The 56843-nt window shown below is 51.8% G+C and carries 57 protein-coding genes, 2 pseudogenes and 1 other annotated feature (2 of these 60 only partly in view); of the genes and pseudogenes, 50 read left to right on the forward strand and 9 right to left on the reverse strand.

All coding sequences use genetic code 11. The features are described 5' to 3' along the window. The 9 genes from ACOXYR_RS24045 to ACOXYR_RS24085 form a co-directional block, all read left to right on the forward strand. Positions 1-532, forward strand: the 3' portion of a protein-coding gene (locus ACOXYR_RS24045) for a thymidylate kinase (RefSeq protein ID WP_000344151.1). 143 nt of this gene lie to the left of the window's left edge; only the last 532 of its 675 coding nucleotides appear in the window; its start codon lies off the left edge, out of view; it ends in the stop codon at positions 530-532. After that, positions 525-1031, forward strand: coding sequence for a hypothetical protein (locus tag ACOXYR_RS24050; RefSeq protein WP_000566600.1), 507 nt, complete (start codon positions 525-527; stop codon positions 1029-1031). Before ACOXYR_RS24045 ends, ACOXYR_RS24050 begins: the two co-directional genes overlap by 8 nt. 5 nt (positions 1032-1036) lie before the next feature. Continuing rightward, the gene (locus ACOXYR_RS24055) at positions 1037-1348 is read left to right on the forward strand and encodes a hypothetical protein (protein WP_002210541.1); all 312 of its coding nucleotides are present in this window, start codon (positions 1037-1039) and stop codon (positions 1346-1348) included. Positions 1349-1356: 8 nt separating this feature from the next. Beyond that, the gene (locus ACOXYR_RS24060; RefSeq protein ID WP_000647189.1) at positions 1357-1857 is read left to right on the forward strand and encodes a hypothetical protein; all 501 of its coding nucleotides are present in this window, start codon (positions 1357-1359) and stop codon (positions 1855-1857) included. A 3-nt stretch (positions 1858-1860) separates the two neighbouring features. Then, complete coding sequence (locus tag ACOXYR_RS24065) at positions 1861-3288, forward strand: DNA cytosine methyltransferase (protein WP_000936896.1); 1428 nt, start codon at positions 1861-1863, stop codon at positions 3286-3288. Continuing rightward, on the forward strand, positions 3288-3944 hold the full coding sequence (locus tag ACOXYR_RS24070) for a hypothetical protein (protein ID WP_000268551.1): 657 nt from the start codon (positions 3288-3290) through the stop codon (positions 3942-3944). Before ACOXYR_RS24065 ends, ACOXYR_RS24070 begins: the two co-directional genes overlap by 1 nt. Positions 3945-4149: 205 nt before the next feature. Further along, positions 4150-4368 carry a hypothetical protein gene (locus tag ACOXYR_RS24075; RefSeq protein ID WP_000362482.1) on the forward strand — a complete coding sequence of 73 codons (219 nt, stop codon included), beginning with the start codon at positions 4150-4152 and terminating at the stop codon, positions 4366-4368. Between the two features lie 93 nt (positions 4369-4461). Continuing rightward, the gene (locus ACOXYR_RS24080) at positions 4462-5079 is read left to right on the forward strand and encodes a hypothetical protein (RefSeq protein ID WP_000464631.1); all 618 of its coding nucleotides are present in this window, start codon (positions 4462-4464) and stop codon (positions 5077-5079) included. 232 nt (positions 5080-5311) lie between these two features. Then, positions 5312-5590 (forward strand): hypothetical protein, encoded by a 279-nt coding sequence (locus ACOXYR_RS24085; RefSeq protein ID WP_014386427.1) that lies wholly within the window; start codon positions 5312-5314, stop codon positions 5588-5590. Positions 5591-5681: 91 nt separating this feature from the next. On the opposite strand, the gene ACOXYR_RS24090 is transcribed toward ACOXYR_RS24085, so the two are convergent. The 4 genes from ACOXYR_RS24090 to ACOXYR_RS24105 are packed head-to-tail and all read right to left on the reverse strand — an operon-like array spanning position 5682 to position 9209. Continuing rightward, on the reverse strand, positions 5682-6170 hold the full coding sequence (locus tag ACOXYR_RS24090) for a hypothetical protein (protein ID WP_000468105.1): 489 nt from the start codon (positions 6168-6170) through the stop codon (positions 5682-5684). Between the two features lie 14 nt (positions 6171-6184). Beyond that, positions 6185-8377: a DNA topoisomerase III gene (locus ACOXYR_RS24095; protein ID WP_000366821.1), complete on the reverse strand. Its 2193-nt coding sequence runs from the start codon at positions 8375-8377 to the stop codon at positions 6185-6187. Then, positions 8377-8610: a hypothetical protein gene (locus ACOXYR_RS24100; RefSeq protein ID WP_001191892.1), complete on the reverse strand. Its 234-nt coding sequence runs from the start codon at positions 8608-8610 to the stop codon at positions 8377-8379. The genes ACOXYR_RS24095 and ACOXYR_RS24100 overlap by 1 nt, the downstream gene beginning before the upstream one ends. After that, the gene (locus ACOXYR_RS24105) at positions 8592-9209 is read right to left on the reverse strand and encodes a hypothetical protein (RefSeq protein ID WP_001249396.1); all 618 of its coding nucleotides are present in this window, start codon (positions 9207-9209) and stop codon (positions 8592-8594) included. Before ACOXYR_RS24105 ends, ACOXYR_RS24100 begins: the two co-directional genes overlap by 19 nt. A gap of 167 nt (positions 9210-9376) precedes the next feature. On the opposite strand from ACOXYR_RS24105, the gene mobH reads away from it, so the two are divergent. The 24 genes from mobH (at position 9377) to traN (ending at position 37543) form a co-directional block, all read left to right on the forward strand. Then, the gene (mobH, locus tag ACOXYR_RS24110) at positions 9377-12355 is read left to right on the forward strand and encodes a MobH family relaxase (protein WP_001337757.1); all 2979 of its coding nucleotides are present in this window, start codon (positions 9377-9379) and stop codon (positions 12353-12355) included. After that, on the forward strand, positions 12352-14217 hold the full coding sequence (traD, locus tag ACOXYR_RS24115) for a conjugative transfer system coupling protein TraD (RefSeq protein WP_000178856.1): 1866 nt from the start codon (positions 12352-12354) through the stop codon (positions 14215-14217). Before mobH ends, traD begins: the two co-directional genes overlap by 4 nt. 49 nt (positions 14218-14266) lie before the next feature. Beyond that, the gene (locus ACOXYR_RS24120; RefSeq protein ID WP_000228720.1) at positions 14267-14812 is read left to right on the forward strand and encodes a hypothetical protein; all 546 of its coding nucleotides are present in this window, start codon (positions 14267-14269) and stop codon (positions 14810-14812) included. After that, the gene (locus ACOXYR_RS24125; RefSeq protein WP_000743450.1) at positions 14769-15398 is read left to right on the forward strand and encodes an IncC plasmid conjugative DNA transfer DtrJ family protein; all 630 of its coding nucleotides are present in this window, start codon (positions 14769-14771) and stop codon (positions 15396-15398) included. Before ACOXYR_RS24120 ends, ACOXYR_RS24125 begins: the two co-directional genes overlap by 44 nt. A 9-nt stretch (positions 15399-15407) precedes the next feature. Further along, entirely contained in the window at positions 15408-15854 is a 447-nt protein-coding gene (locus tag ACOXYR_RS24130; protein ID WP_000122506.1) for a hypothetical protein, read from the forward strand. Positions 15855-15863: 9 nt separating this feature from the next. Then, the gene (locus tag ACOXYR_RS24135) at positions 15864-16241 is read left to right on the forward strand and encodes a hypothetical protein (protein WP_000869261.1); all 378 of its coding nucleotides are present in this window, start codon (positions 15864-15866) and stop codon (positions 16239-16241) included. Further along, positions 16241-16903: a hypothetical protein gene (locus ACOXYR_RS24140; protein WP_001231463.1), complete on the forward strand. Its 663-nt coding sequence runs from the start codon at positions 16241-16243 to the stop codon at positions 16901-16903. Before ACOXYR_RS24135 ends, ACOXYR_RS24140 begins: the two co-directional genes overlap by 1 nt. A 180-nt stretch (positions 16904-17083) precedes the next feature. After that, positions 17084-17227, forward strand: coding sequence for a hypothetical protein (locus ACOXYR_RS24145; RefSeq protein ID WP_001275801.1), 144 nt, complete (start codon positions 17084-17086; stop codon positions 17225-17227). 11 nt (positions 17228-17238) lie between these two features. Further along, positions 17239-17604, forward strand: coding sequence for a hypothetical protein (locus ACOXYR_RS24150; protein ID WP_001052531.1), 366 nt, complete (start codon positions 17239-17241; stop codon positions 17602-17604). A 144-nt stretch (positions 17605-17748) separates the two neighbouring features. Then, complete coding sequence (gene traL / locus ACOXYR_RS24155; protein ID WP_000805625.1) at positions 17749-18030, forward strand: type IV conjugative transfer system protein TraL; 282 nt, start codon at positions 17749-17751, stop codon at positions 18028-18030. Beyond that, on the forward strand, positions 18027-18653 hold the full coding sequence (locus ACOXYR_RS24160; protein WP_001049716.1) for a TraE/TraK family type IV conjugative transfer system protein: 627 nt from the start codon (positions 18027-18029) through the stop codon (positions 18651-18653). The genes traL and ACOXYR_RS24160 overlap by 4 nt, the downstream gene beginning before the upstream one ends. After that, complete coding sequence (locus tag ACOXYR_RS24165) at positions 18637-19554, forward strand: TraK domain-containing protein (RefSeq protein ID WP_000794249.1); 918 nt, start codon at positions 18637-18639, stop codon at positions 19552-19554. Before ACOXYR_RS24160 ends, ACOXYR_RS24165 begins: the two co-directional genes overlap by 17 nt. After that, positions 19551-20867, forward strand: coding sequence for a TraB/VirB10 family protein (locus tag ACOXYR_RS24170; protein ID WP_000595749.1), 1317 nt, complete (start codon positions 19551-19553; stop codon positions 20865-20867). The genes ACOXYR_RS24165 and ACOXYR_RS24170 overlap by 4 nt, the downstream gene beginning before the upstream one ends. Continuing rightward, positions 20864-21442 carry a type IV conjugative transfer system lipoprotein TraV gene (gene traV, locus ACOXYR_RS24175; RefSeq protein ID WP_000793435.1) on the forward strand — a complete coding sequence of 193 codons (579 nt, stop codon included), beginning with the start codon at positions 20864-20866 and terminating at the stop codon, positions 21440-21442. Before ACOXYR_RS24170 ends, traV begins: the two co-directional genes overlap by 4 nt. A gap of 12 nt (positions 21443-21454) precedes the next feature. Beyond that, positions 21455-21838 (forward strand): TraA family conjugative transfer protein, encoded by a 384-nt coding sequence (gene traA, locus ACOXYR_RS24180; RefSeq protein ID WP_000993344.1) that lies wholly within the window; start codon positions 21455-21457, stop codon positions 21836-21838. A gap of 200 nt (positions 21839-22038) precedes the next feature. Next, positions 22039-27570, forward strand: coding sequence for an Ig-like domain-containing protein (locus tag ACOXYR_RS24185; protein WP_000606833.1), 5532 nt, complete (start codon positions 22039-22041; stop codon positions 27568-27570). Positions 27571-27718: 148 nt separating this feature from the next. Further along, positions 27719-28426, forward strand: a complete 708-nt coding sequence (locus tag ACOXYR_RS24190) for a DsbC family protein (RefSeq protein ID WP_001259347.1) — start codon at positions 27719-27721, stop codon at positions 28424-28426. Then, positions 28423-30870 carry a type IV secretion system protein TraC gene (gene traC / locus ACOXYR_RS24195; protein ID WP_000637386.1) on the forward strand — a complete coding sequence of 816 codons (2448 nt, stop codon included), beginning with the start codon at positions 28423-28425 and terminating at the stop codon, positions 30868-30870. Before ACOXYR_RS24190 ends, traC begins: the two co-directional genes overlap by 4 nt. Before the next feature lie 14 nt (positions 30871-30884). After that, entirely contained in the window at positions 30885-31202 is a 318-nt protein-coding gene (locus ACOXYR_RS24200) for a hypothetical protein (RefSeq protein ID WP_000351984.1), read from the forward strand. Further along, positions 31199-31729: a S26 family signal peptidase gene (locus tag ACOXYR_RS24205; protein ID WP_001010738.1), complete on the forward strand. Its 531-nt coding sequence runs from the start codon at positions 31199-31201 to the stop codon at positions 31727-31729. The genes ACOXYR_RS24200 and ACOXYR_RS24205 overlap by 4 nt, the downstream gene beginning before the upstream one ends. Next, positions 31692-32957 carry a TrbC family F-type conjugative pilus assembly protein gene (locus ACOXYR_RS24210; protein ID WP_000621288.1) on the forward strand — a complete coding sequence of 422 codons (1266 nt, stop codon included), beginning with the start codon at positions 31692-31694 and terminating at the stop codon, positions 32955-32957. Before ACOXYR_RS24205 ends, ACOXYR_RS24210 begins: the two co-directional genes overlap by 38 nt. Beyond that, positions 32954-33625 (forward strand): EAL domain-containing protein, encoded by a 672-nt coding sequence (locus tag ACOXYR_RS24215; RefSeq protein ID WP_001337754.1) that lies wholly within the window; start codon positions 32954-32956, stop codon positions 33623-33625. Before ACOXYR_RS24210 ends, ACOXYR_RS24215 begins: the two co-directional genes overlap by 4 nt. After that, the gene (locus tag ACOXYR_RS24220) at positions 33625-34629 is read left to right on the forward strand and encodes a TraU family protein (RefSeq protein WP_043940352.1); all 1005 of its coding nucleotides are present in this window, start codon (positions 33625-33627) and stop codon (positions 34627-34629) included. The genes ACOXYR_RS24215 and ACOXYR_RS24220 overlap by 1 nt, the downstream gene beginning before the upstream one ends. Positions 34630-34744: 115 nt before the next feature. Continuing rightward, complete coding sequence (gene traN, locus ACOXYR_RS24225; protein ID WP_421355906.1) at positions 34745-37543, forward strand: conjugal transfer mating pair stabilization protein TraN; 2799 nt, start codon at positions 34745-34747, stop codon at positions 37541-37543. Positions 37544-37581: 38 nt separating this feature from the next. Here traN and ACOXYR_RS24230 read toward each other — a convergent pair whose 3' ends face one another. Together ACOXYR_RS24230 and ACOXYR_RS24235 are read right to left on the reverse strand one after the other, a co-directional pair. Further along, positions 37582-38442, reverse strand: coding sequence for a hypothetical protein (locus ACOXYR_RS24230; RefSeq protein WP_000709517.1), 861 nt, complete (start codon positions 38440-38442; stop codon positions 37582-37584). Positions 38443-38564: 122 nt separating this feature from the next. Next, positions 38565-39206 (reverse strand): hypothetical protein, encoded by a 642-nt coding sequence (locus ACOXYR_RS24235; RefSeq protein WP_000796664.1) that lies wholly within the window; start codon positions 39204-39206, stop codon positions 38565-38567. A gap of 293 nt (positions 39207-39499) precedes the next feature. Between ACOXYR_RS24235 and ACOXYR_RS24240 the strand changes: the two genes are divergently transcribed. From ACOXYR_RS24240 to yfaE, 14 genes are all read left to right on the forward strand, one after another. Then, the gene (locus tag ACOXYR_RS24240; RefSeq protein WP_000547566.1) at positions 39500-39820 is read left to right on the forward strand and encodes a hypothetical protein; all 321 of its coding nucleotides are present in this window, start codon (positions 39500-39502) and stop codon (positions 39818-39820) included. Positions 39821-40123: 303 nt separating this feature from the next. Next, positions 40124-40309, forward strand: a complete 186-nt coding sequence (locus ACOXYR_RS24245; RefSeq protein WP_001186917.1) for a hypothetical protein — start codon at positions 40124-40126, stop codon at positions 40307-40309. A gap of 219 nt (positions 40310-40528) precedes the next feature. After that, entirely contained in the window at positions 40529-41497 is a 969-nt protein-coding gene (locus ACOXYR_RS24250) for an AAA family ATPase (RefSeq protein WP_000085162.1), read from the forward strand. 10 nt (positions 41498-41507) lie between these two features. Continuing rightward, positions 41508-42416, forward strand: coding sequence for a hypothetical protein (locus ACOXYR_RS24255; RefSeq protein ID WP_000739139.1), 909 nt, complete (start codon positions 41508-41510; stop codon positions 42414-42416). A gap of 60 nt (positions 42417-42476) precedes the next feature. Further along, positions 42477-43007: a single-stranded DNA-binding protein gene (ssb, locus tag ACOXYR_RS24260; protein WP_000987165.1), complete on the forward strand. Its 531-nt coding sequence runs from the start codon at positions 42477-42479 to the stop codon at positions 43005-43007. 94 nt (positions 43008-43101) lie between these two features. Next, entirely contained in the window at positions 43102-44091 is a 990-nt protein-coding gene (bet, locus tag ACOXYR_RS24820; protein ID WP_001282585.1) for a phage recombination protein Bet, read from the forward strand. Positions 44092-44153: 62 nt separating this feature from the next. Further along, positions 44154-45164, forward strand: a complete 1011-nt coding sequence (locus tag ACOXYR_RS24270) for a YqaJ viral recombinase family nuclease (protein ID WP_000706865.1) — start codon at positions 44154-44156, stop codon at positions 45162-45164. Between the two features lie 199 nt (positions 45165-45363). Continuing rightward, complete coding sequence (locus tag ACOXYR_RS24275) at positions 45364-46641, forward strand: DUF3150 domain-containing protein (protein ID WP_000170086.1); 1278 nt, start codon at positions 45364-45366, stop codon at positions 46639-46641. 84 nt (positions 46642-46725) lie between these two features. Next, positions 46726-48522, forward strand: a complete 1797-nt coding sequence (locus ACOXYR_RS24280) for a VWA domain-containing protein (RefSeq protein WP_000039318.1) — start codon at positions 46726-46728, stop codon at positions 48520-48522. 61 nt (positions 48523-48583) lie between these two features. Beyond that, positions 48584-48919 (forward strand): hypothetical protein, encoded by a 336-nt coding sequence (locus ACOXYR_RS24285; RefSeq protein ID WP_001071288.1) that lies wholly within the window; start codon positions 48584-48586, stop codon positions 48917-48919. A 264-nt stretch (positions 48920-49183) separates the two neighbouring features. Continuing rightward, the gene (locus ACOXYR_RS24290; RefSeq protein ID WP_000018872.1) at positions 49184-49723 is read left to right on the forward strand and encodes a hypothetical protein; all 540 of its coding nucleotides are present in this window, start codon (positions 49184-49186) and stop codon (positions 49721-49723) included. Between the two features lie 90 nt (positions 49724-49813). Beyond that, positions 49814-50314 carry a hypothetical protein gene (locus tag ACOXYR_RS24295; protein WP_000793769.1) on the forward strand — a complete coding sequence of 167 codons (501 nt, stop codon included), beginning with the start codon at positions 49814-49816 and terminating at the stop codon, positions 50312-50314. Between the two features lie 73 nt (positions 50315-50387). Beyond that, positions 50388-51272: a hypothetical protein gene (locus tag ACOXYR_RS24300; protein WP_000477209.1), complete on the forward strand. Its 885-nt coding sequence runs from the start codon at positions 50388-50390 to the stop codon at positions 51270-51272. 65 nt (positions 51273-51337) lie between these two features. Next, a complete protein-coding gene (gene yfaE / locus ACOXYR_RS24305; protein WP_001102700.1) occupies positions 51338-51562 on the forward strand; it encodes a class I ribonucleotide reductase maintenance protein YfaE in 225 nt (74 codons plus the stop codon). 338 nt (positions 51563-51900) lie between these two features. Here yfaE and ACOXYR_RS24310 read toward each other — a convergent pair. The 3 genes and pseudogenes from ACOXYR_RS24310 to ACOXYR_RS24320 all read right to left on the reverse strand — a co-directional run. After that, a pseudogene (locus ACOXYR_RS24310) lies at positions 51901-52380 on the reverse strand (IS3 family transposase); the annotation flags it as partial. An 83-nt stretch (positions 52381-52463) separates the two neighbouring features. Next, positions 52464-53972, reverse strand: a complete 1509-nt coding sequence (gene ltrA / locus ACOXYR_RS24315) for a group II intron reverse transcriptase/maturase (protein WP_001189111.1) — start codon at positions 53970-53972, stop codon at positions 52464-52466. Between the two features lie 672 nt (positions 53973-54644). After that, a pseudogene (locus ACOXYR_RS24320) lies at positions 54645-55384 on the reverse strand (IS3 family transposase); the annotation flags it as partial. After that, positions 54987-55103, reverse strand: a sequence feature (AL1L pseudoknot). Its footprint overlaps the pseudogene before it by 117 nt. A gap of 147 nt (positions 55385-55531) precedes the next feature. Here ACOXYR_RS24320 and ACOXYR_RS24325 point away from each other — a divergent pair. From ACOXYR_RS24325 to ACOXYR_RS24335, 3 genes are all read left to right on the forward strand, one after another. Continuing rightward, positions 55532-56086, forward strand: a complete 555-nt coding sequence (locus ACOXYR_RS24325) for a hypothetical protein (RefSeq protein WP_001093868.1) — start codon at positions 55532-55534, stop codon at positions 56084-56086. A 232-nt stretch (positions 56087-56318) separates the two neighbouring features. Continuing rightward, positions 56319-56705, forward strand: coding sequence for a hypothetical protein (locus ACOXYR_RS24330; RefSeq protein ID WP_000042274.1), 387 nt, complete (start codon positions 56319-56321; stop codon positions 56703-56705). Between the two features lie 87 nt (positions 56706-56792). Further along, positions 56793-56843, forward strand: the beginning of a protein-coding gene (locus ACOXYR_RS24335; RefSeq protein ID WP_001187970.1) for an adenine nucleotide alpha hydrolase family protein. 2403 nt of this gene lie beyond the right edge of the window; the window shows 51 of its 2454 coding nt (coding positions 1-51); it begins with the start codon at positions 56793-56795; its stop codon lies beyond the right edge, outside the window.

Raw genomic sequence — 56843 nt, forward strand, 5'->3', positions numbered from 1 at the left:
CACCCAGCTCTATGAGGCGCTGCGTTCTCAAGGGCACCAGGATCTTGCAGAGAAGGTCGAACCATACCTCCAGCAGGGGGTGTTTGGGCCGATCTTCGATAACGCCAAGTCCAAGGTGTTCGTTCGGGACGAAGCGCCTTTTTTCCTCATGGATGAAAATCCTTTGAACTGGGATGACGCTAAAGCATTCAATCGCCTACGTATGAGTACGACCTGTGTTCTTGGCCGTGGCGGCTGGACTATCGGTGAGCGCTTTGATGACCGCTTTGATACCGAGGTGGGCGGAACACAGCTTATCGTCACCCAGTCACTCAACGAAAAAGGTGAGATTGAAGGAGGACTTCCTACCTCGATGTCGCTGAATGACTTTGCTGAGTTCCCTAAACAGCCAAGGCCTCCTCAAATAGTCGATTACCAGGAAGACAAGCGATACACGCTTGAGGAAGCGGAAGCTATCCCTGAGCTCGCACCAGTGGTTCAGCGTCTGAAAGAGCGCATCGAAGAGTATGAGGAGAGAAGAGCCCATGATTGACATGACATGCCGCCTCTGTGCTGGTTCCGGTGTTTATGACTTTTCCCCTTCCAAAGAAACCTGCGGTATGTGCCAAGGGCATGGGAAATTTGCTGACGCCAAAGCAATGCTGGTGGCTGCCATCGAGCTGGCAAAGAAGCAACGCGAGCCGGTCATTGAAGTGGTAATGGGGTTGGTGCTCCAGGGTGTGGATGTTAGAGGGAAGGAGCCTGGAGAGCGGTTCAAGGCTGCTCAGGCCTTTAACGCCCCAGGGCACAACCTATTACGATACGGGTGGGATGCTTGGGAGCTCTATGCCCTCCATGAGGGTGTAAGTCCAGAACTTGCATCGCTTGGCCGAAGTGTGATGCGCGAGTGGCATAGCCATTCATGGGGCCGGTTCAGTGGAGAGGTAGGCTTTAACGCCGCCGAGATCATGATCAAACAGGCCAAAGACAACCCAGAAAAAGCAGAAGAGCGCTGGGCGTTCCTGCTTAGTGAAGAATGGATGGTGGAGTAATTGTCGTGACAGAACAAACCAATAAGAAATTGATGCTGGATGAGTCTCCAGATATGCCCCTGCAATTCAAGTGGAGAAAGTTTGGTGGTGCGATTTTTACTGCCACGCAAACAATGGAGCACGTCAAGGAAGGACGTAAGCTCGGGCCGACTCCAGCAGGGATGCTACCTCAAGAAGTGTGGCTGAACCGCCTGATCGCTATGGAAGAAACCCTGCCACGAGGGAAGTTTTTTGACAGATTCCGCCGCCGCGACAAAAACGAGCAGTATGACTTGGCCGCCGATCATCTCCGTCTTGTCGGACAGAAAAAGCGATAGGGGGATAGATGAAAGCCCAGGCATACCCACCATCAGTCATTCGTAAAGGCGCTGTGTTGTACGCAGCCCTTTATTACATCTCTGATGATGATAAAGCAAAGGTCGAGGTTACAGAGTGGATAGTTCGCTCTATTCAGAAACGACGCAACTCAACCAGCGATCAACGCTATGTCAATCTTGCCCAAAAGTTAGATGGGATTACGTGGGGGAAAAGGTCACGGAAGAATGGGGACTTTGGTTGGTTGCCATCTATACCGAGCTGGTGTTTGAAGCAGTTCCGGGAAGGTGGCGAATTGCCTTTTGGCGTTTATACGACGCGACTGGCCGCTCTCAAGTTTGCGAAAGTCAGCTTGCAGGAAGAGGTCCAATATTGCGAGGCCGAGCTGAAAAAGCCTCAGACAGAAGAGGATACTCAGGAACTCCAAGAGGAGCTGGCGGAGAACCAGAGACTTCTGAAAGCTGCTGGAGCAATGGTGAAGCGCGAGCAAAACAAGAAGAAAAGAGGTTGACCAATGTTACCGATCGTCTCCCCCTCCGTAGTAACCAAACAACTTGCGTTCAATCGAGTAGGCGATAAACGCAAGGTTAGGGTTTCGTCCAACTTTTTGGATGTTATGGGGTTCAAGCCAGGTATGGGCATCGCCGTTGAGCCAGGGGAGGGGATGGGCGGTTTTTCGGTGATCCCAGCGACCGATGAACTACAGACACACCAGGTTTATCAGCGCCGGTATCAACCAAAGAGTCGCTCCAACAACCCGCTGGAAACCGTTATTGAGTTTTCTGGACAAGGGCTCATAGATAAGTGCTTCCCTCGCTATACAGAGCGTTTCCACGTCGAAATGCGAAAAGGCCGAGTAGTCTTCACTCCTGTCGCAAACAGAGCCTTTGCCATTGCGGATCGGTTCAGAAAAACCAGCCCTTTCCGTGCCTTTGTGGCATTGACTGGCGGGGTAGACATTCATGTTATGGAAGCGCTTGGCTGGAAGGCTGAGATTGTTTTGGAGCATCGTCCAGTTGAAGCCAGAGACAGAGCATCCGGGCGGAACCTGAGTGAAGTACATGCGCTCAATACGCTGGTGAACAGCTCCCCGCGTATCCTGCTGAATGAAGACATTCATCACCTGGAGCTGGATCGCCTTGGAGCCTTGCTGGCGGAGTGCCCACCAATTGGTTTGGCCCATTACTCGTTGGGGTGTGATGACCACTCAAACGCCAAAAGTCCAAGGGACAAAGAGCGTTCTCTTGAGGATCTCTCCACCATGCTCGACATGGTTTACCCGGCACTAAAACAGATCGAGGTCGTGAACCCTGCCGTCGTGCTGGTGGAAAACGTCCCGAACTTCAAAGCATCCGGAGCCGGGGCGATGATGGGAACGACACTGCGGCGGATGGGGTACTTCCTCACTGAGATGGTCTTGAACGGTCTGGATTTCGGCGCTTACCAGGGGCGAGAACGCTATTACATGGTGGCGTCGGTCTTCCCTGGGTTCGTTCCACCGAAACCTGAGCAGAGAGCTGGTGGACGATTGTGGCCGGTGATCGAGAAGCACCTCGGGGATTGTGCTGACGTCACAGTGTTGAAGTCAATTCAGGCCAGAGAGTCAACTTCTCGCAGGATGCCTGCGTTCTTGACGAGAGAAAGCACCAGTTGCCCGACCATCCTCAAGTCTCAGGATCGTGGGGTAAAGGATGCAGTGTACATCCAAGACGGTGGCCGCATTTACAAGCCATCGGTCGATCTGGTTCAGGAGTTGATGTCGATACCTGATAGCTTTGATGTTTCGTGGATGGCAAAAGAACAAGCGACAGAAACGCTTGGGCAGAGTGTGGATTACAGATTGCATTCAGCGGTCATGGCCGCAGTTCGGGATCACCTGAATGTGAATTGCGGTCGCCATACCGTGGTGCAGCACGGTATCAGAAGTAAGGAAGGTAGATAATGGCAGTCATTTACTACGGCGAGGGAACCCATGACGCCGGTTTCGTCGGGTTCCGTGTCGCACGAACAGTTGGGGTGGCGGATGATTACCGGCAGGAATACTTCTCCTTGAGAGAGTATTCCTACGCAACAGCTCACCGGCTGGCCTACAGCTTGGACCGAAAGTGGGAAGCTGAGGCAGAAGAGGTGAAGCGTCAGAATAAGACTTGTAAGCGGCGACGCAACTCCGGGCCAAACATCATTGCTGAGGGGCTGAGGGCTTATATCAGCATTGAGAACCGGAGCCGGATGGGGGTGAAGAGAACCTACTTCGCGCCTTGTTTTCTCGTCACAAAGCCAGGCTACGGCAATGGGGATATTGCTTTCAGGATTTCCACTCATGGCTACGCAGAAGCCTACGAAAAGGCGGTGGAAAAATATTGTGAGATCCATGATTTGACGGATGAGCAGTATGTTGAGTTGCTTGACCGTATGCCGAGTACAGAGGTGTTCACTGGATACCTGCTGAATGCTCTTTTAATGCGCGGCCATCGCGCTACAAAAGCTGAAATACTGAGTAAGCTGGGGGCTGAGAAGAATGAAGAGGACATTGCCAATGGCAAAGGGAAAAGCGGCCAGAACAGAGTGCGTTGCCCAGAGTATCGGTGGGCGCAATAACAGCGCCACCAGCTTTTGGGACCGTATTTTAACAGTTGAGGAGACGGCCACACTCATTGGCGTCAGGATCTCTGAGCTCAAAGACGCGGTGCGCTATCAGAAACTCCTGAAAGGGAAGGCAGCTCCAGAAGTACATTCGGTATCAGGAACTGGGAAACTGTTTTTTGATGGGCGATCCATTAAATCGTTCATAGAGGACTAACCGGTGGATCTGGATCAAAAGCAAGAACCGTGGATCAGCGTCAACGACAAGATGCCGGTCGTCGGTGTGCCTGTTCATTGCCAGCTTAAAGGATGTTGGTCGGGCAAAATTGTTGAGTACGACTTGATCCATGTTCAGGAAGATGATTGTTCGTGGCGAACGGCGGACGACAACTCGGAAGTCAGCTATGACTTCGATGTCATCACCTGGAGACCTATTTAGGTTTGGGAGTCTTGCATTATCCGGCGGTTATTGCCGTGAAAATACGGATGTTCAAACCATGTTTTATAGCAACACCTCCTTGGGGGCGGAATTATGTTTTTTGATAACAAAGTAGAATCTCACTCGCTCGTAATGGGAGCCAGCGGGAAGGGTAAATCGGTCTTGTCCGAACAAGTGCGGAAAAATGCGAGGCTGCGCGGTGATCTGCTGGTGGATACTGAAATGTACCGTGAAGGTCGAGGGTTGAAACCATACGAGCATGAGTACGCTCGTCGCTTAGTTCTGGGGCTAAGTGGACCGTTGCCGCGTGAACTGCGTGGGAAGCCGGTGACGGTTATCTCTGATGTGTCCAGGCCAAAAAAGGTAAAGCGTCAGCCAAAGCAATTTGTTAAGACCGTGAATGGCGTAACCCTTGAACGCCAATTGGTGGCCGATGCAAGAGATCAGTTGGAAATGCAAACAGGCGTCTGGCTCAAACAACCACAGCTCATCGAGCTGATGGAAGAGTCGGGCATAGACGAAACTCTGGCCGATTTTGGTGAGGCTGAAACACAGATCCGAGAAATGCTGGCGGATGCGTTGGCGATGAAACTGGTAGGACGCTCATGGCCCAAGTGTGGAGCCCTCTATAACGCGGCAGAAAAGTCCGACGTTAACTTCTCCTCCGAGCTTGATGCTGCGGCCAAAAAAGCTGGATACATGGTTCGCTAAATGGGATTTGGTGTGGACAAGATAGATCGGCAAAGTTGGCTCGTTAAATTCAGGCGAGCGAAGTGTCAGGACACTTTAGACACGATGAGGGATGCGGCCATTCGCAACTATGAAGGGAATATTCGTGTTATCGCGGATATTGTATTGGCCCATGAGGCGAGAGAGACAGAAATTGAAAAAGGGATGTTTTGTCGAATAGTTAGATAGTCTGATGGGCTATCAGGTGGTGATTATGAAAAAGAGAATACTTCATCTGCCCGTAAAAAAGATTTACTTCGATCAGATCAAATCTGGAGAAAAACCAGATGAATATCGCCTCGTTACAGACTACTGGATAAAAAGACTAGAGGGGCGCGAGTATGATGAAGTCCATGTTAAGTGTGGCTACCCAAAGGCTGGAGATATGTCCAGGATAGAGATTCGCCCTTGGCGTGGCTTCTCAAGGAGTGTTATAACGCACCCGCACTTTGGAGATTGTCCGGTTGAAGTATTCGCTATCCATGTGAATTGAATGGTGTATGACAACTGTGCTTGGTAGGAAAATCAGGTATCAAAAGAAATTGGGTTATTAAAAATTAGGGGCCATCGGCCCCTTAATTGTTTTAGTCTGTGAACATTGAACAATCGAGGTGGGATAGTGCTTGTTCGTAGCTGTCTTTGTTGTTCGTCTTACGTAGTTCCACCAGCTCAACAATCACTGGACTTAAAGCCAGAGATTGAGGCTCCCAGACGCGCTTGCATTTGACCGCCATGTTGGCATTTACGTCTGTAACAACGTAGAGAAACTCAGGCGCTTCTTTCAATGTCCCCAGGCCCTTTGCCATATCCACAGCCTCAGAGTTCTTATAGCTTCGAGTAAAGCTCAGCTCGTCTTGGGGAATGTAGCTGGCAGTCGCCGCAGCCAAACCTGACACCATGCCTTTACCTGCGCTTTTTGCAATGGCCGAGCTGGTAGCTAAAGTTGGCATTACGGCCTGCCCCATTTGGCTGGCGGATGCCGCCGCCAAGCCTGAGGCGATGTTCTTCCCTGCATCTTCGGCAGTGGCTGAGCTGGTGGTGAGCATCGCAGTTAAAATGATTGTTCCAAACATACTTAATTCCTCTATCAATCCATAAAGTCCGACTTTTTGAAGGGCATAGTGCCTTTGCAATCGGGATAGGCGGTGCAGCCCCAGAACTTAGAAGCTCGCTTCTTGCCGGGCGCTTTTCCTTTCCTGAGACGCATCGGGCTACCGCAATCTGGGCAGTCTGGACAATCCTCAGCCGCGATACGCTTCTCGGGTTTCCCTCGGTTGTCTGGGAACGTCTTCTTGCAAGCCTCGTTCTGGCAGCCCCAGAAAAATCCGTTCTTCCCTTTGATCCGGTGCATCTCTCCACCGCAGTTGAAGCATTCGTGTGAAGGCGGCTTAGCGCCCTCGAAGGCTTTAGCCATCGCGCCACCTTCTTTGGTCAGAACCGGTGCGGCCACTTTGAGCTGCTCAACCATTTGGCAGATCCAGGTGGAAATCTGCTTCATGAAGACAGACATATTCCCGGAGCCGGAGGCGACTTTCTCAAGCTCCTGCTCCCAAGCCGCAGTCATGCCGGGTGATTTGATGGCTGGTGGAAGCACTGCGATAAGCGCATGAGCCTTATCAGTTGCAAGCAGTACCTTTTTCTGACGTTTGAAGTAGCCTTTATCAACAGCGCCCTGGATGATGCTTGCGCGTGTTGCTGGAGTGCCTAAACCGGCTGTGTCTTTGAGAATTTGCTTGAACTTCTCCTCAGTCACGAACCGGGCAATGTTCTCCATCGCGGCAAGCAATGTGGCTTCGGTGAAGTGCGGTGCTGGCCGCGTCATTTTGTTTGCCAGCTCGGCACCATTAAGCAAAGCGGGTTCGCCCTGGCTAACCCTGGGGAGCTTCTCTTGTTCAACCGGCGCGTCGGTGTCTTCCCCCTCGTCCTTGGGACTGCTTTCACTATCAGAAGCAAACAAAACCTTCCAGCCTTGTTTGGCAGGTGTCTTACCAGAGGCCGCAAAGAGGTGACGCCCACACTGCACCTCGATGGAGGTTTTGGTGAACTCGAACTCGCTGTAGAACTGCGCGATGTAGAAACGACGGATGGCGTCGTAAAGATTGAACTCGATCTCAGACATGGCACTGATGTCTGTTCTGGCCGGTGTTGGAATGATCGCGTGGTGCGCGGTCACTTTGGCGTCATTGAATACCCTGGCCTTGCGATGAGGATCTGCGCCAGCCACCAGCCCAGAGACGTTCTGATCGGACAAAATGAGCGCCTGGAGAATGTCCGGAATGTCTTCCTTTTGGCTCTCGGGTAGATAACGACTATCAGTACGAGGGTAGGTGGTCGCTTTGTGCGTCTCGTACAGAGCTTGAGCTGCATCCAGTACCTGCTGAGCGGTGTATCCCCATCGTTTGCTTGCGTATTGTTGCAGCGACGTTAGATCGAAGGGGAGGGGGGCTGACTCTTTACCTGGTTTGGTTTCTGCTTTGCTGATAACAGCATTGGCACCATTGACCTGGGAGGCTACCTGCTCGGCATAGGCCTTATTGACGCACCGGCCTTGCTCGTCACTGCACTCTTCTGGTGGTATCCATTGGGCGGCAAACTGTCCATTCTGTACGGACACGTTCACACCCAGAGTCCAGTATGGTGAGGGGGTGAAACCGGCGATCTCTCGGTCCCGTTGACAAACAAGAGCGACGGTTGGGGTGATAACCCTGCCAACGTGAAGAGTGTGGTTGAAGCCGACATCTCGGGCCAGCACTGTGTAGAGGCGGCTCACGTTCATGCCTACCAACCAGTCAGCGCGTTGCCGTGCCAATGCGGCGTAGTAGAGTGAGACCGTATCCTTGCCATCCTTTACGTTGTTCAGCGCTTTCTTGATGCTTGACTCATCGAGAGCCGTCAAACAAACCCGGCGAATAGGGCCAGAGTAGCGGAATCGATCCAGAAGCGAACGGGCGATAGCCTCACCTTCTCGGTCGTAGTCCGTTGAGATGTAGATGGTGCTCGCCTTTTTGACCAGTCCCTCAACAATTTTGTACTGTTTGAACGCACTCTTGCGAACGTTGTACCGCCATGACTCTGGTGCAATAGGGAGGGTCTCCAGTGACCATGACTTGTAGCGTTCGTCATAATCGTCTGGCATATACAATTCCAGCAGGTGGCCGAACGCCCACGTAATAACGCGGTTTCCTCCATCATGGAGAAATCCATCACCTCGTTGGGAGGCCTTCATTACGCCAGCCAAATCTTTGGCCTGAGAAGGCTTCTCGCAGATATAAAGGTCCATTAAGCAGCTCCTCTCATCTTTGATTCCAGATTCGCCAGCTCAGCCCAGCTTTGGGCCAGACCTTTGACTTCGGGGTAGTCTCTGGAGAGGTTTTCGAGGACTCCAGAAATGACATAGGCCGCTTCGCGGGAATTACCCCTCGAACCGGCCTCCTGGAGCATGATTGATAAAGCGTCGAAGAGCTCAGCCTTACGGCTTGGCTCTGTCTGGTTTCTTATTTCAGAGCTTTGCATGGGTTCACCACTGAATAGGGACGCACGGACTCGCGCACAATGCGGCGATCTGCGTCAGTTACAGCCTGGCTGGTGCAAAAGTGCGTCCAGGCATTCAGATAATCTTGATAGGTGTGGGTAGGTGGTATGCAGCCGGTTACAACATCCTTGGGGATGTTTGTAGTCCCCTCGGCTTCCACAAAGCGCCAATCGTGCTCGTCCATACCTTTGCCGCCATCGCAATAGCGTTCCCAGCGTGACAACTCGTACAGCGAGTAGCCTTTGCCTTTATTCATGGACTTGAAGGTATTGATGGCTTCGTTCACATCCCCGTGCTGCTTGATCCCTGCTGGAGTTTTATCTGAACCAGCGGAGTCATCTTTGACCTTGTTCATCGTTGCGCTGACATTACCGTCGCCCAGCACATGGATATAACCAGGTTGACGTAATGCAGCACCACCGCGCCCCATGTTGTCCCATGCCATCGACAGTTCCCGGCTAACTCGGGCAGGTTTGTCATTTTCGGCAGGGGCAGTCTGGGGCTGAGGCTTTTGCTCGGGGGCGTTAGAGGCACACCCGGCCAGAATTGCCACTCCCAGAATTGCTATCAGTTGTCTCATCGTGTCGTTCCTCATCAAAAATTGTCGATGAGCCCATTCTAAAAGGGGGGGGATGGAAAGCTGGTTTCTCAAACTGCCCAAATTGGACAGATAGGCGTGTGTGCGATCTAAAGGTGTTTTGAGAGCATGTAGCGACGAGAAATACGATAGGAATATGGTCAACCTACATGCTGAAAGCCCTTAACAAGTTATTTGGTGGGCGAAGTGGAGTGATCGAGACCGCGCCGAGCGCCAGAGTGTTGCCGCTTAAAGACGTGGAAGATGAAGAAATCCCTCGATACCCACCTTTTGCCAAGGGCCTGCCAGTGGCCCCACTAGACAAGATACTGGCAACCCAAGCTGAACTGATTGAGAAAGTGCGGAACTCTCTCGGTTTCACTGTGGACGACTTCAACCGGCTTGTTTTGCCGGTGATCCAGCGGTATGCCGCGTTTGTTCACCTGTTGCCAGCTTCCGAATCACACCACCACCGTGGCGCTGGTGGTCTGTTCCGACATGGGCTTGAAGTGGCCTTCTGGGCAGCTCAGGCATCTGAGTCAGTTATCTTTTCCATCGAGGGGACGCCTCGGGAACGCCGTGACAATGAGCCGCGTTGGAGACTGGCGAGCTGTTTCTCTGGGCTGCTGCATGATGTGGGTAAACCGCTCTCGGATGTGTCCATTACGGACAAAGACGGGTCAATCACATGGAACCCGTATTCGGAGTCACTTCATGACTGGGCACACCGTCACGAAATCGACCGTTACTTTATCCGGTGGCGCGACAAGCGACACAAAAGACATGAGCAATTCTCGCTGCTGGCGGTGGATCGAATTATTCCGGCTGAGACTCGGGAGTTTCTGTCCAAGTCTGGCCCGTCCATCATGGAAGCGATGCTGGAAGCTATCTCAGGAACCAGCGTCAATCAGCCTGTGACCAAGCTGATGCTTCGCGCTGACCAAGAGAGCGTCTCACGGGACCTTCGCCAGAGTCGTCTCGATGTGGACGAGTTCTCCTATGGTGTGCCCGTCGAGCGTTACGTGTTCGATGCCATCCGCCGCCTGGTTAAAACCGGAAAATGGAAGGTCAATGAGCCAGGCGCGAAAGTCTGGCACCTCAACCAAGGTGTATTCATTGCCTGGAAACAGCTTGGGGACCTTTATGACTTGATCAGCCACGACAAGATCCCCGGTATCCCACGAGACCCTGACACACTGGCCGACATTCTCATCGAACGTGGTTTTGCTGTACCAAACACGGTGCAGGAGAAGGGTGAACGTGCGTACTACCGCTACTGGGAAGTTTTGCCTGAGATGCTCCAGGAGGCGGCGGGTTCGGTGAAGATCTTGATGCTCCGACTCGAATCAAACGACCTGGTGTTTACGACTGAGCCTCCTGCGGCTGTTGCTGCGGAAGTTGTTGGTGATGTTGAGGACGCTGAGATTGAGTTCGTTGATCCTGAGGAAGCCGATGACGGTGACGACCAAGAGGAAGGTGAAGCAGCTCTGAACGATGACATGTTGGCCGCAGAGCAGGAAGCAGAGAAAGCTCTAGCTGGCCTTGGCTTTGGTGATGCGATGGAGATGCTGAAAAGCACCTCCGATGCTGTCGAGGAGAAGCCAGAGCAAAAAGATGCGGGACCAACGGAATCATCTAAGCCTGACGCTGGCAAGAAGGGTAAGCCGCAGAGCAAACCGGGCAAAGCAAAACCGAAGAGTGATACGGAGAAACAACCCCATAAACCAGAGGCAAAAGAGGATCTGTCCCCTCAGGACATTGCCAAAAACGCACCACCTTTGGCAAACGACAATCCGTTACAAGCACTCAAGGATGTTGGGGGTGGACTGGGGGACATCGACTTCCCGTTTGACGCATTCAACGCATCGGCAGAGACAACCAGCACTGACGCAACAAACTCAGAAATCCCAGATGTGGCAATGCCCGGAAAGCAAGAGGAGCAGCCAAAACAGGACTTCGTTCCACAAGAACAAAACTCCCTGCAGGGCGATGACTTTCCAATGTTCGGTGGTTCTGATGAACCGCCATCATGGGCGATTGAGCCGCTCCCTATGCTGACTGACGCACCAGAACAACCAACGCACACGCCAGAAATGCCGCATACGGACAACGTTAATCAGCATGAGAAGGACGCAAAGACCTTGCTCGTTGAGATGTTGTCTGGATACGGGGAAGCATCGGCGTTGCTTGAACAAGCGATCATGCCTGTTTTGGAAGGTAAAACGACGCTGGGCGAAGTCCTATGCCTGATGAAGGGGCAAGCCGTCATTTTGTACCCGGATGGCGCTCGGTCGCTGGGTGCGCCGTCAGAGGTTCTCTCGAAGCTGTCCCACGCCAACGCGATTGTTCCGGACCCGATTATGCCAGGTCGCAAAGTTCGTGATTTCAGCGGAGTGAAGGCAATTGTACTGGCGGAGCAGCTTTCAGATGCAGTCGTGGCGGCCATTAAGGATGCCGAGGCGTCAATGGGTGGATACCAGGATGCCTTTGAGCTCGTCTCTCCCCCTGGCTTGGATGCAAGCAAAAATAAGTCTGCACCGAAACAACAAAGCCGAAAAAAGGCGCAGCAGCAGAAGCCTGAGGTTAATGCCGGTAAAGCCTCGCCTGAACAAAAGGCGAAAGGTAAGGACTCCCAGCCACAGCCGAAGGAGAAGAAGGTCGATGTTACTTCTCCGGTTGAAGAGCAACAGCGCAAGCCGGTCCAAGAAAAACAGAACGTGGCTCGCCTTCCTAAGCGGGAGGCTCAACCGGTGGCTCCTGAGCCCAAAGTTGAGCGTGAGAAGGAATTGGGACACGTCGAGGTGCGAGAAAGGGAAGATCCAGAGGTTAGGGAGTTTGAGCCGCCTAAGGCGAAAACAAACCCGAAAGACATCAACGCGGAAGATTTCTTGCCGTCTGGTGTTACGCCTCAGAAAGCACTCCAGATGCTCAAGGACATGATCCAAAAACGCTCGGGCCGATGGCTCGTGACACCTGTCCTGGAAGAGGATGGCTGCTTAGTAACCAGTGACAAAGCCTTCGACATGATTGCCGGTGAAAACATCGGCATCAGCAAACACATCCTCTGCGGGATGCTGAGCCGGGCACAGAGACGCCCTTTGCTCAAGAAACGTCAGGGAAAATTGTATTTAGAGGTAAATGAAACATGACAATGAGTTATGACCCGCTCGCCTACGAGATGCCGTGGCGGCCCAACTATGAAAAAAATGCTGTAGCAGGCTGGCTTGCCGCCTCCGGCGCGGCTTTGGCCGTAGAGCAAGTCAGCACGATGCCGCCGGAGCCATTCTATTGGATGACGGGGATCTGTGGCGTGATGGCGATGGCTCGTTTGCCCAAGGCTATCAAACTTCACCTGCTCCAAAAGCATTTGAAGGGGCGTGATCTGGAGTTTATTTCCATTGCGGAGCTCCAAAAGTACATCAAGGACACGCCGGACGATATGTGGCTTGGTAGTGGGTTCCTGTGGGAAAACCGCCATGCCCAGCGCGTGTTTGAGATCCTGAAACGCGACTGGACTTCCATCGTAGGGAGAGAGTCCACGGTCAAAAAGGTTGTCCGGAAGATACAGGGTAAGAAAAAGGAGCTGCCAATCGGCCAGCCCTGGATTCACGGGGTAGAGCCCAAAGAAGAGAAGCTGATGCAGCCACTCAAGCACACTGAGGGGCATTCGCTGATCGTTGGGACCACCGGCTCGGGCAAGACCCGTATGTTCGACATCCTGATTTCACAGGCCATTCTGCGTGGGGAAGCCGTGATCATCATAGACCCGAAAGGGGATAAGGAGATGCGGGACAATGCCCGACGTGCCTGTGAAGCTATGGGGCAGCCGGAAAGATTCGTCTCATTTCATCCAGCATTCCCGGAAGAGTCGGTGCGTATCGACCCTCTGCGTAACTTCACCCGCGTGACTGAAATCGCAAGTCGTTTGGCAGCGTTGATCCCGTCCGAAGCAGGGGCCGACCCGTTCAAATCATTTGGATGGCAGGCACTGAACAACATCGCTCAGGGCTTGGTCATCACTCATGATCGTCCCAACCTGACAAAGCTCCGCCGATTCCTTGAAGGTGGCGCTGCTGGCTTGGTCATCAAGGCCGTTCAGGCTTACTCAGAGCGAGTTATGCCCGACTGGGAGGCAGAAGCAGCGGCTTACTTGGAAAAAGCCAAAAACGGTTCGCGTGAGAAGATCGCTTTCGCGTTGATGAAGTTCTACTACGACATCATCCAACCTGAGCACCCGAACTCTGACCTGGAAGGCTTGCTGTCGATGTTCCAGCACGACCAAACCCACTTCTCCAAGATGGTGGCGAACCTCCTGCCGATCATGAATATGCTGACGTCCGGGGAGCTAGGCCCTCTGCTGTCTCCAGACTCATCTGATCTGAGCGACGAACGCCAGATCACCGATTCCGCAAAAATCATCAACAACGCTCAAGTTGCTTATCTGGGGCTCGACTCCCTGACCGACAACATGGTTGGTAGTGCTATGGGGTCCATCTTCCTGTCAGACCTGACAGCGGTTGCCGGTGACAGATACAACTACGGCGTCAACAACAGACCCGTAAATATCTTTGTTGATGAGGCTGCCGAGGTGATCAACGACCCGTTCATCCAGCTCCTGAACAAAGGTCGCGGTGCGAAACTTCGTCTTTTCGTTGCAACTCAGACTTTTGCTGACTTCGCAGCTCGACTGGGTAGCAAAGACAAAGCGCTCCAGGTGTTGGGGAACATCAACAACACGTTTGCTCTGCGTATCGTCGATGGTGAAACCCAGGAGTATATCGCGGATAACCTGCCGAAGACCCGGCTCAAGTACGTCATGCGGACTCAAGGCCAGAACTCGGATGGCAAGGAGCCCATTATGCACGGAGGCAACCAAGGCGAGCGTTTGATGGAGGAGGAAGCTGATCTGTTCCCAGCCCAGTTATTGGGAATGCTTCCGAACCTGGAATACATAGCCAAAATTTCAGGCGGAACAATCGTAAAAGGCCGTCTGCCCATATTGACCCAGTAAGAGCAGAGCTATGTGTGACAAGAAGTATAGAGATTACGAGGTAGCCATCATGGTCGATGTGAACCCTTTCGACAGGGTTATGAATGAATTGAAAAGTCGTGGCCGCAAGAACGCTCACATCCTGAGCATCCTCCAATTCGACTGGCCTGCATCGGAGGCCATCATCGAGAAGCTGAGCTGCTACATCACAGACGGGATTAAGGCTAATCAGGAGCCTGTGATTTACCCGATCATTGAAGAAGCTCTGCATCGCTACAGCCAGCTCGTGTTTCATGAGCAGAGAGAGAAATATGAAGACCCGGCCAGAATTGGGGCATTTCTGGAAACCCTGATCACCGAAACCTGCCGGGCGTTGGAAGTGCAAATTGTCGATAGTGGCGGTGATTCATGGTCTGTCGATTCAGGAGAGTCGTTCTCACTGTGGCTTTCTTCCCATCCAGGAGAACTATCCATTAACCCGCAGCCCCATGAGGATGAGACCTCTTTGCGTGGCTTGCTGTATGAGCTCATCACCTGTGAGAGCGTGAAAACTGTTTTAAGGAGAACCGACTATGAAGAAGCCGTGGTTGCTGGTCGCATGGCTGCTGGTTATTGAGTTGCTGGCAATATTGCTGCTGATCCCTGGCGACTGGACAGACAGAGCCATCAAAAGGGAATCCGTGCTGGTGGAACAGAGTCTTGGTGTCGAAGCAAGAGACTGGATACAGAACAAAGCATCTACCTGGTTCAGGTCGAGCGTTATTGATTCAGGCTTCTATGAGGGGATGTACCAAACGCTGATCCCATCAGAAGAGGAGCGCCAGAAGTCCAAGGGGATGCAGGATATGGGCAAGGGCTGGTTTGTGTGGGTCAAAGGCCGCATGGAAGCCTTTGTCAACGTCATTTACCAGTTCTACACACGGTTGGCGCTGTTAGCCGCGTGGGCTCCCTATATGCTGATCCTGTTCGTACCTGCGGTATATGACGGGATGATGACATGGCGAATTAAGCGGACCAACTTCGATTATGCGAGTCCGGTTCTCCATCGTTATAGCGTTCGCGGAACGATGTACCTGATGGCCGGATTGTTCATCGCGTTCTTCATCCCCATAGCGCTCGATCCGGTTGTCATCCCGATGACAATGATGACGTGCTGTGTCCTGGTTGGCCTGACGTTCGGCAACCTCCAGAAACGGGTATAGGGAGGGAGGATGAGCTACTCCGTTATAAATCAAGATGGGGTGCATCTGTGCGACATCCCATTGAACGTCTACCAGGTGATACGTCGCCAATCCTTGTCTGCGTTGTGGCTTTACTGGGCGCAGAGCTTGAATTTGGTGAAGGTGCTCATTGCTTGCGTCGGAAAGATGATCTTTGTGATGCCGGTAATGTGGTTCTGGGTGCTGGTGGTGTGCCGCTTGGTTGAACCAGAACGTATCTCAGACGTGCCAGGACTTATCTCTCCGGACGTGATCGGGTGGGCCGCTGGTGCGGCCATCACCCTCATTATCTATTCCGTTTTTACACGCCCAGCTTTGTACGGATACCACAACTTTTTCAAGCAGCATATTTGCTCAAGAGTAAAGCAAGTAACGCCGGAACTCAGAACAGTCACTGGGCCACTGTTCTTTTACCGAAACGAAATTGGAACGATATAGAGAGGAACCATGAAAGTAACCAATAAACTCAAACTGCTGGCACTGGGGCTGTGTATGGCCGGTACTGCCATCGCGGCTCCTGATGTGCTCAATGACGACGCAAAGCTCAAGAACCTTGAGAAGGTGTGTCCCGACTGTAAGATGGTGGCAAAAGATGTACTCAATCTGCGGGTTGAAAACTGCCAGCTCAAAGACACTTCCAGTGCAATGATGATTGGCACCATGCAAAATGACCCTATGTTTTCGTTTATGCTGGCAGTACACACAGCGGCAGGCTCGGAGGCATACAAAACGGTAGTTGGTGCCGCTGGCAACCATGTTGACTGTGAAAACCCGTTGAACTGGATCAAGCTGACCCAGCAAGCGATTAAAGGAGGCAAAGTCTAATGCGTAAGAGAGATTTCTTTTTTGGAGAGGTGTATGAGGGGGGTGCAGGAGCCACTCTACGACTGAGTGATATGGAACCATTGGCAAGAAAAGTGTCGGCAGAGTTCTTCACTGCACAACTGAACCGTATGCTGAAAGAGCATGACGGTCAGTTGACGCTCAGCGATGGAACGTCGTACCCCAGCTTTTGGAGCTTCATCGACAAGGTTGTTCCAGAGCAGGTTGGTTTCGTGGAGATCTACGCTCGGCAGGATGTTAACGATAATGTTGAAGCGACACTGGCGTGTGACATCGTTTTGGTAAATGGTGTGATCACCGTTAAACCTCACTGGTGTGCTTACAAAGACATCAGGGCTGACGAAGTGATTTCCACCTTACTGGTGCCTTTGCATTTGAAGGCTCTCCAGGGTAAGGCTTACATTCGCTGGGATGATGGTGAAACCGAACCTCTGTTACAAAACGACGACTATCAGGCTGAACTTGAAAATGTGTTTAGTGTTTCCAAGTACCCATCAGCCATGAGCTGGGGCGATACAGCAGACCAGAAGGTTAAGCAGTACAAGATGGACCTTGAGTGCGCCACAGATGTTGGTTGTCGAGGTGTCTCATCAGAGCAAGCATGGGATGCTTATCGAGAACTCCGTTACAATAGAACAGTGTGAAACAAGCGGCCATTGGCCGCTTTGAACTTTCACATGTGAAAGTTTTTCGCCTCCCGCTCTTATCATCTCCTCGAATAAACCTCCATAAAGTGCCCAAAATGGGCCGTAACAGCACTGTTCCTAGATTGATCAATTAAGAGACGATTACTCCGTGATGACGACAAGTTATTTGGAGGGTCTATGTCCGCACAAGCTCACGTCAGAGAAAGCGAAAGCTCATCTGGTTCATTCATCTCCTGGCAGTTCCTTGTCTGGCAGGTGATGTTCGTTATAGGTGTTGTTGCAGGGATGAACCTGGAACACGCATTCAATTTTCTAGGTTAATGGGAGGAAGTGTGAACCTTAATAAACAATTTTTCTGGTTTTTGATGAACGCGGTGCTGATGTGCATCTTCATCGTTCCAGTGGCCGTCGCGTTTTGGCTGTCTGCTTTTGCGGCAGGTTTTGACTGGAGTCAGTGGGTTAAGTTGGCTGCTGATACGGCCAACAGAGCTGCAAGTGACCCGGCCAAGGCTCTGGGCACGGTTCAGACCTACTGGGGCATTCTCAGCTTCTTCCTGCTGGCGGCGTACAGTCTGATGTTCAAGTTTAAAGCCAATGCTAACAAGGAAGTGAAAACTCTGGGGGTGGCCCGACCAGCCAATGAAGTTAGCGTTGCGGCTTCGGAAAAACATTCGGAAGCGGTTCCTCAAAATCAATAACCGATCCAGTAAACGCAAAAAAGGCGGCTTAGGCCGCCTTTTTTTATTTGTCGCTGGAAGTGCCCGAAAAGGGCGCGAAGCCGTGGCAGAAAATCAGTGACCCTGAATGAGAATACAGGCCACTAGGAAAAGAAGAGGGTTGCTATGAAGCCTGTAAAGATACCGCGCCGGGTCGATGAGCCCCCGCATCTGCTGTTGTGGAGCGCAGATGAGTTGGCCCCGATGCTTTTGGGGCTAACGATAGGGGTCATCATCGGTAAGGCCCTGATCTGCTTTCTGGGGGGGTTACTTGTAACCAACCTTTATCGCCGATTCAGGGATAACCATCCGGATGGATACCTGCTCCACATGATCTACTGGGCCGGGTTCATCATGACCAAGGCCAAATCTCTCAAGAATCCGTTTGTCCGGAGGTATTTGCCTTGAACCTGAAAAAGTATCTCAAGACCTGGGAAGGGACCCAAACAGAAAATAAGTGGGGACGAATCTTCCAGGGTGGTCTTATTGCTATCGTTTTCCTGCTGGTGGTCCAAGTATTCAGCAAGGAAACCATCGTCACTATCCAGCCTTTCACGCTCACGGAAGAAGCCTGGGTGACGAAAAATAACGCCTCTCAGTCCTATAAAGAGGCTTGGGGTTTCGCTTTTGCTCAGCTCCTTGGCAATGTGACGCCAGGAACCGTTGACTTTGTGAAAGAACGGATCACCCCGCTTCTCTCCCCGAGCATCTATCAGGACGTGATTGATGCCATCGAAATTCAAGCTCAACAGATCAAGAACGACCGCGTAACCATGCGGTTTGAGCCGCGTTTTGTTGAGTACGAGCCCAAGAGCGACAAGGTGTTTGTCTACGGATATTCCTACGTCAAAGGGGCTTCTTCTAACGAAGAGCGTAGCGAACGCTCCTACGAGTTCGCCATCAAGATTTCAAACTACGCGCCCGTGCTGGACTACATCGACACCTATGTAGGAAAGCCACGCACCAAAACTGTTTTGGAGCAACTCCAGCGCAAAGAAGAAAACCGGAGAAAGCATGAAGAACAACGCTAAACTTTCGCTCCTGGCGCTGTCCTTGGCGCTTGGAACTTCAATGGCCTATGCCTCGGATGACATTCCTGTTGTCCCGGCCAGTGTTATGAAAAAGGATGTTCCTGCCCCTGTGACGTCAGGACAAAGCTCCCATGAGGTTGTGGGCAGCATGAATGAAAACCCCTTACTGACGATGAAGCCGGGGGTTAACCAGATCATCCCGATAGCCGTTGGTCATCCGAACCGAATCGTCACGCCTTTCAGCAATCCTGAGATCGTTTCAACATCTCTGACCGGGGCGACGGATAACGGCCAGTGTGGTGAGGTCTGCATCAAAGAGAATGTGGTCTATGTCGCCACGGATAAGCAGTATCCGGTGACTATGTTCATTACTGAAAAAGGCTCGGAAGCCCAAGCTCTCAGCCTGACGATGGTTCCCCGTCGTATTCCGCCCAGAGAAGTCTTTCTCAAGCTCGATGGTGGTGTAGGTATCACTGGTGCTTTTGCCAATACCAAGGCTGAGACCTGGGAACAGAGCCAGCCTTATGTCGAAACCATCCGGTCAGTATTCCGAAAGATTGCTCTTGGTGAAGTCCCTCAAGGTTACACGTTGAACCGCATCCCTGCTGGTGCTGCGGTGCCGAGCTGCGCTCATCCTGGGGTAAAGGTGGATTTTAGCAAGGGGCAATACATGATGGGCCACCACCTTAACGTGTTCATCGGTGTCGCCCTGAACGTCTCTGATCAGCCTATTGAGTTCAAAGAGGCGTTGTGTGGGAGCTGGGATGTGGCTGCGGTGACTACGTGGCCGCTTAACGTGCTTGAGCCCGGCCAGAAGACGGAGATCTATGTGGCGAAGAAGCAGAAGCGTGGTCTCGCACCAACGTCTAAGCGTCCATCGCTGCTGGGAGGTGCCCAATGATTAAGCGATTTTGGACACAGTTAGACCCCAACAAGAAGCGTTGGGTGTCTATCGCTGGCGGCGTCTTCGTTCTTTTTGCGGTCGTGACAATGTTCTCTGGTGAACCCAAGAAAGAAGAGAAGCGCGGTCGCCAAGAAACCATCAAGCACGTTCTCACAGACAAAAACACCCGTGAGATCGGGATAGATTCGTTGTCTGCCGATGTGAAGATGGTGTCTCGTGAAAACTCCGACCTGAAAAAGGAGCTGGAACGAGTCAAGAAAGAGCTGGAGGAAACCAAAACCACTGCCGGGAAATCCAGTGATGTTGGCCGTGAGATGACCCGCCTTCGTCAAGATTTGGACCGCCTGACCCAGAAGAACATGGAATTGGCTAAGAAAGTCGAAACCGGCGCTGCTGGTGGAAAAACATCCTCTTCATCAGAGGATGCCAGAGCCGATGTTAATGGTGCATCTGGTGGTGATGGTCAGTTCATGGAGAAAAAGCTCGACTACAAAGATCCAGCATCCTTTTTTCGGGACGCACCGCTTCCTGACTCGAAGGGTGGGGCTCCTGCAACTGGCAAGGGAGACGGTCGTGATGCAACTAAACCAGGCATCCAAATAGTGAGCTACTCGCAGAAAGCGCCAGAAGTTGAAGAGAAGGACAACAAGGATGATGAGTCTATCTACCTACCTTCTGGCTCCATCCTGACAGGGGTGCTCATCAACGGTATGGACGCACCAACATCTCAAGGTGCTCGTCGAGATCCGTTCCCTTCGACCCTCAGGATTCAGAAAGAGGCTATTTTGCCTAACCGCTTCCGTGCGGATGTTCGTGAGTGCTTCCTGATTGTTTCAGGCTATGGAGATCTCAGTTCAGAGCGAGCGTACCTGCGTGGCGAGACCTTCTCGTGCGTTCGGGATGATGGGGGGGTCATAGAAGCGAAGCTGGATTCCTATGCAGTGGGTGAAGACGGTAAGGCCGGTGTCCGTGGTCGCGTCGTATCGAAGCAGGGGCAAATCATCGCCAAGAGCTTGATGGCAGGCTTCCTTGGTGGCGTTTCCGAAGCCTTTGACGTCAATCCTGTGCCGGTCGTCAGCACTAACCCTGGCTCAAATACCCAGTACCAGTCTGTGTTCTCCGACCAGATGTTGCAGGGAGCAGCAGTGAAGGGGGCCAGTAAGGCGCTAGATCGCATCGCTCAGTTCTATATCGACATGGCCGAAGGCATCTTCCCCGTTATCGAGGTCGATGCTGGCCGTCAGGTAGACATCATCGTGACCAAAGGAACCAAGCTACAAATTCGTTCCACCGGGGGAACCAAGAAATGAAAAATTTGAACATTTTGACCAGAAAGGGCAGTTCCAGAGGCGAGGCTCAAAAGGAACAGGCAGTAAGATCCGCAAAGATGTTGGGGGTGGGTGCAGCGCTACTTATTTTGTCGGGCTGTTCGACGTTCAACATCGGCAAGGATGAGTATAGCTGTCCGGGAATGCCGAATGGTGTTCAGTGTATGTCAGCGCGAGACGTTTACGCCGCAACCAATGACGGAAATGTCCCGCGCCCAATGAAACCAGAGGAAGTCGAGGCCAAAGCGGAAGCGGATGGCGAAGGTTCCTCAAACGTTTCAGCGAACTCATCTAGCTCCGGAGACCCGGTGATTGACAACTATGTCGCACCGCGTCTTCCGGATCGCCCGATTCCAATTCGTACACCAGCACAGGTTATGCGGATTTGGGTAGCTCCCTGGGAGGACACCAATGGTGATCTCATCGTGACAGGGTATGTCTATACCGAAATCGAACCGCGCAGGTGGGTGATTGGGGATGGCACACCGCAAAGTGAGCCAGTTTTGAGACCGCTGCAAACGGTACAACACGAACCGAAGTCTGAAACAACCAAATAGGAGATGTTCTTGATGAACGCAAATCAGTTGGCGAATGCCTCAAGTAAAAACAACGCACTCTTCCTCTTCCTGGGGTTGATGGTGGTAGCCTTCCTGCTCGTGCCGGATCAGGCCCACGCTGGTACTGGTGGTACAGCGTTTGACGACGTATGGGTAACTCTCAAGGATTGGACCCAAGGTACTTTGGGTCGAATCGTTGCGGGTGCGATGATCCTGGTCGGTGTTGTTGGTGGTATCGCTCGCCAGAGCCTCATGGCTTTCGCTATGGGTATCGGTGGCGGTATGGGCCTGTACAACTCCCCGACCGTAGTGGAATCCATCATGTCTGCTACTCTGGAACATGCAGAGAAGGTCATCCCGGCTGTTGTGCAACTCAGCAATGGCCTGGGGGTGTAAAAGACACCTTGCCGTTAATCAACGGGTGATAGGGGCAGCCTAAAAGCTGCCCTTATTTTTTGGCAAAAAGTCCAGTCATAACAAATTCCAACTATTTCCTTATTTGCTCAAAAAGGGCACTTCCACAGCCCATGTTTATGCACTCCCTCCCGTAACCTCCAGCATTGGGTTCTTGTAACTCAAAACGAATGGAGAATGCGATGATCAATTTCAAGCCTAAAATTCCGGCGATGCTTGGGGCTCTGGCGGTTCTTACCGCTGGTGCTGCTCATGCAGAGCTGCTGGAATACACCTTTAAGGCTCCAGATGGTACGCAACGGTCTCTGACTCCGAATGCCAACTATGCCAACCCAACGGGCAATATCTCGTTTGCCTTGAGTGCCGGTATCGACCGAAAGGTAAAGATTTCGGTGATTCGGTCGGATGGAACAGTGGTTTCGACAGCGACCAGCCACCTTCTTGGGGCTACTGATCGCATCACAGTGGGTGGAAAATCCTACTATGGTGCGGAACTTCAACTACCGGCTCCTTCCGAGGGAGTCTACAAACTAAGGGCCGAAATACTGGCGTCAGACGGAAGTTCCGTTCAGACTGATGAATACCCGCTTCAAGTCGATACGACAGCGCCAAGTTTGGCAAACGTGACAGTAAAAGGGGAATGGAACCGGGCGCTTTCTGATGGAACGCTACTGCGAGGTCCTAACCGATTTTCAGGTATAGATGTGTCTGCATCTGATGCCGGTTCTTCGGTTTCCTCTATACAGGCGTATGCTGTAGATAGCAAAGGCAAGAGGAGTCCTGTTGTCTCGGTTAATTACGCCAACGGCCAAGGCCAGTTGTTGAACTGGAGCACTGTGTTCCCTAATGGGGAGGATCTATATACGCTTCATTTCGAGGCCCTGGATAAAGCAGGGAACAAAGGGTCAATAGCCTATCCTATTGCTTGGGATTCAGTAGGTGCAAAGTCTGGAGAGAATCCTGAGCCAGTAGCAGTGTATGACCCTAAGAACCCGCAGGCCTCAACTTTTAAGGTTAATGGTCAGGCCCTATCAGGTTTTGCGCCTTATCAGAACGGAATGACCATTTATTCCGATACCTACAGGGTGCTCTACCGGATACCCAAAACAAACTCCTATCCTTCTTCACCTTACGGTGCTCAAAGCGGTAACTGGTGTGATTATAAAAACTGTATTGAAGGCAATATCATTGCCGAAGACGGTACATATGATTATCGGCAGACGCAAGCTGATGTATTCCAGCAACATGGGACAAAAACTAAGTCGTTTATTATTTACGACTGGGTTATGAACTCTCTTGGTAATACATCCGTCAGTGTGAAAGCTGATCCATCGGTTAGCTTGGCTCCCATCGGTAAGTATGTTGAATATCTTAGGGATGATGGTCAGTGGGTCCGCGGTGAAACCATTAATATGAGCTCAGTTAACCATTATAAAAAACTGAGATTTCATGTTGAGCCGAGACCTTACGCTCAGGAGTTATGGGGATCTTGGTTGCCTACTACTAAAATTCCGGCAAATGCTTCTTATGCAGAAGTGGATACGGATATATCGTTCAGTGGGCGCTCATGTTCATGGCCTGGATATTGGTCTCGACCGGAAGGGAAGCCTGAACTTCCGTCTGATCGGATTGGGGCAACGTTCTGCTATGACCTTAACCCTCCTGAAATTGCTGGGTTAGAACGAAATGGGCGGATTTTTAAAGCTCATTTCCGTGAGCCTGATTCATTTGACGGTTGGGGTGTTAACCAGTGGGTTATTTCTAACAACTCAAGTGCGTCTGCGATAACCTCGACTGGCGAAGAACGTCCGTTGTCTCGTACTGAAGTTCTTCGTAGTAGCACAAATGATTGGTTTTTCACATTTTCTGCTGAGAATCTGTCAGAGGGCACATATACCGGCATATCTCTCGTAGCTAAAGATGCTTTCGGTAATGAGGTTAAGCAGGTATTCACTGGCTCCCAATATGCTATGAGCATAGATAATTCAGCGCCGACACTAACCGTATCGATCAGTGATGGAGCACCAATCCAGTCTTTGGATGATGTTGTAATCACCTTGACTGATACTGCCGACCCGAGTCCTAAGCTGACCTCTATTGCCCTCGTCGGAGGCCCAGCCGATGACAAGGTGCAGTTGTCTTGGCGTGAGGAGTCGAAAGGTCGATTCCGCCTTGAGTACCCGGTAATGTTCCCGTCTTTGAAGGAAGGGGAATCTTACACGCTGACTGTTTCCGGTGAGGACGCACAAGGCAACGCGGTTCAAAAGGCGGTTGGCTTCGAGTACAAACCGCGTCAGGTGATGCTGGCGGATGGGATGGATGGCAAGGTTATGGTCCCCGCTGTCACTCATGAATTTGTTCATGCAGATGGCAAGCGGATCATCGAGACCAAGCCGCTGACGCTCAGTGATGGTGCTGTCGTGACAGGTTCATACGACGTGTTTGCGACCCTCCGTTCTGATGCGAAAGTGCCGCTGGTGGTGAATGGGGTGCGTATCGAGCCGGGCCAGACAATGGGGATCATGAGCCAACATGATTTCGGTGCGTCAGGTGGTCGTTTGAGCATTCCGGTTAAACCGGCTGTTCCTGATGTGGTCGGCTCTTCCAGTCTTCTTGTCATGACCTCCGCGCCGAACTCACCCATCTTGGTTGTGGACATCAATACCTGGAAAGGGACGGCCAAGCTCTCGGCTGAATCATGGACAATTCGCCAGGTTATTGACCCGGTGAAAATCTATGCCCTGCCAGAGTCGGGTGTGCCTTGCCGGTTCACCACGAAAGAGGATGTGGCTATGGCCGCAGACCCAATTCGTGACCCGGTGTGTTTGCTCCAATGGGACAGAACTCCGGATGAGGCTGAACAAACTACGCAGGACAACAACGGGATGAAAGTTGCCGGGCTGGTGGGGCAGGCTGTGAGCATTGGTGAACAACCTGTCGAATACAGCCTGTACCTGTTCAGTGGTGACGGTTCCAAGGTAAAAGTTGGGTCTGGCTCTCAGAACCTGACGGTAACTACTGCCTATGGCTCTGTTGGTTACACCCCGATTGATGACATTGCTCAGGTGAATCGCGTCATTGAAGACTTTGATGTGAACTTCAAGCAGAGCAAAGGTCCTGATTGTTCAATCACTCTCAGTGCTGACCGTGCGAAAAACGAGGCCGCGAACAAAGCTGTTGGCAGTGCAAGCCGCACCTGTCTGTTCGAGTGGCAGCAGATCCCCGATGGACTGGTCCAAGACCCGTTATCGGAATCTCCTTCGTTGTCAGGTTCCCTGGCCGAGAACGGTGATCACCCTCTGGGGTGGCGGGTAAGTATTTTCACCCGTAACGGCACTCGGGTGACGTTGAACGACGAGACTTTCAATGTCGAAGCGGTTGACCCACCAGCTCCGACCGTTGAACTAGCCTCCGACTACAACTTCAAAGACAACATCTACTTGGTGCCGATGACAGGTAACTACCTGGGTGATGCCATTATCAACTCTGAACGAGCTGATCTGGATATTGCCATATCGCGCAACTCTGATGTTCTTGAGTCTGAGACCTTCACTCCGGGATGGGGTGCCACCAATAAGGTGTATCGCCGCATCAATACCGATGAGCGAGCGTTGTGGGAGGAGACCACCTACAAGGTGAACGCGGCCTACAACAAGGTGCCTGATGTGAAGACTGAGGTTGTCTACCGGGCTATCTCTGCACCTTCTGACAGTATCCGTCCTATCGTTGAAGTTAAAGGTGATACCGCGATTGACACCCAGGCATTGCCGGTTAGGGTTCTCATCCGTGATCAGTACAAACCTGATGGTGACTATGACGCTAACACGATGGGGGTGTGGAAAGTACGCCTGATCCAGCAAAAGGCCTACAACGAGACGGTTGCGCTCACTGATTATGCGGAAGCATCGAACGGTGAAGCTCAGTTCTCAGTAGACCTGTCTGGTGTGGATACTTCCTCCGTCCGTATCGCTGCTGAGGCTGTTCTGGAAAGCCCTGTTGAGGGTTACAACCGCACAGAGTTGTCTATCAGACCTGCCTTCTTGACAGTGCTTCGTGGTGGTGCCATCGGTGCTGGCGTGGAGGCTCGCAAGTTGTCTGGTGAAGCTCCGTTCACTGCTGTGTTCAAGCTATCTTTGGACGACCGTCAGGATCTCCGGGCTACCGGCCAGGTTGTGTGGGAAACCAGTAAGGACGACGGTAAAACCTGGGAGCAGTTCATCCCAGAAGATCGATACAAGTATCAGCTTGTGAAGACCTTCGACAAGGGGGAGTACCAGGTTCGGGCCAAGGTGGTGAACGTCAACTCAGGTGCGGAAAAGTACACCGAAGCGGTCAGTGTTGTCGCTTACGACAAACCTGATATTGCTGTTATCGGCCCGACCACGTTGTTTGTCGGAAGTGAAGGCAAGTACACAGCGAACCTGACGTTGAACGATGAGCCAATCTCCGGTGGCAATGCCATTGTTGAGTGGTCTACTGACGGTGGCAAAACCTACGCGCAGACAGGGGATAGCATCACGCTTTCGAGCGATGAAGAAACCCGATACCGCCTGTGGGCTCGTGTGCGCTCTGCCACTGCACCGGCTGATGACGGCTATGCCTATGAAGTTGCGAAAACGGCAGTTGACTTCCGAGCAGTGAAGGCCCCCCGTCCTTACGTGACAGGGCCGCGAGTCATTGAGACCGGTAAGAAGTATGTGTTCAAAGCCGAAACCAGCCTGCCTTACCGTGGGATGGACGTGAAGCTGAACGGGTTCTTCACGCTGCCTGATGGCTCAATTGTGCAGGGTGATACTGCTGAGTACGTGCCTTCGGACACTGACCTCAACCAGGCTACTGTAGAAACGAAGTACACCACCTGGATCGAAGGATACCGAGATCAGGGTGCAGAAGCCTCGCATAGCCTACGCTCCCGCGTGTGGCAGTATGTATGGCCGAGCTTCGGAATGCAGGTCAGGAAGAACGCTGACGTGGCTCCTGCGACGATCACCGCGTCAGTGCGGCCAATTGCCTTCAACGGCAAGCTGGAAGAACCGACCTACGAGTGGGAGTTGCCGGAAGGCGCAGTGATTCAGGATCAGCGGCAGGATATTGTCCGGTCCTTTGTGATCAATGAGCCGGGCGATTACAACATCAAGGTGACTGTCCGTGATGCTCGCGGCCATGAAACCGTGATCGAGCAACCGCTCAAGATCGGCCAGGCAGAGCCCTATGCTATCGACCTGCAATACTCTGGCTCGAACAAATACGAGCGTGAGCCTCTGGATGTGCTGTTGCGACCGTACATTTCTGGCGGCCACCCACGCGACCGTATTTCGACTCGCGTCTACTCGGTAGATGGTACGCCGTTGGAAAGCAGCGGTTACTACGGCAGAGCAACTCTGGGCGCTGGTGAGCACAGCATCAAGCTGAAAATAACCTCAGAAATGGGGCATGAAGCTGAGGGCGAGGTGAACATCAATGTGGCAGAGAACAAGTTGCCTGCATGTAGCCTGAGCTCACGAGAGACCGTTGGGTCGTGGATCGTTTATGCGAACTGCGAAGATACCGATGGCCGCATGAAGTCCTACGAATGGACCATTGCCGGTGAGTTGCAGAGCATCAGCTCTGATCGAGTGACTATCAGCAAGGGCACCTATGAAACGATGCCGACCATCTCTCTGGTTGGGGTCGATGACTCTGGTGGCAAATCCGAAGCTGTTACCATGAACTAAGGTTCATTCCTCTCAAAGCCCGGTTCAGACCGGGCTTTTTTTTGTATCGCGCTGGAATTGTCCAAATTGGGCTATTACAGAGGCGAGTCTATTTCCCTCCCCCGGATACACTGCCCAGCATCCAGTAATCCAATCTTAGGGGATAGACATGCGGACAAAATTACTCGGGGCGCTGATGGTGTTCGGGATTATTACCGGCACGGCTCATGCGTCATCGAAATTGGAAATCACCGATCCCAGAGCGGCGAAGATAGAGGACATCGTAGAGCTACCCATCAAAGGGGTTCGAGCCGTCCAAAGTGATGGGCAGATCATGTTCCTCTCTGAAAACGGGCGATTTGTTATTTCAGGACAAATCTACGACCTGTGGAGCAAGAAGCCCCTCAACACGATGTCCCAAATGAGGGATGTAGCGGAGCGTATCCACTTCAAGAGCATGGGCATGGATGTGGACACGCTGAACACCGTTTCGATGGGGCGTGGTGACAAAGAGGTGGTGGTCTTTGTCGATCCTAGATGCGCGGTTTGCCATCAGCTCATGGGTGATGCCAAATCGCTGGTGGATGATTACACCTTTAAATTTATCGTGATTCCTGCTCTGGGTGCTGAGTCCAACCGCTTGGCAAAGAACTTGTACTGCGCGAAAGACAAAACCCACGCGCTCGATGCGCTGATGAACAACACCTTGGGTTCCCTTCCTTCAAAAGAAACCTGCGACCCCGGCCAATACGATCAAACGCTGCTGACAGCTCATTTCATTGGGATTGAGGGCGTTCCGTTCGTGGTTGCTCCGGATGGTCGTGTCAGCAAAGGACGTCCGAAGAACCTGAAATCATGGTTGGAGAGTGTTGAATGATCGTAACCATCAAAAAGAAACTCGAAGAAACGTTGATCCCGGAGCACTTGCGAGCTGCCGGGATTATTCCTGTCCTGGCCTATGACGAAGACGATCATGTCTTCCTTATGGATGACCACAGTGCAGGCTTTGGTTTCATGTGTGAGCCCCTGTGTGGTGCCGATGAAAAAGTTCAGGAGCGAATGAACGGTTTCCTGAATCAGGAGTTCCCGTCGAAGACTACGCTCCAGTTTGTTCTGTTCCGCTCCCCGGACATCAATCAGGAGATGTACCGGATGATGGGGTTGCGTGATGGCTTCCGTCACGAGCTGCTGACATCTGTCATCAAGGAACGGATTAACTTCCTCCAGCACCACACGACAGAACGCATATTTGCCAAGACCAACAAAGGTATCTACGACAATGGCTTGATCCAAGACCTCAAGCTGTTCGTTACGTGCAAAGTCCCCATCAAGAACAATAACCCGACTGAAAGCGAACTCCAGCAGCTCGCACAGCTTCGCACGAAGGTCGAATCATCGCTTCAAACCGTTGGTCTGCGTCCCCGCACAATGACGGCGGTGAACTACATCCGGATCATGAGCACCATCCTGAATTGGGGGCCGGATGCTTCATGGCGACATGACTCTGTGGATTGGGAGATGGATAAGCCCATCTGCGAGCAAATCTTCGATTACGGCACTGATGTGGAAGTCAGCAAGAACGGCATCAGGCTGGGGGACTACCACGCGAAAGTCATGTCAGCGAAAAAGCTGCCTGACGTTTTCTACTTTGGTGATGCGTTGACCTATGCCGGGGATCTCAGCGGCGGCAACTCCAGCATCAAAGAAAACTACATGGTTGTGACCAATGTGTTTTTCCCTGAGGCAGAAAGCACGAAAAACACTCTGGAGCGCAAACGCCAGTTCACTGTAAACCAAGCCTACGGGCCGATGCTCAAATTCGTGCCGGTGCTGGCGGACAAAAAGGAGAGCTTCGACACTCTCTATGAGTCCATGAAAGAGGGGGCTAAGCCAGTCAAGATCACCTACTCGGTGGTTTTATTTGCTCCAACCAAAGAACGTGTTGAAGCGGCGGCGATGGCCGCACGAAACATCTGGCGTGAATCTCGGTTCGAGCTGATGGAGGATAAGTTCGTTGCTCTGCCGATGTTCCTCAACTGCCTGCCATTCTGTACAGACCGGGATGCAGTGCGAGACCTATTCCGCTACAAGACCATGACAACCGAGCAGGCGGCTGTGGTCCTGCCGGTGTTTGGGGAATGGAAGGGGACCGGGACCTATCATGCAGCGCTGATTTCCCGCAACGGCCAGCTCATGAGTCTGTCTCTTCACGACAGTAATACCAACAAAAACCTGGTGATCGCAGCCGAATCCGGCTCGGGTAAATCGTTCCTTACCAACGAACTGATTTTTTCCTACTTGTCCGAGGGTGCTCAGGTCTGGGTTATTGATGCCGGTAAGTCCTACCAGAAGCTGTCGGAAATGCTCAATGGCGACTTCGTTCACTTTGAAGAAGGAACGCACGTCTGCCTCAACCCGTTCGAGCTCATACAGAACTACGAGGACGAAGAAGACGCGATTGTCAGCCTCGTTTGTGCAATGGCGTCGGCCAAAGGCTTGCTGGATGAATGGCAAATCTCTGCGCTGAAACAGGTCCTTTCTCGCCTGTGGGAAGAGAAAGGTAAAGAGATGAAGGTTGACGACATCGCTGAGCGCTGTCTGGAAGAAGAAAACGACCAGCGCCTCAAGGATATTGGTCAGCAGCTCTACGCCTTTACGTCGAAAGGTAGCTACGGGAAATACTTCTCTCGCAAGAACAACGTCAGCTTCCAGAACCAGTTCACTGTACTGGAGCTCGATGAACTGCAAGGGCGTAAGCACTTGCGTCAGGTTGTACTGCTCCAGCTTATTTACCAGATCCAGCAAGAAGTATTCCTGGGTGAACGTAACCGCAAGAAAGTCGTCATCGTGGATGAGGCCTGGGACCTGCTCAAAGAGGGCGAGGTCTCGGTCTTCATGGAACATGCCTACCGCAAATTCCGTAAGTACGGTGGCTCCGTTGTCATTGCAACGCAGTCCATCAACGACCTCTATGAGAACGCAGTGGGCCGCGCCATCGCGGAGAACTCGGCCAGCATGTACTTGCTCGGCCAAACCGAAGAAACCGTGGAATCTGTTAAACGTAGCGGTCGTCTGACCCTTTCAGAGGGCGGGTTCCACACCCTCAAGACGGTACACACCATCCAGGGCGTGTACTCAGAAATCTTTATCAAATCGAAGAGCGGCATGGGCGTCGGACGCTTGATAGTGGGCGACTTCCAGAAGCTGCTTTATTCGACCGATCCGGTGGACGTTAACGCCATCGACCAGTTTGTGAAACAAGGCATGAGCATTCCTGAGGCAATCAAGGCCGTGATGCGAAGCCGTCAGCAGGCTGCATAACCAGGGAGACAGTAATGGACATTAAATCAATCGCAATCGCCGCCATTCTCGGTGCCGCTGGTGGCTTCGGCGGTAGCTACTACGTGATGAGCGAACAAACGGCAAGCATCCATCAGCGTTTGAATCAAACCCCGCCAGTGGTCGTGGTTGACTTCGCTAAAGTGGCGTCGGCGTATCCCGCTGGTGCCTCTCAGGAGGAAGTTGAAAGACTGATGGTCAAGACCAATGACGCAATTTTGAAGTTGAAAGACGCAGGTTATTTGGTCCTTGACGCAAGTGCTGTCGTCGGTGCTCCAAGTGACGTGTACCTCCCTGATGAGGTGCTGAAATGAATTTTCCACTCAAGAAGTATTTCGTCAAAAAGGAATCCTGGAAGCGCTTCGGGGTTAAGGCCGGTGTGACACTACTGGTTCTTTGGGCTGCTGGTGCGGCCTTTGCCAGCCGCTACCGTATTGGCATTGATCCACAACAGGAGAAGTGCCTGCCGGGTTACACCTTCTTCCTCATTGATCTGAACGACCAAACTCTGGAGAGGGGAGCTGTTTACGCCTTCCAAGCCAAGAACATGCAGCCTTTCTACAAGGACGGGACTCGCATGGTCAAAATCCTCACCGGTATGCCGGGGGATAAAGTCGAGATCAACGATAAGTGGAAGATCACCGTCAATGGTGATGTCGTCGGAGAGGGGCTCCAGCTCGCAGGGAAACTACATCTGCCAGAGAGCCACTTTTACGGCAAGACCACGCTGAAAGAGAATAACTACTGGTTTATGGGCAAAAGCCCATTCAGCTTCGACTCACGTTACTGGGGGACTGTGAAAAATGATCAGATCATTGGCCGCGCATATCCCCTGTTCTAAGAGCGTTCTGGTGGCGTTGATATTCTCTGTGGCTGGCGGGGCATACGCTCAAGAGTCTCCGCTCACAGAGCAGGATAAGGCGCTTATTGAGAAAGGAAAGCAAATTGCCCAAAAGGCCCAGAAGATGGAAATGCCATCTCTGTTGCAAAACCAACACATGGACGAGGCTCAGGCCGAAGCCAAGGCATTTTTCAAGCAGCTCCAAACTACTAACCCAACGCTCAAGGAGATGCACCGGAAACAGGCTGAAAAGGGTATCTACTCTGACCATCGGATACTGGTTTTCGCCTCGTTGTCTCTTGGCGAACAGGGGTTAGATGACGTCCTAACGGCGGTGTCAGGCCAGCCTGATTCTGTAATTGTGTTCCGTGGCATCCCGGAAGGAATGAACTTGGGGCAGGGAGTTAAAGCTATTCAGGCGCTCGCGGCCAAAAAAGACCCAGTGCCGAACATCATCATCAACCCTACGTTGTTCAAAACGTACAACATCACAGCCGTTCCCACGATTGTGATGCTGGAGGATGAGCCGCTGCCTGGCGAACAACCAAACGTCGTCGCCCAGGTCTCCGGGTTGTCCGACCCGGTATGGTTGGCTCGGGAAGTGGATAACGGAGAAAAAGGCGATCTCGGCGTTAAGGGGCCGGTGGAGAAAATCAGTGAGCCAGACCTTATTGATGTTGCCAAGAAACGCCTTGCCAATATCGACTGGGAAGAGAAGAAGAAACAGGCTATAGAGCGCTTCTGGACCAAGCAGAATTTCAATGAGCTGCCCAGAGCGCCAAAATCTCGAACACGAGAAATTGACCCTAGCGTCATGATCACCAGTGACATCAGCACTCCGGATGGCACTGTGTTCGCTCACGCGGGTGACGTGATCAACCCATTGTGCGATCCGAAGGAAGTTTGCAAGCCTGGAACGCGGCCATTTACCCAAGCGGTCGTAGTTTTCGACCCGCTGGACAAAAAGCAAATGGAGCTGCTCGCCAAGAAGCTGCCTGAAATTAAGCAGGAACCTGGCGTACAACGGATTACCTATATCGCCACAGAGTTCGACAAAGACAAAGGCTGGGATTCCTACAAGAGTGTCACCGACAACTTTGACGCGCCGGTATATCTGCTGACGCCAGATCTGATTACCCGGTTCGAGCTGGAGCACACACCGAGCGTCATTACTGCCAGAGGCAAGAAGTTTGTTGTCCGCGAACTTGCTGAGGAGGGCGGTGAATGATTTTTGCCCCGGCTTTCCAACCAATTAAAGACGTCGGCACAGGTTCGTTTGTCGCTGCTGAGGTACTGGCTCGTTGGTACGACGAAGGCCGGGTTCTTACACCATCCTCTCTGTCATCACCTCCTTATTGGGGGCTGGTGGATATGGAGATGGCACGGTTCATTCAGGACAACCTTCATTATTGCTTGGATCTGTACCCAGCTCTTTTTCTGAATGTCTCTGAACATACTTTGCAATCAGACGTCATTTTCAAAGCGTGGTGGAGGGTTGTCCGCGACATTGCTAAGAATCACTCATCACGGCTTGTCATCGAGATTACCGAGGGCATTCAGGATGCCTCTCTCGCATTGAGATGGGAGGCTCTTACCGAAATAGGGGTTGAGCTGGCGCTGGATGACTATGGAGACAAAAACTCTTCGCTGGAGCGCCTGAGTCGTTATGACTGGCACTATTGCAAGTTTGACGCGAGAAGACTGCGGTCGCTTGAAGACTACTCGGCCATCCTCCACTGCCGCCGAAAAGGCATACAGCTCATTGCTGAGCAGGTGGAGAGCTTCCCATTGGGGGAGAGCGCCAAATTACTTGGACTGTCATGGCAACAAGGTTTCTATCACGGGAAGCCTGCTGTCATGGAGAAACACTTGAATTACGTAAAGGCCTTACCATGATGCAAAAAATTCTACGGGTCATTGCCGTTAGCGCGGTCTTTTGGGTTCGTTCGGTATCGGCTGACCCTGGGTGCCAGAATGCGGAAGTAATCGGCGGAAAACTGATTACTGACATCTGCTGGAGCTGTATTTTTCCCATCAAAGTAGCAGGGGTTCCTATAAGTGGTGGAGGCGGATCATTCCCGAGTGAAGCCGTAAGCAACCCTCTGTGTATGTGCGAGGATAATCTAGGGGTCCCTCGGCCTGGAGTCACCACTTCTATGTGGGAGCCAGCACGGCTTGTTGAATTTCAGAGAGTGCCTGGCTGCTCATCTGTCTTGAATGGTGTCAGGTTCCCGTTTGATAGGACTAACCAAGGGCATCATGGCATGGGAGACATGGATGGTGGTGATGGTTCTTTTATGCACTATCACTACTATGCGTTTCCTCTGTTGGTGATGCTCGATTTATTTATTAAGCAGACCTGTAATGCTGATGGGTATATGGATCTCGACATCATGTACATGTCGGAGCTCGACCCGACCTGGAACAATGATGAGCTCGCTTTTTTTACCAATCCAGAGGCGGCGGCAGTAGCAAACCCAATTGCGGCGGCTGCGTGTACTGCTGATGCTGTCTCATCAACCGCTGGAAAACCTTTAAAACAGCTTTTCTGGTGTGCTGGTTCATGGGGCACCCTGTATCCATTTAGTGGCAACCAGAATGGTGGAAAAGGTGTTATCCGCGATAGCAGTCTTCTTAGCACAAGGGTTCTGGCTGCTTTGCATCGCCGGGGGTTAGCGTGGAAGACAATGGGTTCTGAGGCTATGTGTAGAGGTGTTATTAGCCCAACACTACCCAAAACGCAGTACAAATTCACGCTATTGCATCCGGTTCCAGAGACAAACTCATCTCACGTAATTGGCGAATCCACTCTTACGTGGGGTCTGGCGCGAACTATACCGGCAATTGGGCAAGACCCTATTTACACCATCTGGCGATGGAATGATTGCTGTAACAATTGAGCAGACCCTAACGAATTTGCACGGGCATTTTAGATTATGCCCCAAAAGGGCCACTACACGTACAGGTGGCCCTTGTCTTCTCAGATAGCATGGGAAGGTTGAAATGGAGAACACAATGCGAAGTCATAATTACTTTATGAAAGCTGTGGCCTCGCTGTTGACAGTAACCATGTCTGCGCTGCCGATACATTCCTACGCTAACGGTAGCCAAGACCAGGACATCACAGCGGTGGGTAAAGAGGCCCAGGCTTTCGGACAAAACCTCTCAAACTCATTCAAGTCGAGCTCGGGGACTGTGCAAGATGGCACAATCTCTATGCCGACGTTGAAAGACGGTCAATTCCAAATGAACGGGGGGAGTCAGATTAATGTCAATGATCTATTCCCCGGAACGAGCGGGACCAACAATAAACCTGATAGTTATTACTTCCCTGATGCCAATAAACCTGATGTGGGCGGTCTGCAAGGCATTTACGACTCTGGCGATGACATGGACAGCGTGGGGAATAATGCAAAAGGGTCGCTGTGGAGTGATGCCAATAGTGCTAATCCATCAATCTCTGGTGCGGCATACAAGGTTCTTCTCGATGCCTCTAATCGATCACGCCCTGATTTCAGTAATGACCCTGTACTAAATCTAAGCAAAAAGACCTATGAGGATATGGACCTCATCGCAGGTGGCTTTGGGGATTGTTCTGCCGAAACAACCATCAATCAGAATACTATCAACGCCCACATTCCAGAGTATGAACGGTGTCAGCGTGTTGTAGATCAAAGCGCGGACTGTGAGGTTGTCCATGACTACGATGCCTCTGTGGTGAAGCACTATGATGGTCCATATAACCTCAAATCTTGTGGAGAAGGCTGTACTGAGTTGTGGATTGGCCGAGTTGGTAACGACTACTGGAGTGGCAACTGTTCGATTTATGAGGAATACACGCGGGTCCAAGTCAGTAATCCAGACGCCATAGTGTCTGCAACTCTTGAGTACGCCAAGTGGGATGACTACATGCAAGTTTGGGTTGGTAAATCAGGTCAGGAAACTAAAGTATGGTCCGGCCCTGACGGCAATTTCCCTCCAGAAACGGCTGGCCGATGTGAATTGTCAACAAGTTGGGAGCGAAACCCTAATATTGATGTCACTCCCTATTTCAAGAATGTGAAAGATGGTGATGTTGTTACGTTTAAGATCCGCGTTTCAGTAACTGGCGCAGGTGAGGGTTTTGGCCGCATAAAGCTACGCTATGACCCATCAAAAGCCATTACCAAGGATGAGTGGGCTCCACAGAGCTGCATGGATTCAGCCAAAGGGGTTGTAGATGGTTTTGCGGAAGGCGAGATCACATGTATAGATGACCCGACTGATGCTACGGGCTGCACAGTCATCAATGGGATCAAAGTTTGCGAATCTCAACTCAAGCCGTCACCTTTGCCTGGTATTCCAAAACTATGCAAAAAGGTTCGAGTTAAAGCTGACTATGACTTTTATAAGGGGCAAATGGACTGCTGGACAGACCCTCAAGGTGAAACGCACTGTCCGGTAAACACGGGCGGGAATCTCGATAGCTGTCAGAAATATGAAGAAAACCCTCAGTGCGGCTTCATCAGTTCCAAATGTGTTGATGGTGCTCAGGGAAGTTCTGGTACGTGCTACGTCCACGAGGATACTTATGACTGTGGTACAGATGTTTCTGTTCCGACCTTGGAAAAGGAAACTGAGTACCAGTGCGGTGGGCCTATACGCTGCATGGGAGATGACTGCCTTGATTTGACCAAAACACAAAGCACTGATTTTGCTCGCGCTACTGCGTTGCTCAATGCAGCCCAATTCATGACGCAGGATATGAGCTGCACAGGCCAAGATGGGGATGACAATCCTACCGGGGATGAAAACGTTATTTGCTCTGCTTTTGCAGGGGAAGCTGGCGAATGCAAGATAGCTGTTGGGGGAGTTTCTGATTGCTGTGAAAAGCCAACCAATATATCTCTTGCCGATTATCTGAACCTAATAATGGCCGTTCCAAAGCTCGATGGCGCAGTGATGGGGCTGACTGATGGTAATGCGCTTAAAGGTGCTTATCAGGTACTTAGGGAACCTGCCCTTCAAGGGTGGACAGAAGTCACAAAACCGTTCACAAGTTATATAGAGAACGTTTCAGGTGCTGTTGATTCGTTCTTCCAGCCTGTAGAGCAGTTTGTTGATCAACTCATTGACCAGCTCAAAGAGCAAGTCAAAGAAGTGATGATGGATGTCATGAAATCAGCAGGCCAAGATGCAGCAACAGAGCAGGCGGCTGCCGCAGCATCTGAACAAGCTGCCGAAGCAATGATGGAGACTGCGACAACATGGCTTAGCACTGCCATGACGATATATACCGTCTATGTCGTTGCGATGGTGATGATCCAGATGATTTATAAGTGCGAGGAAGAAGAGTTCACTATGAACGCCAAAAGAGCGCTCAAGAATTGCACCTATGTAGGCTCTTATTGTAAATCTAAGGTGTTGGGCGCTTGTATTGAAAAAAGAGAAGCGTATTGCTGCTTCAATTCTCCGCTCTCTCGTATTATACAAGAACAGGTTCGCCCTCAATTGGGGCAGAACTTTGGAGACCCCAAAAATCCTCAGTGTGAAGGGATTCCACTAGATAAAATTGCCGAAATTGATTGGAGCAAAATTAATTTGGATGAGTGGCTTGGGATATTACAGCAGAACGGTAAATTCCCTGATCCGGCCTCAATAAATCTCGACTCGCTGACTGGAGCAGGGAATGACTTCAATATTGACGGGACGCGGAAGAATGCTCAGGAAAGGGCGTTGGAGCGGTTGGAAGGGATTGATATTGACGCGAAGCGAAAAGAGGCGACAAACAGCATAGACCCTCAAACAGGCGCGACAACTGGTGGTGGTGGATAAAAAAAGGGGCCTTTCGGCCCCTTTCTCATGTAGATTGATTACGCTTCTGGGTAAACAAATAACTCTGCTTTTCCCTGATCAAGAAGGTAAGGGAAAGCAACTTTTTCGCCATTATCCAGCTCAACCGATTTTGGAGCAAGGTAGAGGTAGGCCCAAGCTGGTAGCTGTTTGCTAATAGCTGCGTAGATCGCTTGCTGAGGAGCATGGCTTGCTGCCCCATTACCGACATTCACAAAGTTGTATGCGGTCTCATGGCCTGATGTGAAGGCATACGCTGTACCTTGAACGCCAGAGACAAAATTAGGAGCTGACCCTAGGCGAGGCTCCACGATTTTCACCTTAACGGAACACATGTCAGCTACCTTACTTTGTCCGTTCACCCACGTCGGGCAACCCCATTCATTCTTGTAGAACTGATAGGTTAGGCGACCATCTTTGTCATACAGAAGCGTGAAATTGGCACCCAAATCAGTCAGCGCTGACTCAATGGAAACTTTCACATGTGAAAGAAATTTGGCCTGAGCGTCTGCCGGTGAAACTGCTTCGTTAGCAGGCATCCAAGCGATCAAGCTATTGCGAGCGCCATGCTGTTTGGGGCCGATAGCCCAGTTCGCAAGGTTGACCAAGCCACCTTGCCAGTCGGTCATTCCGAGCTGAGGGGACATGTAGCCAGACAGCACGTAGGCTGCCCCAAACGTTTTGGTGTCGGTCAGACGCTCCAGCTTGTCACGCGGAACAGAAGCGTCTTGGATGCCTGTTACCAGGCCACCGGCCTCCGCGATGTTGTAAGCGCGACTGTGATTGGTTTTGTACGCTGTGGGTTCGTAACTGCTGGTGGATGCACAGCCAGATAGAGCTGCTACAGCCAGAGCCACGGTGGTGATTAAAGCCTTTTTCATGTTGTTCTCCGTTCTTACCTGAGTTGAATCTGATTTACTTCGATAATATCACAGCATCAAAAAATGCAACCATAAAAGACAAAAAAAAGCCCCTCGGGCGAGGGGCAAAGGTTTGGGCTGGGTTATGCTGCTTTTGTTTTCTCGGCTTCGTCTGCGATTTCCTTGTCGCCGGTTGCAGATTCCGGAGCGGCTTCGGCCACTTCACCTTCTTTGCCTTTGCTGTGGGCGGAAATGCGAGCCCGTTTCTCGATGCCGATGATTCGACCGGCCAGCTTGATGAGGCGTTGCTGCCATTGGTAAGTGGCGTCGGTGCGCTGCTTGCTGGTCAGTACGGTGTTCAGCCAGAGAGTGTCAACGATCCCCATCAGGGTATCCAGTTTGCGGATCAGGTGTGCAAACTGAGCAACCTGAGGAGAGTTGATCTCGATGGTGTATTCATTCGGGTTGGTGTAGCCGGGCATCATGTCGATGCCGTTGTCTTCCATCAGCTTGTTGAGCTGGGCGGTAGCTTTGTCCAGGTCTTCGGAGACCTTGGAAATGTGTTCCAGGATGACGGTTTCAACCTGGTCGATTTCGTCCTGCTCACCGATGATGCGAAGGATCACGTCGATGGAGAACAGGGAGTTGGAAACTCGCTCAAAGCTGCGTTCCATGACGCGCTGAGCTTGGAGGCTGTTTACTTTCAGAACTTGCTTGAAAACAGGGCGAGAGTAGTGGTTGCTGCGGTCGTTGTTTGTGTCCAGTGCTACTTGTGCTTCTGCCATTAGAGATACTCCTAAATTTGAGGTACAGATAAACGCACTGGAAAGGATAAATGCGGTCAATCTGTAACCTGACCTCTCGAAGTGCCCAAAATGGACAGTTACAGCGTTTTCTGTTTAGCAAAGGTGAGCTATATTTGAATCATCTTAGTCGCTCTGCGGCTATAGGTGAGATAGCTGGTCTCCGAAAACAAACAGCATCTAGTCTTATGCCGTATGGCATTACTTAACCCCAAGCCGGGGGCTTCTCCCGGTTTTCGGGTGTTGCCCCTGTTTTTTTACATAGGAGCAACACCATGCACATCATCACTTTCATTGTAGTTCTGCTTGCATCTCTGGGCGCACTGTACGTAGGCGCGAAGGCATTTGCTTTTTCCTTCATCGTTCTCGCTAAAGTGTTCCAGCGTATCGGTTTGTTCCTTTGGAACAAATTCGCAGTTCCTGCAATGCGGTCTGTACAGGCCGTCATCAAAGAACGTGCTGCCAAGGCTGAACAAGCCAAAGCAGTCGTTGAACCTGAGGTAACTCAAGTTCAAGAAGTCGCTAAACAAGAACCTGACTGGGATTATCTCGAAATCCCGACTTACCTTCGTAAGGGCAAGGAACTTGTTTGGTAATAACTGTCGCTGAGTAATCTTCGACACTTTCAAACCCATCGGGGCAACCATACCCCGACGGGGATGTTGCCCCTTTTTGCTTAGGAGCAACATCATGGAAATCGCTATCATCGCTTTGTGTATCCCTACTGGTTGGGCAATCTCTCGTCCTTTCGTGAGAATCGCTGAATCGTTCGGTTACTGCTGATAGTCAACGCAAAGGGAGGGGGCAACCCCTCTCTTTCTGGTCAAGCCTCTGTGGCTTGTCCTCAAAGTCTTCTGGTGTCAGTTGGCTTTGACGACAAGCTACAGGGGGAATGTCGAATGCAACAGAATCTTCATGTTTACGACGATCACGCAGGCATCATCTATCTGGCTGATGGACGCGAGGTGAAATTTGATCCGAAACTGTATTCCAGCTCCTACCAGGCGCACAGTGAAGCAGTGAAGTGGGCCAAAGAAACCGGGGTCATTGGTCAAAACGACGATGTGGTGATGTTCGTCCATTGAGGGAGTGGCCTCCAGGAGAGGCTACTCTCCTCGCTCCTTAAAAGTCTTCTTACTCATGGTGAATACCATCAGTAAGCAGATTTTGTTCTCTTCGGAGAGCGAAAAGTGCGATAGCTGGTCGCCAAAAACAAACAGCAAATTAACGTTAATTTACTAGCCCAACCGGGCGCATCCGCCCGGTTCGGGACGTGGTGCGCCTGTCACAATAGGAGCGCACCTATGTCTCAATACTCTCAATTCTCAGTAAGCAAGGTTTTCGGTATGCCCAGCATTCCGGAGAAGGTAACGGCCATCGGCTACGCTGACGGTTCAAACCCTTTCATCCCTGCCACTGATACCAACTACGTTTTCCGCAAAGAGTTTCTGCGAGAGGTCTTGGCCTATCTCAAAGAGCCTGGCGGTGACGCATTGTTCGTAACCGGCCCTACCGGGTCTGGCAAAACCTCAGGTATCACCGAGATCGCTGGTCGTCTCAACTGGCCTGTTCAGCAAATCACTGCCCACGGGCGGATGGAGCTGACAGATCTGATTGGACATCACGCTCTGGTCGCGGAAAAGCCTGGTCAACCACCTGTCATGAAGTTCATGTATGGACCTCTGGCAGTCGCTATGCGTGAAGGTCATCTGCTCCTCATCAACGAGGTGGATTTGGCCGACCCTGCCGAGCTGGCTGGTCTCAACGATGTCCTTGAAGGGCGTCCCCTTGTGATCGCTCAGAATGGCGGGGAAATCATCAAGCCGCACCCGATGTTTCGTGTGGTCGTTACTGGTAACTCTACGGGGTCCGGTGATGCTTCTGGTTTGTACCAGGGGGTGATGATGCAGAACCTCGCAGCTATGGATCGCTATCGTTTCACCAAAGTAGGGTATGCGGATGAGGAAGCTGAACTCAGCATTCTTGGCCGTGTTACTCCGAAACTTCCGGAAAATGTGCGGAAGGGAATGGTTCGGATTGCTAATCAGGTCCGCAAACTGTTTCTTGGCGAAAACGGTGAAGATGGTCAGATCAGCGTCACCATGTCCACTCGGACGTTGGTGCGTTGGGCGAAACTGTCTCTAGCGTTCCGTGGTGCCCCAAATGCTCTTGAATACGCCCTGGATCAAGCTCTGCTTATCCGTGCGGCCAAAGAGGAGCGTGAAGCCATCCTGCGTGTTGCGAAGGATGTGTTCGGGGACCAATGGCGCTAAGGGGTGACGCATGAAGAAAAATGACTGTTTGTGCCGTCGTTACACTGCTAAAGAGTGGGGCAATGACGAAACCACAATAGAAGTCTTCATTGGCTACAAGTTGCTCCGGGAGCCCAGCTCCTCGGAGCCAGGCCAATTCACGATGGTCGAGCTACGCCGAACCGTCACTGATGGGAAAGCTGAAAATTGGTCTGAGACAAAGCTCGAAGGACCTTTTGAAGCTAACGGCCCAGACACGATCCCAATGTCCTACAAGGACAAAGAAAGCCAGTATGTGTCACAGTTTCTCAGCCAGGGGTACACCTTTCTGGATGAGGTGCTGGTAAACGCAGAGACACAGACGGTGCTGGAAGGGGGGAATGTTTCAGCCGGACAAACAGCCAGCTTGGGATCTCTCAACTGGCTGTTATCTCCGCCCTCTGAGTTACCTCCAGGTGACATAAACCTCTTCAAAGGTTTTGTTGCTGGGGTTTTTGCCAAAGGAGCCGGTTTAATCGGCTTTGAGGTTGCTCGGAGCGAAGGCTCAAATGACTTGCTACCCAGTGTGCTGATGCGTACTGACAGCGGTTATGAGCTTGGGGTTAGCACTGGACTAGGCGAAAACACTATCCATCCAGCTACGCTGGAAGGCGCTGGTGAACTCCGCCCGGAACATGGTCACAAACCCCTGCTGATGTTGGTTTACCTGCAACAGCGTTTCGCGGATGACTTTTCAAACGTAGAGAAGCCGCTGGTGGCATTCTGTGATGAACAGGGTGATACCTTCGACTACGAGCGTTTTGATTCACTAAAACCCCTCATTGAACGGTTTGGTTTCAGCTACGACGAAGTAAGAGCAGATGCAGAAAGGCTTGGCCTTGTATCTGAGCTGATTCGCCTGGCAGAGATCGACGCCGAACAAGAGGATCACTTTTTTTAACCCTTACGGGGGCTTGCTCCCCGAAAGGGGCGTTGGCCCTCTCCAAATAACTTGGAGGTCATGATGTCTAAAGGCGTCAACAAAGTAATTCTGGTCGGTAATCTCGGTTCTGACCCGGAAATTCGCTACATGCCAAGCGGAACTGCCGTTGCCAACTTCAACGTTGCAACAACGGATACGTGGCGCGATAAGCAGTCTGGCGAGCAAAGAGAGCATACTGAGTGGCACCGTATTGTGCTTAAAGGTCGTTTGGCAGAAGTCGCTGGTGAGTACCTGAAAAAGGGCTCCCAAGTCTATCTCGAAGGGAGCAACCGCACCCGGAAGTGGACTGACAGCCAACAAATCGAGCGCTACACCACCGAAGTACACTGCGTTGAAATGCAGATGCTTGGTGGTCGTGGAAATGCACCTCAGGACAACTCTCAACGTGCAGCGCCCCAAAAAGGGCAACGTACAGGAGCCGGTACGCAATCTGCTCCTGTGCAGCAATCAGCACCGCAAGGTGGTATGGGCGGAGGCTATGGTCCCGCTCCTGATGGCTGGGATGATGACATCCCATTCATGCGGCTGCACCACTTGGCTGGCGGGTAACACCGCCAACTCTTACTAAACCCCACGGGGGCACTCATGCCCCGAGGGGGTCATGGTGTCCTCAAACCGTTCATTCGTGAATTGGAGAAACACCATGTCTGATAACAAATCTCTTGTAACCCGTATCGCAAGCCGGTTTGGCGTGGACACCCGAAAGTTCTATGAAACTTTGAAGGCGACCGCATTCAAGCAGCGAGATGGAAGTGCCCCGACCGATGAGCAGATGATGACGCTCCTGATCGTGGCTGAACAGTACGGTTTGAACCCTTTCACTCGGGAAATCTATGCGTTTCCTGACAAGCAAAATGGGATCATTCCGGTAGTAGGTGTTGATGGTTGGAGCCGCATCATCAACGAGCATCCCCAGTATGATGGCGTCGAGTTCGTGTATTCGGACAAGATGGTCAGAATGCAGGGGGCGAAAGTTGACTGCCCTGAGTGGATTGAATGCGTGATTTACCGTAAGGACAGATCTCGCCCTATCCGCATCAAGGAGTTCATTGATGAGGTGTACCGTGAACCGTTTCAGGGTCAAGGTCGCAATGGTGCTTACACTGTTGATGGCCCCTGGCAAACGCACACCAAGCGTCAACTCCGGCACAAGTCGCTGATCCAGTGTTCTCGTGTCGCATTTGGTTTCTCTGGTATTTATGACCAGGATGAAGCTGAACGCATCCGTGAAATGGAGCAGGCATCGGCCATTAACCCGGCTATTGCCAATCTCCCTTCACCATCTCAAGTTCAAAGCCAAGAGCCTTTGGCTATTGAGCACAAAGAGCTTGACCCGATCCTAACCAAACTCGCAAATCGCGCCATTGCTGAAAACGCATGGTCTGCGGCGCATGAGTATGTGAAGGGACGGTATGAAGGTTCGGAACTGCAATATGCGACTCAATTCCTTCGTGACAAGGAGATGGATCAAATGGAGCCTCCGAAACCTGACTACCAGGAAGCGCACGAGCAAGAGTCCGCCGCTGGTGGTTCTGCAAATGCTGAACCTGGTGCCGAAGAAATGCCGCCTTTGAGTGACGAGGACATGATCCCTGTTACAGAAGAGGAGGGCGCGGAAGGCAGTTACTACTAACCCCAACGGGGGGGACTCCCCCGCTGGGGGAGATCTCCCTCCTAACCATTGGAGAGAGGTCCATGAAAATAGTCAACCTATCGCAACGAGAGGAAGATTGGCTTGATTGGCGGCGTCAAGGTGTAACAGCCACTGACGCCGCTATCCTGCTCAATCGGTCTCCGTACAAAACACGATGGAGACTGTGGGCCGAGAAGACTGGGTATGCGCGTGAAGTCGATCTGAGTCTTAATCCGCTGGTTCGCCGGGGGATAGAAAACGAAGATGCTGCAAGACGCGCTTTCGAGGAGAAGTATGATGACATGCTGCTCCCCGCCTGTGTCGAATCGGTTCAATACCCGCTCATGAGGGCCTCCCTGGATGGCCTGAGAGATAACGGGGAGCCCGTCGAGCTGAAAAGCCCGAGTGCGACTGTCTGGGAAGATGTTTGTGCTGAGAAAGCAAACAGCAAGGCATACCAGCTTTATTACCCGCAGGTGCAACACCAGCTCCTGGTAACGGGGGCCAAGCAAGGCTGGTTAGTCTTCTACTTTGAAGGTCAGATTCAGGAGTTTCCAATACTCCGAGACGAAGCCATGATTCAAGAAATCTTGGCCGAGGCTAAAAAGTTCTGGCAACAGGTAGTAGACAAGAAGGAGCCCGACAAAGATCCAGAGAGAGACCTGTACATACCGCAAGGTGAAGAGGTCAACCGTTGGATTGCTGCTGCTGAGGAATACCGCCTCTATGATGCTGAGATTCAGGAGCTGAAACAGCGACTGTCTGAGCTTCAAGAAAGGCAAAAGCCTCATCTCGACACCATGAAGTCCCTCATGGGGGAATACTTCCATGCCGACTACTGCGGTGTGATGGTAACGAGATACAAAGCGGCTGGCCGGGTAGACTACAAAAAGCTGTTGGCTGATAAGGCGTCAGGCGTGAAGCCTGAGGATGTTGACCAGTACAGAGAGAAGTCATCAGAGCGGTGCCGTGTAACGGTTACTGGCTCTGTGAAGCCACGGTACATTGTTGATGAGGACGTGCTTGCTCCTCTTGATGATTTGCCGGAAGAAGTAGAGACGTTCTACTGGTGAGTGGGGGATTTTCCCCCGCTTTCCCTTGGGGATTCTGGGAGTCTCCAACGGAAAGCAAGATTTTGTTCTCTTCGGAGAGCGAAAAGTGCGATAGCTGGTCGCCAAAAACAAACAGCAAATTAACGTTAATTTACTAGCCCAACCGGGCGCATCCGCCCGGTTCGGGACGTGGTGCGCCCCCAACTTTTTGGAGTGCATCATGACTAAAGTGAACCATCTACAAAGCCTCTGTGTTATCCACGTAGACTTTGACATCTGGAGTGGACAAACCCGTTTGTCTGCATCTGATCTCAAGCTGGGCGAGGGTGGTGAAATTCCACCTGAGAAAGTAGCTCAACTGGGAAGTAAGAAGATCTGTGATCCGGCTAAGCTGAAAGGCTTTCATCGCCTGAAAACAGAAACTCGTCGCCTCCTGCTGAAATTCGGTATGCCGTTCATGAACGGATTTGCCGTACCCGTCAGCAAGACCGATGAAATCTGTAACAAGCTGAATGACATAAACTTTCAGTTTAACCAACTGAAACAGGATTTCATCAAAGGTTACAACAAAGCCGTGGATGAATGGTGTCAGGAGAACCCTGAGTATGAACGAGCTATCCGTGCCGGAGCCCTTCCAAAGGAAACGGTCGAGGAGCGGATTGGCTTTGAGTACCAGGTGTTCATGATCCAGCCTGTGAACGAAGATGAGGCCAACGCCAAACGCCTTAACCGCAAGGTTGAGCGCTTGGGTGACGATCTCATCTCCGAAGTGGTTCAGGAAGCGAATAAGTTCTATATGGAACGTTTGGCCGGTCGAGACCAATGTGCGGTCACTACTCGGCAGACACTCCGTAACATCCGCGACAAGGTGGATGGGCTTAGCTTCCTGAACAGCGCTTTTAACCCTCTGGTCAAGCTGCTCGACCAAACCCTCCGGGGATACGAGCAACATGCCGATGGCCGAAACATCGTTGCGCCTTTCTTTTATCAGGTCGTGGCCGCAGTGCTGATCATGAGCGAGAGGGACCGCATCGAGCAGTATGCCAATGGCTCGATTACTGTAGAGGGCATGGCTAATGACATTGGCGGTTCGGGAGCCCAGATGGGGGACCGTTCTAAAGATGAAAAGGCCGAACAGAAAAGCGATAAAGCCGGTGAGCTTATCCCTGCAACAGAGGGTGGCGAAACCAAGCAGCAACAGGTAGGTGGTACTGAATCTGTTCAATCAGAACAGACTAACAGCGGTGGTAACGCTGTTGACCTGGATGAAGACATCGACAACTTCTTCAAGAGTTTTGCAGAACGAGGCGAGGGTGAATCGGAAGATGAATCCAATGCCGGTGATGTGGTTCGAGAAGAGCGCGTTGATGTTGAGGATGAGCCGGTTTTGCCTGAGGAAACTCCGGTAGAGCAAGAGCCTGTCCAAGAGGAGCCGACAGAGGAGCCTCTCAACCAGGAGCTGCCTAAAACTGACGACGATGGCGACTATTTCTTCTAATAGTCACTTCAACTAAACCGACCCGGAGGGGATAGCCATTCCCTCCAGGGGTGGACTATCTCCTTCCCTACCAGGAGAAAAGATATGTCCAAAAAACGCACCATTTACAGCGCTCTACCAATCGTGGCCGCAGCCTATGGTGAAAAACTCGGTGTCAAAGTCGCCATCGGTAACGATGACGCATACACCGATGGTAAGACCATCGTGGTTCCGAATATCCCCGACGACTATCCTCACATGGATGCTGTCTGGGGGTATTTGGCCCATGAAGCAGCCCATGTCCGGTTTACGGACTTTGGTGTTGAGCGCCGCAGAGGTCTTCATGCTGAGTTGTCCAACGTTTTGGAGGACTGCCGCATAGAACGGGCCATGATGGAACTCTTCCCCGGTACGTCGCAGACCCTGAATGAGGTTGCTCGCTATATGGCTCAAGCTGGTCATTACGAGCACGTCACAGACAAAGAGGCCCCTGCCTCCATTCTGACAGGGTTTTGTTTGTACTGGTTGCAAACCAAGGCTGTAGGGCAATCCGTCCTTCAACCCTATCTCGATTCGGCTACCCCCGTATTCGAGCGCGTGTTCCCTCAGGGTGTTGTTGTTCGGCTGAACGCTTTACTGCGTAAGGCTGTGAACACTAAGTCAACCGCAGAGGTGACATCCTTGGCCGACCAAATCATCAAGATGATCGAGGAGGAAAAGGAGAAAGAAGAGCAAAAGCCCCTGAATGGTCAGGATGGTAACAACCAGCAGAATGCTGGTGGCAACCAACCTCAGAACAGTCAGGGCGGAAGTGGTAACGATCAAAACCAAGGGCCTGATGCCAATGGTGGTGATCAGCAAGGTAAAGACCAGAAGCAAGACGATGCTAACGGGAAATCTGATCCGAAAGGACAGGGCGACCAAGGCAAGTCGGATACTGATGGTGGCAGCAAGGCAGGACAAAGCCAGGCTGGTGGCAATTCTGACGCGGCGAAACAAGACGCGGCCAAAATGCTCCAGCAGGTTCTGAATGCCGGTGCCGGTGATTTGCGTGGTGACGCGCATGATGCACTTAAAGCCGAGCTCAACCGGGTGGCTCAAGATAAGGGGGACAGTAGCTATATGACTGTTCGCTCTGCTGTGAACACCCAGGACAACCCTGCTGTTGGCAAAAGCCTGGTAGGGGATGTGAAGAGCACCACTTCAAAGATAAGAACGCAGCTCTACGGATTGGTCCAGGCCAGCCAGCGAGTTGCTCACCGTAACCAACGATCAGGGAAGCGTGTGGATGCTCGGAAACTACATCGTGTAGTGACGGGTGATACCCGCGTATTCCTCAAGCCGGAAGCCAAGAAACGCCCTAATACGGCGGTTCACATCCTGGTTGATATGAGCTCCTCGATGGCCTACAAGGCCGCCAATGGAAAGGAGCGTCAAGACATTGCGCGGGAAGCGTCCTTGGCTATTTCGATGGCTCTGGAAGCAATACCCGGCGTAAACCCGGCAGTCACCTTTTTTGGTGGCAACCGGAACCAGCCAGTGTTCAGTGTCGTGAAGCATGGAGATACGGTTCAGAATCGGGCCGGTCGGTTTGGGTTCAAAGCAACTGGCGGTACGCCTATGGCGGAAGCTATGTGGTATGCAGCTTTTGAACTCACCAAGACCCGTGAAGAGCGAAAAATGTTGATCGTAGTGACTGACGGGCAGCCTCAAAGCGCCCCGGCATGTCGCTCAGTGATTGACCTCTGTGAACGAAGCGATGTTGAGGTGATCGGCATAGGGGTAGAGACTACCGCAGTGTCAGGACTGTTCCAAAAGAACATTGTCATTGATGATGCGGCAGCTCTGCAACGCACACTGTTTAAGTTGATGGAGCGGTCATTGACTGCTTTTGCAGCTTAACAGGAAGTGAAACGACAAACGGCTATCCCTTCGGGGGTGGCCGTTTTTATTTGGAGAGTCTATGAACCAATTCCATTCATCTTTGGATTTGTATCATCGGAACAAAGGTAGAAGGGCTACAGTGCCGGAGACGCCTTTTTTACTGCTTGCTAAGCGCATTCCTCCGATGTACTGGAGACTGTTCCAGGGTGTTACTTTGGATAGTCGTATGGGATACACAGGCAGGCGGCAGTTCCACAGTCTTGGGCAAGCAATCGACTGGGCAAAGTCATCAGTTGGCGATTCCTGGTCAAATAAGCGCTTTCACAAGCCGGTAGGCCTCGATGTATTGCTGGCCTGTACTGCGAGTAAGGTGCCTGAACATCTGGTCGAAGAACTGAAAAGACGGGGCAGTTGATGCGTCTTTGAGCTTTGCACCCGAAAAGGGCAGTTTGAGCGTTCCTGTTCACACAGCTCTCGTGGAACAATCAAAGTGAGGAGGGAATACCCTCCCACTTTCTCAGAGGCCTTCATTGAGGGTTGCTGAGAAAGTGAATTTTGTCCTCTCTGAGGGCGAAACGTGCGATAGCTGGTCGCCAAAAACAAACAGCATTCAACCTCAGCCTAAGGGCGCACTGCGCCTGACAGGCTCTGTGTGCCCAAGTTACTTTAAGGAGCACACATGTCTCATCTGAACAATCTCAAATCCGTAATGATCTCTCTCGCCGCCGAACATAAGCTGCCTGAAATCTACCAGGATGACATCACTACCGATGTGGAGTCTCTGGATCGATTCGATGGTTTACGTCTGGTCTGGCTGTTGCGGTCTTGCGGCAGCGTATTGGTGCCAGCGGAAGTTGGCGTTAATCCGATCTATATCACCCATTGGTTGTGGTCTAACCACGGTCAACAGGTGGTTCCATTCTCTGTGGATACCCGCACGGGGTTGATTGAAAAAATCGACTTCGAGCAAGCTGAAAAGCTGATCATGCAGATGCCTTGCAACCTCTCTTCATTGCAGAACAAGGAATACTTGGTTGACCAGGTAAACCGAGTGTTGCAACGAGGTTGTGAAATGCGTATCTGGGGTATCTTCGAGTCTCCAAGCTCGGTGGAATCCGTTGGTGGTTGGAAAGAGTGGCAGAGCTATTTCAGCTCTACTGGGAATCGACTGATGGCCGATTTCGTTGGTAAAGCCATTCGATTCACCAACCCTCGATAAATCGCCGTTCAACCATTAACCCTAATTAACCCTATGGGGCTCCGATAGCCCTGAGGGGACGGGGCTCCGCAATCGCAATAAGGAGTCCCTATGAAAAACCTATCAGCTTTGGAAGCAGTTCTTGACTACGACAAACCTTCTCGACGTTTTCTTGATGAGCTCAACGAAAACCAGATGAAGGATTTGTCCGGGGAAATCTTCGCCAAGCTCTACTGGAGCAAGCGTAATCCCCAGTGGTACGAGAAAGACACCAATCGGCTGTTTGCACGACTTCGTTGGGTTCAGCGCATCATCAAGAAGCGCTTGAAAACCGGCAAGGTTAAACCTGAACTGACAGAAAATGGTTCAGTGATGGAGCGCTTCAACTTCCCTTATGGTGACACTCTCGATTTCTTCCATCGGTACTTGCGACATCCCAAATGGGAGGTTGTGTATCAAGAATCGGGGTGCAGTGCCTTTTGGAAAAATGAAGCAACGCTTGAGCTATGCACCTACTGCGAAGGTGATGTGGTCATGATGAAGGCTCCTGATGAAGCAACCTTCTTTCGTGATTGCAATCGCCTTAGCTGGTGGTATGCAGATAACGCTTGATCTTAATCCCTAACCAGGGGCGAACCGGCCCCTGATGGGAGCATGGTGCGCCCCATCTATGATGGAGGACGCCATGTTCAAATCATCAGTATGCTCCTACGAAAACAGGGGGCCTTACGGAAACAACAAGTACCGAGGCAACTGCTCGGGCTTTATCGTTAAAGACTTCATTGAGTCTTACATGAGAAAGCCGAACGGGCTGGTGGCAGACCCAAGTGTTGGGGGTGGCTCTAGCATCGACGTTGCCAATGAACTTGGTGTCCGTTTCAAAGGGACAGACTTGCATCAGGGGTTCAACCTGTTGCGGGATGACTTCCTTTCGTTCCTCGGAGAGCCTGCACACCTGATCTGGTGGCACCCTCCTTACTGGGACATGATCCAGTATTCAGGTAAGCAGTGGGGCGAGCCCAACAAATGGGATATGAGCCGCATGAATTTGCCTGAGTTCGTTGAAGCCCTTGAGCTGGCCGTTATGAATATTCATGACGCCTGTGAGCGAGGAGGGCATTACGGAATCCTCATGGGAAACCTGAGGCGCGATGGGGATTATTTCAACCTGTCCAGCCTTGTGGAACGTATCGCACCTGGGAAGCTGGTGGATGAGATCATCAAAACACAGCACAACTGTGTGAGTGACCGAACTCAGTATTCCGGGAAGCTGGTGCGTATCGCCCATGAAAAGCTGTTGGTGTTTCGTCGTAACGACGTTGCCTCATCGCTCTGTCTTCTTGCTGCCGTACACCGTCGAGCAACCAATATGGTTTCGACTACGTGGAAAGCTGCAATACGCCGAACCCTACAGGGGAAAACGTTGAAGCTGGAGCAGATTTACAAAGAGATTGAACCCTACGCAAAGCATCGAGAGAACAACCACTGGCAAGCAAAGGTCAGGCAAGTTCTTCAAGATGCCAGGTTCTTTATTCGCATCGAGGTAGGTGTCTATGCACTTGCTGAGTAGCCCAACCGGGGCGTGACATCCCGGAGGGGATTGGTCGCGCTCATCAACAACAAAGGAGCGTGACCATGAACGTACAACTTCAAGCCAGCAACAATGTGCTGTTGGCGCAAATCGAAAGCAAAGGCCTCACTGTTGAAACGCATTGTCGCAGTGGCTTTTGTGGCATGTGCCGGGTTCGTCTACTCGAAGGTCAAGTGGCCTATGACGAGACGCCCATCGCATTTGTCAAAGAAGGGGAAGTGTTGGTTTGCTGCGCTAAAGCAAAAACCGATGTGACCTTGGAAATTTAACCCATCCGGAGGAGCCTTTCCTGCGGGTGGGGCTCCTCTATCCATTACGAGGAGAAACACTATGTCTATCAATACCAAAGTTGAACAAATCGCATACGGTCATGCTACCGCTCTAGTGCTCAGTGAACTGGGCCAACAAGAGAATTGGTGCAAGGCTTATGAGTATTTGTCTGAGTGTGTCGAACGGGGAGACGAGCCTGAGGATCTGGTCGTTTGGCAACCGTTTGAGCACTGGGAATGGAAAGACATTCTGGAGCAAATCGAGAGCGAAGCCGAGTCTCTGCTTTCGACTATTATGAACCGCCCCGGGTTTCCTGGAGAGTGTTTTATCTGTGAACTCAGGCTGCCAGATCATCGTTTCCGATGGAAGCATAATAAGCTTTTTCTGCTTCTGCCGGAGGAGTATGGCCCAGCCTTCCCAGCAATCGTCGATTGTTATACCAGTCCACCCACGTTAGTGTGGCCAGTTCCACTTCTGCACGGTTTTTCCAGCTCTTACGGTGTATTACCTCCGCTTTGTAAAGACCATTGATGCTCTCAGCCATCGCGTTGTCATACGAGTCGCCTGTACTCCCTGTTGATGCCAGTAATCCGGCTTCTTTTAGTCGCTCCGTATAGGCCAGTGACACATACTGAGAGCCTTTATCGCTGTGATGGATGGTGCCAGACGGACGACGGGCCCACAACGCCTGCTCCAGCGCATCCAGCACGAATGTCGTTTCCATAGACGATGAGACCCGCCACCCCACGATGTATCCGGCAAACACATCAATGATAAACGCCACATAGACGAAGCCCTGCCATGTGCTGAGTAGAGTAAGAGGCAGGGCGTAGTCGGACTATTTCCCTGCCTCTCCTCCCCGAACCGGACGTGCACCTTTCAGCGCATCCGGCTCTCCATTTAAATGCTGGCGAACGCCATTGCCACTTCTGTAAAGCGCGATGTATACGTGTTTCTGGTCTCCGTCCTCAGATAGGGATTACCTTCGGGTAGCCGCCAGCGGAACAGCTTCTTGCCTTGCCCCACCAACCGGTACAGTATTTCGCCGCTGAGCTTGCCGTGATTGGTTTTACCAAATAAAACCCACGTTTTGCTCTGACCCGGTTTCGGTGATTTACACCACCACCTCATCAGGGAAGCGATACCTGTACGGTATTTGCGGGCCAGCCAGTGAGCCAGCTTCCAGAACACGACACGGTCGATATAACTGAAGACTTTGGCCTTAAAATCAACGAACTGATAGAACATGGCCCAGCCTTTCAGTTTTCGGTTGAGTTGTTCAGCCATATCGACTTTGCTTTCACTGTAGTTGCCTGATAACAGTGCTGTCAGCGATGCGGCGAAGTTTCTGGCTTTCTCCTGCGGGATCGTTGAGACCACTCGCATCTCGCCATAACGACTGCGTTTGCGAATGATCCTGTGCCCCAGAAAGATAAAGCCGTCATTAACATGGGTGATTTTAGTCTTATCCATGTTCAGCCTGAGTTTCAGACTGCCTTCGAGCACACCCCGACACTCCTCCCTGATGGCTTCCGCCTGTGCTTTGGTGCCTTTGACGATGAGGACAAAATCATCGGCATAGCGGCAGTACGCCACCGCGGGTTTCCACTGCCAGTTTTCTCTGACCGCCGTACTTCGGCCCCGTTGGATACTGTTATTCCAGTACCACCGATCTTTTCTGGCTTTCCCGCTCAGGTAGCGCTCATGCAGGTATTGATCGAACTCATTCAGCATGATGTTCGATAATAGCGGCGATATAACACCGCCCTGTGGCACACCTTCACTGGCCGCCCGAAAGAGACCGACATCGATATGTCCCGCCTTGATGGTTTTCCACAGCAGAGTCATGAAACGTGCGTCACTGATCCTGCGGCGTACAGCCTTCATCAGCAGTCGATGATGTACGGTGTCGAAGTAACTGGACAGGTCGCCTTCAATCACCCAGCGTCCCCGGGTTTCACCGCAGTCTGTGAGCTGTAATTTCACCGTGCGGATCGCGTGGTGGACACTGCGCTCAGGCCGGAAGCCATATGAGAGCGTATGAAAATCACTCTCCCATATCGGCTCCATCGCCATCAGCATGGCCCGCTGAACAATACGATCCCGCAACGCGGGGATACCCAGTGGTCGCAGTTTGCCGTTGCTTTTAGGGATGTAAACCCGTCTGGCGGGCAAGGGCTGGTAGTGGCCTGAGAGTAATTCATCCCTGAGGATTTGCAGCTCAACAGCCAGTCTGGCCTGTAGCATTGTTTTGTTCACGCCATCAACGCCGGGGGTATGCGCCCCCTTTGATGAAAGCGTGATCCGCGCCGCTTCAGCCAGCCATTCTGGTTGTGTTATCAGACGCAGCAGCCGTTGAATCCGTAGGGACGGATCGGTGGCCGCCCATGTGGCAAGCTTGCGTTGCATTTCGCTGATTATCAAAGGTCTTCACCTCGTTAGGTCAGTTAATTCACGTCGCAAACACATTCAAACTGCTTCCCTTCGCCATGTAATGGGCTTTCCCCATCGCGGACTACTACGGAAGCTCCGCCAGCCAGCGCGTCATCGGAGCCATGCCCCCTTAACATCCGTCGCTGACCTTCCCCGGTTTACCTGCCTGGACTCAGGCATACTGAGGAGGCTGCCCGTCGCACTCTTTATCCTTGCTTGCCGCAAGTTGGCAGAAGTCAGCAACGCAAGCGTGATAGACGCTGCTGCCCCGGTGTTTCGCATACATGTCAAAACACCTTCGACCGGCAGTGCTTACGTATCACTGCCAGTTCCTCCTGCACGGCCTGTCAGATCACGTAGGCCGTGGTGACGTTTTCAACCCACAGAGGCGGATTAACGGGTTCATGTTCTTCAGCCTTTCAGTACTTAACCTTGAGGATCATCTCGGCTTAGTGATCTCGCCTCAATCCCCGTTGTCAGCGGGTTACATCACCCTGCGGGCATGCCGCAGGTCACTGCCGCTCAGGTTCTCCACCGTCACACCCGGTGGGATTGTTGGGTTTCTCATCGTGAGTTACCGGTTCAATATTCCAGACAGACTCGCGGTTCATTTAAGCATCCATGCCCGCCCTGAACTCCGGGCACACCGTAAGTAAAATCAGCCACCCACAGCTGGTCAGGTCGTTCTGCCACGAACTGACGGTTTACGCGGTCGCCTGCGGCAACGGCTTTCCGGCTGATGGTCGTACGGACCTTTTTACCCCGGAGAACACCGGCAAGTCCCATAACCGCCATGAGACGTGCCACTGTACATCTGGCCACCCTGATTCCTTCCCGTAACAACTGACGCCAGACTTTACGCACACCGTACACCTGATGATTTTCATCGTATACGCGCTGTATCTCTCTCTTCAGCCAGTCGTCGTGCTGCGCACGGGCACTGCGTTTATCCGGATGATGTCGCTGTTGCTGACAATGGTAATACGTTGACGGGGCAATATGCAGTTCGCTGCATACCGGTCCGACCCCGTACTGCTCACGCAGCTTATCCAGCAGTGGCATCATTTTTTCCAGAGGCGGTCGAACTCCGCCTTCGCAAAATAAGCGGAAGCCTGGCGAAGGATATCGTTACTGCGGCGCAGTTCACGATTTTCACGTTCCAGCTCTTTCAGACGCTGACGTTCAGCGCTGGTGAGCCCACCATCACCGCCCCCGGTATCCCGCTCATGCTGGCGAACCCAGACACGCAGAGTCTCCGGCGTACAGCCAATCTTTGGAGCAATGGAACAAATTGCCGCCCACTGTGAGTCATATTCATCCTGACTTTCCAGAACCATACGAATCGCCCGCTGACGGACTTCGGGGGAAAAACGAGTATTTTTAGTCATCCTGTTTACCTCTTTCTCAGGGAGTTTAGTCTCCAGGATTTCCGGGGCGGTTCACTCCGTACCTCTTGGGATAAACCAATAAAGCCGTTAACGGGCAATGTAAGTCCGGAGACGGCTTGCATTGCTCTCTCGAAAGTGGAGAGTCAAATGAACACATTAGAACAACTTGTAAATCAGAGAGTGCTTGAGGAAGGTCTGAAAAAGGCGAAGCCATTGGCCGCGCAAATGGGGCTTGAATCTGTACCTGATGAGATGCTTGAAATGATCTGCCCAAACTTGAACTACTCTGGGCAGTTTACGCCAGCTCTGTACGCGAGATTTCAAAGCGTAAAGCGATTACTGAAAGAGTTGTCGGAACAAACCTCACCTAAGCACGGGCATATTGTGAAGTTTACCAACCAATATGGGAGCTACGATGAGTCAGCTTTGCTGTTCAAAGAAGGCGACGTCAGAAACCAGAACTTGGTTGCTTGTGTGGGCGGGAAGACGCTAAATCTCGGAGAGCTAGAGCTTCGAGATTATGGGCTCAATATGCACATCGGTTGCGGTGGACCATTTGAGCCGATCTCAGAAGCGCAGATTCAGTCCTTGTCTGAGTTTGACTTCTATGAGACGACCTACAGATTCTGGGGCCAGAATCCATGTGGAAACGGGATGATAGACATCACCGTCCCTATGAAACGTTGGTTCTTGACTGTGTAGCTTCAACCTGAGTGCGCCGAGAAATCGGCGTACCGGCCCCTTAAAAAGGGTAATCAGCGCAGGGGGAAACCCCGCGCTTTCCCAAGCATCTCGGTTTCCCAGGGTGCTTCGGAAAGTGCCTTAGGCGCTCAAGTGCGGTAGCTGGCTGCCAAAAACAAACAGCAAATTATCAACCCTGACGGGAGCACCTCCTGTTAGGGGGGCTCCGTCATAAACTGAACGGAGATATAGCATGTCTAAAAACGTCAACGATGTTTTTTCAAACCGAACTTCTTTGGAATGTACTGTAAATGCAGCGCTGGATCGTCGTATCGGTCTGCGTGTCGGGTTCCCTCATTACAGAGAAGGAGCAAACGGTGTGGTTTGTGAGATCGAAGCAGAGTACCCATTGCTCAACACTCATTCGAGTGTTGCATGGCCCCTGCTCGATGAACTCAACAGTTACACCATCCAAAAAAACCAATCGCTCATTGATCACATTGATAATGCGGTCGCTGAACTGTTGAAACACAAGGCTCGTCTACAGCTTGATATTCAAAAGCTGCAAGACGGTGACATTGATCTGGTGAAACAGGCCAAGCAGCAATACGAAGACAACCAGATGTCGAGTAGCAGCTAGTTCAGGTCTGATAGCCAGGATTCAATTTTAACCCTACCGGGGTGCTTTCCCGGAAGGGATGGGCACCCTGCTAATCCAGGAGGCCCTATGCAACAAACATTAAACTTTGATCTATCAGAACAACCCATCCCAGTGCTT

This window comes from Pseudocitrobacter faecalis (genome assembly GCF_965231525.1).
GTDB classification, from domain to species: Bacteria; Pseudomonadota; Gammaproteobacteria; order Enterobacterales; family Enterobacteriaceae; genus Pseudocitrobacter; species Pseudocitrobacter faecalis.

Bases quoted from the DNA above. Each gene is read 5' to 3' on its own strand.
- ACOXYR_RS24050 (WP_000566600.1), top strand. From the start codon at position 525: ATGATTGACATGACATGCCGCCTCTGTGCTGGTTCCGGTGTTTATGAC.
- ACOXYR_RS24060 (WP_000647189.1), top strand. From the start codon at position 1,357: ATGAAAGCCCAGGCATACCCACCATCAGTCATTCGTAAAGGCGCTGTG.
- ACOXYR_RS24065 (WP_000936896.1), top strand. From the start codon at position 1,861: ATGTTACCGATCGTCTCCCCCTCCGTAGTAACCAAACAACTTGCGTTC.
- ACOXYR_RS24070 (WP_000268551.1), top strand. From the start codon at position 3,288: ATGGCAGTCATTTACTACGGCGAGGGAACCCATGACGCCGGTTTCGTC.
- ACOXYR_RS24080 (WP_000464631.1), top strand. From the start codon at position 4,462: ATGTTTTTTGATAACAAAGTAGAATCTCACTCGCTCGTAATGGGAGCC.
- ACOXYR_RS24085 (WP_014386427.1), top strand. From the start codon at position 5,312: ATGAAAAAGAGAATACTTCATCTGCCCGTAAAAAAGATTTACTTCGAT.
- ACOXYR_RS24090 (WP_000468105.1), bottom strand. From the start codon at position 6,170: ATGTTTGGAACAATCATTTTAACTGCGATGCTCACCACCAGCTCAGCC.
- ACOXYR_RS24095 (WP_000366821.1), bottom strand. From the start codon at position 8,377: ATGGACCTTTATATCTGCGAGAAGCCTTCTCAGGCCAAAGATTTGGCT.
- ACOXYR_RS24100 (WP_001191892.1), bottom strand. From the start codon at position 8,610: ATGCAAAGCTCTGAAATAAGAAACCAGACAGAGCCAAGCCGTAAGGCT.
- ACOXYR_RS24105 (WP_001249396.1), bottom strand. From the start codon at position 9,209: ATGAGACAACTGATAGCAATTCTGGGAGTGGCAATTCTGGCCGGGTGT.
- mobH (WP_001337757.1), top strand. From the start codon at position 9,377: ATGCTGAAAGCCCTTAACAAGTTATTTGGTGGGCGAAGTGGAGTGATC.
- traD (WP_000178856.1), top strand. From the start codon at position 12,352: ATGACAATGAGTTATGACCCGCTCGCCTACGAGATGCCGTGGCGGCCC.
- ACOXYR_RS24120 (WP_000228720.1), top strand. From the start codon at position 14,267: ATGGTCGATGTGAACCCTTTCGACAGGGTTATGAATGAATTGAAAAGT.
- ACOXYR_RS24125 (WP_000743450.1), top strand. From the start codon at position 14,769: ATGAAGAAGCCGTGGTTGCTGGTCGCATGGCTGCTGGTTATTGAGTTG.
- ACOXYR_RS24130 (WP_000122506.1), top strand. From the start codon at position 15,408: ATGAGCTACTCCGTTATAAATCAAGATGGGGTGCATCTGTGCGACATC.
- ACOXYR_RS24135 (WP_000869261.1), top strand. From the start codon at position 15,864: ATGAAAGTAACCAATAAACTCAAACTGCTGGCACTGGGGCTGTGTATG.
- ACOXYR_RS24140 (WP_001231463.1), top strand. From the start codon at position 16,241: ATGCGTAAGAGAGATTTCTTTTTTGGAGAGGTGTATGAGGGGGGTGCA.
- ACOXYR_RS24145 (WP_001275801.1), top strand. From the start codon at position 17,084: ATGTCCGCACAAGCTCACGTCAGAGAAAGCGAAAGCTCATCTGGTTCA.
- traL (WP_000805625.1), top strand. From the start codon at position 17,749: ATGAAGCCTGTAAAGATACCGCGCCGGGTCGATGAGCCCCCGCATCTG.
- ACOXYR_RS24165 (WP_000794249.1), top strand. From the start codon at position 18,637: ATGAAGAACAACGCTAAACTTTCGCTCCTGGCGCTGTCCTTGGCGCTT.
- ACOXYR_RS24170 (WP_000595749.1), top strand. From the start codon at position 19,551: ATGATTAAGCGATTTTGGACACAGTTAGACCCCAACAAGAAGCGTTGG.
- traV (WP_000793435.1), top strand. From the start codon at position 20,864: ATGAAAAATTTGAACATTTTGACCAGAAAGGGCAGTTCCAGAGGCGAG.
- traA (WP_000993344.1), top strand. From the start codon at position 21,455: ATGAACGCAAATCAGTTGGCGAATGCCTCAAGTAAAAACAACGCACTC.
- ACOXYR_RS24185 (WP_000606833.1), top strand. From the start codon at position 22,039: ATGATCAATTTCAAGCCTAAAATTCCGGCGATGCTTGGGGCTCTGGCG.
- ACOXYR_RS24190 (WP_001259347.1), top strand. From the start codon at position 27,719: ATGCGGACAAAATTACTCGGGGCGCTGATGGTGTTCGGGATTATTACC.
- traC (WP_000637386.1), top strand. From the start codon at position 28,423: ATGATCGTAACCATCAAAAAGAAACTCGAAGAAACGTTGATCCCGGAG.
- ACOXYR_RS24200 (WP_000351984.1), top strand. From the start codon at position 30,885: ATGGACATTAAATCAATCGCAATCGCCGCCATTCTCGGTGCCGCTGGT.
- ACOXYR_RS24205 (WP_001010738.1), top strand. From the start codon at position 31,199: ATGAATTTTCCACTCAAGAAGTATTTCGTCAAAAAGGAATCCTGGAAG.
- ACOXYR_RS24210 (WP_000621288.1), top strand. From the start codon at position 31,692: ATGATCAGATCATTGGCCGCGCATATCCCCTGTTCTAAGAGCGTTCTG.
- ACOXYR_RS24215 (WP_001337754.1), top strand. From the start codon at position 32,954: ATGATTTTTGCCCCGGCTTTCCAACCAATTAAAGACGTCGGCACAGGT.
- ACOXYR_RS24220 (WP_043940352.1), top strand. From the start codon at position 33,625: ATGCAAAAAATTCTACGGGTCATTGCCGTTAGCGCGGTCTTTTGGGTT.
- traN (WP_421355906.1), top strand. From the start codon at position 34,745: ATGCGAAGTCATAATTACTTTATGAAAGCTGTGGCCTCGCTGTTGACA.
- ACOXYR_RS24230 (WP_000709517.1), bottom strand. From the start codon at position 38,442: ATGAAAAAGGCTTTAATCACCACCGTGGCTCTGGCTGTAGCAGCTCTA.
- ACOXYR_RS24235 (WP_000796664.1), bottom strand. From the start codon at position 39,206: ATGGCAGAAGCACAAGTAGCACTGGACACAAACAACGACCGCAGCAAC.
- ACOXYR_RS24240 (WP_000547566.1), top strand. From the start codon at position 39,500: ATGCACATCATCACTTTCATTGTAGTTCTGCTTGCATCTCTGGGCGCA.
- ACOXYR_RS24245 (WP_001186917.1), top strand. From the start codon at position 40,124: ATGCAACAGAATCTTCATGTTTACGACGATCACGCAGGCATCATCTAT.
- ACOXYR_RS24250 (WP_000085162.1), top strand. From the start codon at position 40,529: ATGTCTCAATACTCTCAATTCTCAGTAAGCAAGGTTTTCGGTATGCCC.
- ACOXYR_RS24255 (WP_000739139.1), top strand. From the start codon at position 41,508: ATGAAGAAAAATGACTGTTTGTGCCGTCGTTACACTGCTAAAGAGTGG.
- ssb (WP_000987165.1), top strand. From the start codon at position 42,477: ATGATGTCTAAAGGCGTCAACAAAGTAATTCTGGTCGGTAATCTCGGT.
- bet (WP_001282585.1), top strand. From the start codon at position 43,102: ATGTCTGATAACAAATCTCTTGTAACCCGTATCGCAAGCCGGTTTGGC.
- ACOXYR_RS24270 (WP_000706865.1), top strand. From the start codon at position 44,154: ATGAAAATAGTCAACCTATCGCAACGAGAGGAAGATTGGCTTGATTGG.
- ACOXYR_RS24275 (WP_000170086.1), top strand. From the start codon at position 45,364: ATGACTAAAGTGAACCATCTACAAAGCCTCTGTGTTATCCACGTAGAC.
- ACOXYR_RS24280 (WP_000039318.1), top strand. From the start codon at position 46,726: ATGTCCAAAAAACGCACCATTTACAGCGCTCTACCAATCGTGGCCGCA.
- ACOXYR_RS24285 (WP_001071288.1), top strand. From the start codon at position 48,584: ATGAACCAATTCCATTCATCTTTGGATTTGTATCATCGGAACAAAGGT.
- ACOXYR_RS24290 (WP_000018872.1), top strand. From the start codon at position 49,184: ATGTCTCATCTGAACAATCTCAAATCCGTAATGATCTCTCTCGCCGCC.
- ACOXYR_RS24295 (WP_000793769.1), top strand. From the start codon at position 49,814: ATGAAAAACCTATCAGCTTTGGAAGCAGTTCTTGACTACGACAAACCT.
- ACOXYR_RS24300 (WP_000477209.1), top strand. From the start codon at position 50,388: ATGTTCAAATCATCAGTATGCTCCTACGAAAACAGGGGGCCTTACGGA.
- yfaE (WP_001102700.1), top strand. From the start codon at position 51,338: ATGAACGTACAACTTCAAGCCAGCAACAATGTGCTGTTGGCGCAAATC.
- ltrA (WP_001189111.1), bottom strand. From the start codon at position 53,972: ATGCAACGCAAGCTTGCCACATGGGCGGCCACCGATCCGTCCCTACGG.
- ACOXYR_RS24325 (WP_001093868.1), top strand. From the start codon at position 55,532: ATGAACACATTAGAACAACTTGTAAATCAGAGAGTGCTTGAGGAAGGT.
- ACOXYR_RS24330 (WP_000042274.1), top strand. From the start codon at position 56,319: ATGTCTAAAAACGTCAACGATGTTTTTTCAAACCGAACTTCTTTGGAA.